Consider the following 42,414-nt stretch of genomic DNA (forward strand, 5'->3'; position numbering starts at 1 on the left):
CAGCGTGTGCGGGTACCGCGCGACCAACTGCCGTACGCAGTCGATCTGTTCCAGCGTCGCCGGCACCGCGTCGGGCAGATCCGAGCGGACGTACACCGACCAGTACTGCGCACCGACCCCGCCCGCCCGCAGCCGCGCCAGGTCGGTGTGCAGGTGGGCCGACTGGTCCGTGGCGATGTCCCGCGCGTCGAGGTCGTAGCGGACCTGTTCGCGCAGCGCCCACGGGAGGTCGTTGTGGCCGTCGACGACCGGGAACTCGCGCAGGAGTTCCCGGGCCGTCGCCAGCGGTCCCACGGCCGTCACTTGCCGAAACCGAAGCCGCTGGAGCCCTCGGCCTTGGCGCGCAGGCGCTTGCCCTTCTCGGTGGCCTGGTCGTTGAGCTCCTGCTGGAACTCCCGCATCCGGCCGAGGAGTTCCTCGTCGTGGGCGGCGAGGATGCGGGCCGCGAGAAGACCGGCGTTGCGGGCACCGGCGACGGAGACGGTCGCGACCGGGACACCGGCCGGCATCTGCACGATGGAGAGCAGCGAGTCCATGCCGTCGAGGTACTTCAGCGGGACCGGGACGCCGATGACGGGGAGGGGGGTGACGGAGGCGAGCATGCCGGGAAGGTGGGCGGCGCCGCCCGCGCCCGCGATGATCACCTTCAGACCCCGCTCGGCCGCCTGCTCGCCGTACGCGATCATCTCGCGCGGCATGCGGTGCGCGGAGACGACGTCGACCTCGTACGCGATCTCGAACTCGTCGAGGGCCTGGGCGGCGGCCTCCATGACGGGCCAGTCGCTGTCCGAACCCATGACGATGCCAACAACGGGGCTCATTCGGTGATCGTGCCTCTCAGGTAGCCGGCAGCGTGACGTGCGCGTTCGAGAACGTCGTCCAGGTCGTCGCCGTAGGTGTTGACGTGGCCGACCTTGCGGCCGGGCTTCACGTCCTTGCCGTACATGTGGATCTTCAGCTTGGGGTCGCGGGCCATGCAGTGCAGGTACGCGGAGTACATGTCGGGGAAGTCGCCGCCGAGGACGTTGACCATCACGGTCCACTTGGCGCGGGGACGCGGGTCGCCGAGCGGGAGGTCGAGGACGGCCCGGACGTGGTTGGCGAACTGGGAGGTGATCGCGCCGTCCATCGACCAGTGGCCCGAGTTGTGCGGGCGCATCGCCAGTTCGTTGACGAGGACGCGGCCGTCGCGGGTCTGGAAGAGCTCGACGGCGAGGTGGCCGACGACGTCCAGTTCCTTGGCGATGAACAGGGCCATCTGCTCGGCCTTGAGGGCGAGGGTCTCGTCGAGGCCGGGCGCGGGGGCGATCACGGTGTCGCAGACGCCGTTCACCTGCTGGGACTCGACGACCGGGTAGGCGACGGCCTGGCCGTGCGGCGACCGTACGACGTTGGCGGCGAGCTCGCGGACGTAGTCGACCTTCTCCTCGGCGAGCACGGGGACACCGGCCCGGAACGGGTCCGCGGCCTCCTCGACGGAGTCGACGACCCACACGCCCTTGCCGTCGTAGCCGCCGCGGACGGTTTTGAGGACGACGGGGAAGCCGTCGCCCTCCGCCGCGAAGGCCGCCACGTCCTGGGGATCGCTGACGATGCGGTGCCGTGGGCACGGGACGCCGATCGCGTCGAGCCGCGCGCGCATCACGCCCTTGTCCTGGGCGTGCACGAGCGCCTCGGGGCCGGGGCGCACGGGGATGCCGTCCGCCTCCAGGGCCCTGAGGTGCTCGGTGGGTACGTGTTCGTGATCGAAGGTGATCACGTCGCACCCGCGCGCGAAGTCGCGCAGCGTGTCGAGGTCGCGATAGTCGCCGATGACGACGTCGCTCACCACCTGCGCCGCGGAATCCTGAGGGGTGTCACTGAGGAGCTTGAACCTGATGCCGAGCGGGATGCCTGCCTCGTGTGTCATACGAGCGAGCTGGCCTCCGCCGACCATGCCGACTACGGGGAACGTCACGACCCCAGGGTATCGGTCACGCCACGGCGGCTGGATTCAGCGCCTCTTATCGGTCCTCTTACCAGCTTGTTTCCCTGTCTGTGAGTTCGTCCACAGGCAATGGGCCAGAGGGGTGGTTAGCATGGCTGAGTTGACGAAACCAATCGACTGGGGGCCTGTACGACCATGGAACATGGTTCCTCAGGGCTGCGAAGGATCGTTCGCGAGGTCGCCAAATTCGGTGCGGTCGGCGGAGCGGGCCTCCTCGTCAACCTCGTCGTGTTCAACCTCGTACGGCATCTCACCGAGCTTCCGGTGGTCCGTGCGAGCGTCGTCGCCACGGTCGTGGCGATCGTCTTCAACTACATAGGGTTCCGGTACTTCACGTACCGTGACCGCGACAAGAGTGGCCGCACCAAGGAACTGACGCTGTTCCTGCTGTTCAGCGTGGTCGGACTGGTCATCGAGAACGGCATCCTGTACGCCGCTACCTACGGCTTCGGCTGGGACAGCCCCCTGCAGAGCAACATCTTCAAGTTCGTCGGTATCGGCATCGCCACCCTCTTCCGCTTCTGGTCCTACCGCAGCTGGGTCTTCAAGACCCTCCCCGCCCGCGAGGCGGTGGCGAGCGCGGAGTCCTTCCTGGAGGAGGCGGAGCAGGCGCCGGCCAGGAAGCCGTCCCGACCCGAGCAGCGCGTGCTCTGACCCAGGCCCCTGACTCACCCTCCCCGGCTCAGCCCGGGCGGCTCTGACTCACCCCCCCGGCTCAGCCCGCGCAGCTCACCGCACCATCGGCTCGTCGTCGTCCAGCACCGTCGACTTCAGCGGGGTGCGGGAGAGGAACAGGCCGAAGACCGGGGGCTGGGCCTGGAGCATTTCCAGGCGGCCGCCGTCGGCCTCCGCCAGGTCCCGGGCGACCGCGAGGCCGATGCCCGTGGAGTTGCGGCCGCTGATGGTGCGCTCGAAGATCCGCGCGCCGAGGTCGGCGGGGACGCCGGGGCCCTCGTCGGTGACCTCGATGACGGCCTGGTTGCCGGTGACGCGGGTGCGCAGCGCCACCGTGCCGCCGCCGTGCATGAGGGAGTTCTCGATCAGCGCGGCCAGGACCTGGGCCACGGCACCGGGCGTGCCGACGGCTGTGAGGTGCCGTTTGCCCGAGCTGACGATCGCCCGGCCCCCACTGCGGTACGCCGGCCGCCACTCCGCGAGCTGCTGCTGGATGACCTCGTCGAGGTCGAAGGTGACGGCGTTGCCGGCCCGGGGGTCGCGGGAGTTGGTCAGCAGCCGCTCGACCACGTCCGTCAGCCGCTCCACCTGGGTCAGCGCGACGTTCGCCTCCTCCTTCACCGTGTCCGGGTCGTCGGTGAGGGTGATCTCCTCGAGGCGCATCGAGAGCGCGGTCAGCGGCGTACGGAGCTGGTGGGAGGCGTCGGCGGCCAGGCGCCGCTCCGCCGTCAGCATGCGCGCGATGCGCTCGGCGGAGGAGTCCAGCACATCGGCGACCCGGTCCAGCTCGGGGACGCCGTACCGCTTGTGGCGGGGCCGTGGGTCGCCCGAGCCGAGGCGTTCCGCGGTCTCGGCGAGGTCGGTCAGCGGTGAGGCCAGTTTGTTGGCCTGGCGGATCGCGAGCAGCACCGCGGCGATCACCGCGAGGAGTGCCACGAGGCCGATGATCAGCAGCGTGCGGCCGACCTCCCGGGTCACCGAGGAGCGCGGCTCCTGCACGGTGACCGTCTCGCCCTCCTCGCCCTTCTCCGTGGAGCTGATGACCTGGCCGACCGACTTGGAACCGACCTCGATCGGCGGCTTTCCGGGGATCCGGATCACGGCGTACCGTTCCTGCGCGACCTGGTCGCGCAGGATCTCCGCGGTCACGTCCTCCGCGGCGAAGAGCCGGCTGTCCACGATCCCGGCCAGCCGGATCGCCTCGGAGTCGACCCGCTCCTGGGCGCTGTTGCTGATGGTGCGGGTCTCGACGATGACGAGGGAGACGCCGAAGACGGCGATCACCACGAGCACTACGGCGAGCGTGGACTGGATCAGTCGACGGCGCATGTCCTCTTACCTAGCCGGATACCCAGGGATTCAGCTCTTCTCGAAGCGGAAGCCCACTCCTCGTACCGTCGCGATGTACCGCGGGTTGGCCGCGTCGTCGCCGAGCTTCTTGCGGAGCCACGAGATGTGCATGTCGAGTGTCTTGGTCGACGACCACCACGTGGTGTCCCAGACCTCGCGCATCAGCTGGTCCCGGGTCACCACCCGCCCCGCGTCCCGCACCAGCACCCGCAGCAGGTCGAACTCCTTCGCGGTGAGCTGGAGTTCCTCGTCGCCCATCCACGCCCGGTGCGACTCGACGTCGATGCGCACCCCGTGGGTGGCCGGCGGCTGGGCCGGCTCGGACGCCCCGCGTCGCAGCAGGGCCCGGACCCGGGCGAGCAGCTCGGCGAGCCGGAAGGGCTTGGTCACGTAGTCGTCGGCGCCCGCGTCGAGACCGACGACGGTGTCCACCTCGTCGGCACGTGCGGTCAGGATGAGGATCGGTACGGCGTGGCCTTCGGCGCGCAGTCGGCGGGCCACCTCGAGGCCGTCCATGCCGGGCAGACCCAGGTCGAGGACGACCAGGTCGATGCCGCCCTGCATTCCGGCGTCGAGTGCGGTGGGGCCGTCCTCACGCACCTCGACCTCGTACCCTTCCCGGCGCAGGGCGCGGGCCAGCGGCTCCGAAATGGACGCATCGTCCTCGGCGAGCAGTACACGGGTCATGAGCTGATGGTAGACCGCTCTTGAAAGATGCTGTGGTGTGATCGCAACCCAGTGGTTCTTACCTTTTATGGATGTGGTGTGAACCTGCGAGTATGGGGTGCCAATCCCGTAACGACCTTAGAAACAGGGTGTACGGTTCCTCGGTCACCTGTGATTCACGTCTCAAGTCCTTTCATTTCCGGCCGTATCCTGCCGTATGGTGAATCAATGCCTGTCGCATCGTGGGGGCCTTTGGCGCATATCTGTCGCTGAAGGTCTCTTTTGTGTGCGGTAATCCCCACCAGCAAGGAACGACCATGGCGTCCAGCCTGACGAAGGGCTCGGTGACTCCGGGCACCCCCGGTTCCGACAAAGCCTTCTTCGGCCACCCCCGCGGACTGGCCACACTCTTCATGACCGAGATGTGGGAGAGGTTCTCCTACTACGGCATGAAGGCCCTGCTCACCGTCTACCTGCTCTCCGGCGGCCCCGACGCCGGCAAGGGCAGCATGGGCGGCGGCCTCGCGATGGACCTGGCGACCACCACCGTGATCGTCTCCGTCTACTCGGCGATGGTCTATCTGCTCGCCATGCCCGGCGGCTGGCTCGGCGACCGCGTCTGGGGCCCGCGCAAGACCGTGGCCATCGCGGCCGTCACGATCATGTGCGGCCACCTGGTGCTGGCGCTGCCCGGCGGCCAGGCCCCGTTCTTCGCCGGTCTCGCGCTCGTCGCGGCCGGTTCCGGTCTACTCAAGGCCAACATCTCCACGATGGTGGGCCACCTGTACGACGGCCCGGACGACCCGCGCCGCGACGGCGGCTTCACGATCTTCTACATGGGTATCAACGCGGGCGCCTTCTTCGCCCCGCTGGCCATCGGCACCGTCGGCCAGGAGGTCAGCTGGCACCTCGGCTTCGGCATGGCCGCGGTCGGCATGGCGATCGGTCTGGCCGCGTTCCTGCTCGGCACCCGCAACCTGAGCCCGCAGAGCAACCTCGTGCCCAAGCCCCTGGCGGCCGAGGAGCGCGCGGCCTGGCTGCGCAAGGGCCTGTTCTGGGTGATCGCCGCGACCGTCTTCTACGGCGTCGTCGGCTTCACCGGCCACTTCACGCTGAACTGGGCGATGATCCCGCTCACCGTCATCGGTCTGGTCGTCCCGGCGGGTGTGCTGCTGCGCATCAAGCGGGACAAGGAACTGACGACCGCCGAGCAGTCGAAGATGTCCGGCTACATCTGGTTCTTCGTCGCGGCCGCCGTGTTCTGGATGATCTACGACCAGGGCGCGTCCACGGTCCAGGCGTTCGGCTCGAACGACCAGAAGACGGCCGGCTCACTGCTCGGCTTCGACTTCCCGACCTCCTGGTACCAGTCGCTGAACCCGCTGTTCATCATGGCGCTGGCCCCCGTCTTCGCCTGGCTGTGGGTGTGGCTGAACCGCAAGGGCAAGGAGCCCGGCACCATCGTGAAGTTCGCGATGGGCCTGGTCCTGGTCGGTGTCTCGTTCTTCTTCTTCCTGGTCCCGATCGCCATGGCGGCGAACGGCACCGCCGTCAGCCCGATGTGGCTCGTGGGCATCTACTTCATCCAGACCGTGGGTGAGCTGTGCCTCTCGCCGGTCGGCCTGTCGGTGACGACGAAGATGGCTCCCGCGAAGTACGCCTCGCAGATGATGGGTGTCTGGTTCCTCGCGGTCACCGCGGGCGACTCGATCACCGGCCTGCTGTCCAACCCGGCGATCGCCGGGGTCGACCTCAGCGGGACGTCCGCGGTGTTCGGTGAGGCGGCGCTCGCGGTTCTCGCCGGGTTCGCGGTGTGGATGTACCGGCGGAAGGTGAAGTCTCTTATGGGGGACGTTCGTTAGGGCCGGCACTTGAAGCGACGGGGCCGTTGGAATCCAGGTGGGTTCCGGCGGCCCCGTCGGTTCATGTGCTGTGCGCGGTTCCCCGCGCCCCTGAAGGGCGTTACCTCATCCGCCTTCCAGGCATGAACGTGAACACGGCCGCCCCCAGCAGCACCGCCGTCCCCGCCACCAGGCCCAGTGCCTTCAGCGCGGCGTGGTCGTCCGCACCCGTGGCCGCCAGGCCGCCGCTCGTCGACGTACCGGACGAGGAACCGCCGGAGGACGACGAACCGCCCGACGCCCCGCCCTCCTGCTCCTTTGTGTTCAGGGTCAGGGAGACCTGCGTCCGGTCCGGCTTGCAGGTCGTGGTCGTGCCCAGTGCCTTGATCGTCAGGACACCCGGCGACAGCGTCGACTCACCCGTCGCACCCGGCTTGTACGTGCCCGTCATGTCCGGGATCTCTATCGGGTCGCCGGACTTGATGGCCTCGGAGTTGGTGGGGCCCTCGACATGGACCGAGCCCTTGTCGTCACCGCCCAGAACCACGTCCATGGAGGGCTTGACCGAGTCCGCGGGGATGTCGGCGGGGCTGTCCATCGGGGAGTTCTTGAACTGCACGGTGAGGCCGTAACTGCCGCCGTTCTTCTTGGCGTTGATCTGGATCGTGGAGGTGGCCTTCTTCTCACCGAGGGGCGACTGGCAGGTGTAGGGGATGTCGACCGCCTTGCCGGTGAAGTCGGTCCGGCCGTCGTCCGACGCGGTGGAGGTCGGGCTCGCGGTGTCCGTGGGGGTCGCGCTGTCGGTCGGCGTGGCACTGTCGGTCGGGTCGGGGGACTGGGACTCCGTCCCGGTCGGCGTGGGTGTCGACGTCCCGTCGCCCTCCGCCACGGTGACCGTCGCCGCCTTCGGCACCGTCTCCGTCGGTGTGCACACCGTGTTCGTCCCCATCGCGTTCACCGTGTACGCGCCCGGCGTCAGGGTGAGTTCCCCGGCCGCCGTCAGCTTCAGCGTGCCCTTCATGTCGGACAGCACCATGTCGCCGCCCTTGGGGATCGCCGGGTTCTCGCGCGGCCCCGTCATCGCGATGTCGGCGGTCTGCGCGCCCGCGGCCTTCAGTGTGCCGGTCGGCTGGACCGAGTTGGCGGGCAGGTCGATGATGTCCGGGTTCTTCGACGCGGCCTGCGTGAACTTCCACACCACGTCGATCTCGTCGCCGACCTTCGCGGTGGCCGGCACGGTGATCTCGACCTTGGTGGTGCCGTCGACGGGGTCGAGTCCGACGCCCGCGGGCGGCACGCACCGGGTCGCGAACGACACCTCCGCGGCCTGGGCGGGCCCGGCGGCCAGACCGAGCACCACGCCCGCCCCGGCCAGCACCAGCGCCGCACCCGCCGCGCCCACTCTTCTCGGCCCGTCGGCCGGTGTGACTCTCCTTCGCATGTTCACGGGGATCCCTCTCTGGTGGGAGTCGTCGGACTCGTCGGGCTGTCGTCGTGCGGTGCGGAGAGCCGGCCACCGGCCGCGCCCGGATCCGCGTCCGGGCTGAACCACGGCAGGGTGGACGTCGGGGTGGCCGCGTGCGCGGCCGTGGAGGGCTTGAAGCCCGGGAGGCGCAGGGCGAGTTCGGGCAGCCGCAGTCCGCGGTGCCGGATGCCTCCGGCGGGCCGTGGCCGTACCCGGTCCACCACCGCCATGCCGATGCGGAACAGCGCGGCGGGCACCACCAGGCAGACCAGGATCCAGAACAGGGTCACGCCCCAGGGCCGGCCCACGTCCCAGGGCTGCTCGGCCAGCACCTTGCCGCCGTACTTCAGCGACACCGTGTACTCGCCGTGCGCGCCTCCCGTCAGCTCGACGGGCAGTTCGAGCCGCGCCTTTTTGCCCGGCTGGATCGTGCCGCGCCACTGCTGTTCCTCCCACTGCGGGGCGAACACGCCGTGTGCGGTGCCGACTTGGAAGACGGGGTTCTTGACGGCGGAGGTGCCGACGTTGCCGACGGTGAAGACGAGGGTGCGGGCGGGGGGCGCCCCGAACCAGGTCAACAGGCCGCCCGAGCCGTCGAGCCGGGTGTCGGTGAGGACGGACAGCCGCCCGCCGGCCGTCTCGGCGGGCAGCGGCTCCACGGCGTGTCCGGCCACCTGGAAGATCGCGTCGGCCTCGGCCTTCGCCCCGGTCACCGTGGCCACGTGCACCACGCAGGGACAGGGCACCGGCGGCTCCGCGACGGGCAGTTTCCTGCTGAAGCGCCCCTTCGCGTCCGTGGTGACGGCCCGGCCGTCCGCGTTGGCACAGGAGTTGGTGCCACCGGGCACCCCGCGAGACGGGACCGCCTGTCCGCAGATCAGGATCATCAGCAGCGCCCGCTCACGCCATCCGCCGCCGCTCACGGTGATCGAACTCCCGATCCCTGCCTGGGACTTGGACAGCTTGACACTCGGCTGGTCCGCCGCGGTCGCCGTCCCCGCCAGGGGCGCGAGCAGCAGCGCGAGCACCGCCACCAGCACCGCCCACCGCACCCTGCCGCTCGGGCTCACGTCGTCACTCCCGTCAACTCGGCCTCCGTACACGGGGATTCGGGCCCGGATGCGGCCGTACGACGCCCCGGACGCCGTACCCGCGGCCAATCGCCCCCCGCCACCACGCCGTGGGGCGTGCCGGACCACCTGTCGGCATCGCGAGCCTGCGGGATCGGCGGAGGCAGGACACGGGCGGTGGACGGCATGGGCGGCTCCAGCTGTCGTACGAAAGCGGTCCGGGCCGCTCAGCGGCGCGCGCGGGCCGCCTGGTTGCGCCGGGTCAGCCACAGCGCGCCGGCCGCGCCCGCGAGCAGTACCGTGCCGCCGAGCGTGCCGAGGGCGATCGCCGAGTCCTCGGGACCTGTCTGCGGGAGGGCGGAGCCGCTGTCGGACGCGTTGCTGTCGCTCTGGGTGCCGCCGGAGGAGCCCGAGGCGGCGGTGACGTCCAGTGTCAGCGAGGCACCGGGGCTGTTGGTCGGTGTGCAGGTGGTCGTCGTGCCGAGCGCCTTGATGGTGAGCACGCCCGCCGTGAAGGTGACCTTGCCGGACTTCTTCGGGGTGTACGTCCCGGTCAGGTCATTGATCTTGATGGGGGTGTTGGCGGGGACGGTCGCCTGGTTGGCCGGGCCCGTCACGCTCAGGGTCCCGCTGTCGGCGCCGCCCAGCTTGATGGTGGCGCTCGGGTTCATCGCGCCCTTGCCGAGATCGACCGGGCTGGACGAGACGCCCTTCTGCCAGGACATGGTGAGCTTGTAGCCGCTGCCGCTCTTGACGCCCTTGATGTCGATGGGCGAGACGGCGCTCTTGTCACCGATCGGTGTCTTGCACTGGTAGTTGACGTTCACGACCTCGGCATGGGCAGCGGGGGCGGCCATGAGCACCGCCGAGCCGGCCAGAGCCGCGATGGACGCGAGCGCGGCGGTTCGTTTCGGGTACGACACGGTTCCGCTCCCCTTACTCGTTCCTGACGGCACATCAGATCGGCCGTCAAGGTACGCCGGGGCACCAGAGGAAGGAAGAGAAAGTAAGTGTCGGAACTGTGGGGACAACAATGGGAGAGCGCCGGGCCGGCGCTAGGCGGGCGCCCCGAGCTCCGCCCACACGGTCTTGCCGGCCAACCCGGGGGCCCGTACGACTCCCCAGTCCAGGCAGAGCCGCTGCACGATGAACATCCCGTGCCCGCCCGGCCGTCCCGCCCGGTGCGGAGTCCGCGGCGCCGGCTGCCCGGTGCCCTTGTCCGAGACCTCGAGGCGGATCACCTTGTTGTCACAGGAGATCCGCAACTGGTCCGGGCCCTCCGCATGCAGACACGCGTTCGTCACCAGCTCGGAGACGACGAGCAGCACGTCCTCCGCCACGGCCCGCCGGTCGGCGGACGCCGCCGGCAGCCACCCCCACGCGTACAACGCCTGCCGGGTGAAGTCGCGCGCGAGCGGGACGACCCCGCTCTCCCCCTCGAAGCTCAGCCGACGGACCTGCCTTCCCGTCGGCACCTCGGCTCCGCCGCCAGGCTCCACGCTGGGCTCCGGGTCACGGTCGCCCGGCGAGTAGGGCCGGGTGGTGCTCATCAGCGCTTCACCTCACCGATTCACCGGTTCACGATTCAAAACGTCACTGCGTGGTCGCTCACCGAACAGTCAGTACGGATGTCTCCTGCCCGAGCGGACCGGTAGAACACCCCTCCATTGGGGACGTATGTCCGACATGAAGGGTGTGACACCCGATGGGGACCGGCCGGAGGAGACGAGCGGGGCGCGAGCCAGGACACCGGGACCACCACTCGTCTCGCCGCCTCAGCCGCCGGATTCCTCGGCCAGGGCCTCGTCCAGGGTGTCGTGCACGGTGAAGACCGCGTCGGCCCCCGTGATCTCGAAAACCCGTGCCACGACCGGCAGCATGCCCGCGAGGTGCACGCCACCTCCCGCCGCCTCAGCTTTCAGCCGCGCCCCGAGCAGCACATTCAGTCCGGTGGAGTCACAGAACTCCAGCCGTGTGCAGTCGACGACAAGCCGGCTCTTCCCCTTGGCGAGGCAGTCCTCGAGTGGCTCACGCAACAAATCGGCCGTGTGGTGATCCAACTCACCTGCTGGAGTCACGACGGCGCTGGAGCCCTCTTGCCGCACCTCAACCAGAAGCCGGCCAGACTGTGCGCTGCCGACCGTCCCGCGGTCCATGCCGTCTCTCTCTCCCGACATCGTGGCTGCTGATGACGCCTTCGAACACTACGCCTTCTCCACACCCTCCGACACCCGAACAATCACACTCAAACGGACATAACCGCACAGAAAGCACTTGCGGTCGTGTCGGGAAACCGGGTAGGGCTAGTAGAGACACGTACTCGACACGGCCGGCTTTGGAGGCGCCGCACACCGCAGTGCACGGACTGGCTTCGGCAGCCTTATGCCGAGAACGATGGAGGACATCATGTCACCCCGGCTCGACGCCTCGCATACCCATCAGGCGACGTCGACATCCCCCCCGGAACATCTGAATCCCATCGAGCAGGACAGCGAAGTCGATGTGCTCGCCGGGCTCCCGGACATCCCACCCTTCGAAGAGGTGGGGGCCATGGACGCGCGAGCCCTCTCCAAGACCCTCTTCGCGCGGCTCGAGTCGCTGGAGGAGGGCACGCACGAGTATTCGTACGTCCGCAACACGCTCGTCGAACTGAACCTCGCCCTGGTCAAGTTCGCCGCCTCCCGCTTCCGCTCCCGCAGTGAGCCGATGGAGGACATCATCCAGGTCGGCACCATTGGCCTGATCAAGGCGATCGATCGCTTCGAACTCAGCCGCGGTGTGGAGTTCCCCACCTTCGCGATGCCAACCATCGTGGGTGAGATCAAGCGCTTCTTCCGGGACACCTCCTGGTCGGTGCGGGTGCCGCGTCGCCTCCAGGAGCTCCGGCTCGACCTGGCCAAGGCCGGCGACGAGCTGGCTCAGAAGCTCGACCGCGCCCCGACGGTGGGCGAGCTCGCCGAGCGTCTGGGGCTGTCGAAGGACGAGGTCGTCGAAGGCATGGCCGCCTCCAACGCGTACACCGCCTCCTCGCTGGACGCCCAGCCCGAGGAGGACGACTCCGAGGGTGCGCTGGCCGACCGGATCGGTTACGAGGACCACGGGCTGGAGGGCATCGAGTACGTCGAGTCCCTGAAGCCGCTGATCGCCGAACTCCCGTCCCGGGACCGCACGATCCTCTCGTTGCGCTTCGTCGCGGGCATGACCCAGTCGGAGATCGGCGACGAGCTCGGGATCTCGCAGATGCATGTCTCGCGGCTGCTGTCGCGGACTCTGGTACGGCTGCGCAAGGGGCTGACCGTCGAGGAGTGACGCGTCGGCACTACTGACCTGCGCGTGTGCCCGGTGTCCGGTGGGACACCGGGCACCGTGCGTTCGGGGTGGCTCGTGGTTACTCGGAGAAACCCTTTCCCCAGCGGTTCACTTCCCCCACTATGGTCCCTCACAGACTGGCCGGTACGTCAGGAGGAGGGTGCGCATGACTCGCCCCGACGGGGCGTCCGACGCCCGGCTCACGGAGCTGCTGCGCGCCGACACGGTCACGGCGTACGCGGCCCTGCTGGAGCTCCGCGCCCGCCACCAGCCCTCGGTCCTGGCCTACGCCCGCCTCTGCACGGCCGGTGAGAGCGCCGCACGGCAGCTGGCCGCGCAGACCTTCACCCTCGCGGCCCGGGAGACGGCCCGCGGGGTCGACCCCGGCGTCCCGTGGCGCCACCGGCTCCTGCTGCTGACGGCCCGGTCGGCGGCGGCGTGGGCCGGGGACGAGCGGGCGGCGGGCCTGGACCCGAGCGTCCTGCTGCTCCTGAACACGGCGGGGCCGGGTGGCCCGGTGCCGCCCATGCTCACCGCCTTCGAGTCCCTGCCGGCCCGCACCCAGGGTCTCGTCTGGTACGGCCTGGTGGAGGCCGAGCCGGAAGCCCGCACCGCCGACCACCTGGGCCTGACCCGGGAGGACGTGGTCTACGGCATGGAGGGGGCCCTGCAGTCCCTGGCCCGGACGTGTCTGAGGCTGCGCCTCGCCGCCTCGGACGACTCACGCTGCGCGGACTTCCGCCGCCTCATCGAGGAGTCCGTACGTCCGGACAGTCCCCGCGCCAGCACCGACCTGCACGCCCACATGGTCCGCTGCCCGCACTGCGCGGCGGCCCACGAGGAACTGTGCGCCTTGCGGGACACTCCGCGGTCGGCACTGGCAGAGGGGCTGCTGCCGTGGGGCGGGACGGCGTATGTGGGGCGGAGCACTGCCGAGCCGGAGGCGCGACCGCGGGCGGGGTCCCGTACGCGGTCCGGCACCTGGCCCCGTCCACGTCGGCTCGTCCTGGCCTCGGCGGCGCTGGGGGTGGCGCTCGCACCTCTGCTGCTGTTCCTGGTGTCACAGGGAGGTGACTCTCCGACGGGCGCGTCGGCCTCGGTTTCAGCCTCGGCCTCGGCTTCAGCGGGCGGGGTGCTGCCCGGCCCACCGCAGGTGACGGTGACGACGACGGTCTCGCCCTCGCCTTCCTCGACCAGCAGCAAACCGTCCCCCTCTGCTTCCCCTTCCGCGACAAGGAGTTCGGCACCGCCCCGGAGGACGAGCCCACCCCCGTTCCGCCCGCCGGGCGGCTCCTACGCCCAGGTGGTCAACGTCTCCACGGCCCGCTGCCTGGACGTCGACGGCGACTTCAGCAACGGCACCGACGTCGTCACCGCCCCCTGCTCCTCGGCCCGCTCCCAACGCTGGCGCGTCGACTCCGGCAGAGGTGTCCTCCAGTCCGCCGCCGACCCCGACTTCTGCCTCGACAGCCGCGGCGACGTCGACAAGGGCCTCGGCATCTGGTCCTGCGACTCGGTCGAGGGCGACAACAGCGACAACCTCCGCTTCACGGTCGACCCCGACGGGGTGATCCGCCCGGCGATCGCCATCGCGACGGGGATGACACCCGGGGGCGGGGACGGTGTGTCACTGGAGCCGCTGACGGGGGGTGCGGAGCAGCGGTGGCGGGCGGGGGCGGCGTGATCGTCGCGGCCGGCTCGTGCGGCCGGCTCAGGCCACGCGGGTGCCGCGCCGCCACACCCCGCTGACCAGCGGCACCCCTGGCCGGTACGCCAGGTGCACGTGGCTCGGGGCGTCCAGGAGGATCAGGTCGGCGCGGGCGCCCGGAGTGAGACGGCCGATGTCCTCGCGGCGTAGGGCGGCCGCTCCGCCCGCCGTGGCCGACCAGACGGCCTCGTCCGGGGTCATCCGCATGTCGCGTACCGCGAGGGCGATGCAGAAGGGCACCGAGGAGGTGAAGGAGGAGCCCGGATTGCAGTCCGTGGAGAGGGCGACGGTGACGCCCGCGTCCAGGAGGCGGCGGGCGTTCGGCCACTCGGCGCGCGTGGAGAACTCCGCGCCGGGGAGAAGCGTGGCGACCGTACGGCTGTTCGCCAGGGCGTCCACGTCCTCGGCGGTGAGGTGGGTGCAGTGGTCGGCGCTGGCCGCGTCCAGCTCGACGGCCAGCTGTACGCCGGGGCCGTAGGAGAGCTGGTTGGCGTGGATGCGGGGGTGCAGGCCCTTCGCCTTGCCCGCCGTGAGGATCGCGCGGGCCTGGTCGCCGTCGAAGGCGCCCTTCTCGCAGAAGACGTCGATCCAACGGGCGTACGGGGCGCAGGCGTCGAGCATCTCGCCGGTGACGAGGGAGACGTAGCCCGCCGGGTCGTCCGGGTAGTCCGGCGACACGATGTGGGCACCGAGGTAGGTGACCTCGTCGGTGTGGGCGGCGGCGATGCGCAGGGCCCTCGCCTCGTCCTCGACCGTCAGGCCGTAGCCGGACTTGGTCTCGAAGGTCGTCGTGCCCTGGCGCAGGGCCTCGGCCAGGTAGCGGGTGAGGCCCGCCTCCAGTTCGGCGTCCGTGGCCGCGCGGGTCGCGGCGACCGTCGTACGGATGCCGCCCGCGCTGTAGGCCCGCCCCGACATGCGGGCGTTGAACTCCTGCGTGCGGTCGCCCGCGAAGACGAGGTGGCTGTGGGAGTCGACGAAGCCGGGGAGGACCGCCCGGCCGCCCGCGTCGACCCGATTGTCAGTGGCGGGTGCTTTGCTTTGATCACCGGTCCACACGACGTGGTCGCCCTCGATGACGACGGCCGCGTCCTGGATCAGTCCGAGGGGAGATCCTCCCCCACTCTCGAATTTGCTCGAGCGGGGGGACCCCCATCCGAGAGAGGGGTCATTGGTGACCAGGGCGGCGATGTTGGTGATGAGCGTGCTTGCGGTGCTCGCGGAGTGGGCGGGGCTGACGGTCGTCGCGTTGCTCATGGCGTCCTCGGTGGCCTGGTCGGCGGTGGGGGCGGGTTCGGGGGCCGGCCGCGGGGGCGGGCGGCCCGGGGTCATCCGTGCAGCGCTGCGACGGCGTCCGCGAGAGCTTTCGGCACATCCGGCACGAGCGCGTGGACCCCGTCCCGTACGACGTGCCGCCCTCCCACGACCGTGTGCGACACGTCTGCTGCCGACGCGGCGAATACGGCCGTCTCGGCCCCGAGCCGCGGAAGCGGCCCTGCCGTCCTGACCGAGTCGAGGGCGATGGTGGTGAAGTCGGCGAGCGCGCCGGGCTCCAGGGTGCCGGCGCCGTCCCAGCCGAGGGCCGCGTGGCCGTCGGCCGAGGCCGCCCGCAGGAGCGCCGCCGCCGTCCAGTGACCTCGCCTGCGGGTGCGCAGGCGCTCGTTGAGCTCCATCGCGCGGGCCTCTTCGAGCAGGTCGATGACGGCGTGGCTGTCGGAGCCGAGGGAGAGCGGTGAGCCCCTGTGTTGCAGGGCGACCGCGGGTCCGATGCCGTCGGCCAGATCCCGTTCCGTCGTCGGGCACATGCAGGTGCCGGTGCCGCTGTCGCCGATCAGGGCGATGTCCTGGTCGGTGAGGTGGGTGTTGTGGACGCCGGTGGTGCGCGGCCCGAGGACACCGTGCTCGGCGAGCAGTTCGGTGGGTGTGCACCCGTGGGCCTCGCGGCACGCGTCGTTCTCTGCGGTCTGCTCGGACAGGTGCACATGGAGCGGGGTCCGCCGTTCCTCGGCCCAGCGCGCCACGGTCGCCAACTGGCCGGCGGGCACGGCCCGTACGGAGTGGATCGCCGCACCGATCCTCGCGTGATCCCGGTCCTTGAGAACTGAACAGCGTTCGGCCCAGGCGTCCGCGCTGCCGTCGGAGAAGCGGAGCTGGTGGCTGGTGGGCGGCTGTCCGAAGCCGGAGGAGAGATAGGCGGTGTCGAGGAGGGTGATACGGATACCGGCTTCGGCGGCGGCCTCGATCAGGGCCTCGCCCATGGCGTTGGGGTCGGCGTAAGGGGTGCCGCCGGGGGCGTGGTGCAGGTAGTGGAACTCACCGACCGCCGTCACGCCGGCCAGCGCCATCTCCGCGTACACGGCACGGGCCAGCGCGTGGTACGTCTGCGGGGTCAGCCTGTCGGCGACCGAGTACATGACCTCGCGCCAGGTCCAGAAGGTTCCGGAGCCGACCTGGACGGTGCCGCGCAGGGCCCGGTGGAAAGCGTGCGAGTGGGTGTTCGCCAGGCCCGGGAGCGTCAGTCCGCGCAGGATCTCGGCGCCGGGGGGCGGGGTGTCGGTGTCCGTACGGACGGCGGCGACGCGGCCGCCCTCCACGTCCACGGCCACCCCCGGCTCGACGTGGGTGTCGAGCCAGGCGTGCTCCAGCCAGTAGGTCTTCGGTGTCACCTGCAGGCCAGCCCTTCCAGTACGTCGGCGAGCGCGAGGACCCCGGCCACGCAGTCGTCCTCGTCGGCGGATTCCGCCGGGGAGTGCGAGACGCCCGTGGGGTTGCGCACGAACAGCATGGCGGTCGGGATGCTCCCGGAGAGGATCCCGGCGTCGTGTCCGGCGCCGGTACCCAGGACGGGCACCTTGAGACCGGTGCCGGTGCCCAGGATGCGGGCGAGTTCGTCGCGCAGGGCGTGGTCGAACTCGACGACGGGGGTGAAGGACTCCCGGACGACATCGAGGGCGATGCCGTGCGCCTGCGCGTACTCCCTGGCGGCCTTCTCGATCCCGCCGACCACCTGGTCGAGGCTCTCCTGGTCGGCGGCGCGGGAGTCGAGCCAGCCGCGCACCAGGGAGGGGATGGCGTTGACGCCGTTCGGCTCGACGGCGATCTTGCCGAAGGTGGCGACGGCACCGGCGAGTTCGGCCTCCCGGCGGGCGGCGAGCACGGTCTCGGCGTACGACAGCATGGGGTCGCGCCGGTCCACGAGGCGGGTGGTGCCGGCGTGGTTGGCCTCGCCCCGGAAGTCGAACCGCCAGCGGCCGTGCGGCCAGATGGCGCTCGCGATGCCGACCCGGTCGCCGGACAGGTCCAGCGACCGTCCCTGCTCGACGTGCAGCTCGACGAAGGCACCGATACGGGCGAGCCGTTGCGGGTCGGCTCCGATGCCGTCGGGGTCGTGTCCGGCGGCTTCCATGGCCCGCGGGAGCGTGACCCCCTCCCCGTCGGTCAGCCGGTGCGCCTGCTCGACGGTGAGCTGCCCGGCGGTGAGCCGGGACCCGACACAGGCGAGCCCGAACCGGGCGCCCTCCTCGTCCCCGAAGTTGACGATGGCGAGGGGCTTGGCGAACTCGGCCTGCCGCGCCCGCAGTTCATCGAGCGCGGCGAAGGAGGACACGACTCCGAGGGGCCCGTCGAAGGCGCCGCCGTCGGGCACGGAGTCGAGGTGCGACCCGGTGACGACGGCGTCCCCTTGGGCGGGGTCCCCCAGCCAGGCCCACTGGTTGCCGTTCCGGTCGACCTCGTAGGTCAGTCCGCGGGTTTCGGCCTGCTCCTTGAACCAGGCCCGGCACTCGGTGTCGGCCCCGGTCCAGGCGAAGCGCCGGTAGCCGTGGGAGTCGGGGTGCCGGCCGATGGGGAGCAGCTCGCGCCACATCTCCTGGAAGGAGGCGGTGCCGTGGCTCCGGACCGTTCCGGAGGTGCCGTGGCTCTGGAGTGTTCCTGAGGTGCCGCGCTCCGTCACGCCGAATCACCTTCACGCATCGGCACCCGCACACCCCGCTCGTCGGCGACGGACTCGGCGATGTCGTACCCCGCGTCCACGTGCCGGATGACACCCATGCCCGGGTCGTTCGTCAGCACCCGCCGGACCTTCTCCCCGCCCAGCTTCGTGCCGTCGGCCACCGTGACCTGCCCGGCGTGGATGGACCGCCCCATTCCCACGCCACCGCCGTGGTGGAGGGAGACCCAGGACGCGCCCGAAGCCACGTTGACCATCGCGTTCAGCAGCGGCCAGTCGGCGATCGCGTCGGATCCGTCGAGCATGGCCTCGGTCTCGCGGTACGGGGAGGCGACGGACCCGGCGTCCAGGTGATCCCGCCCGATCGCCAGCGGCGCCGCCAGCTCTCCGCTCGCCACCATGTCGTTGAACCGGTCCCCGGCCTTGTCCCGCTCGCCGTAACCGAGCCAGCAGATACGCGCGGGAAGGCCCTGGAAGTGGACCCGCTCCCCCGCCATCTTGATCCAGCGGGCGAGGGACTCGTTCTCGGGGAACAGTTCCAGGATCGCCTTGTCGGTCTTGGCGATGTCGGACGCCTCACCCGACAGCGCGGCCCAGCGGAAGGGTCCCTTGCCCTCGCAGAACAGCGGCCGGATGTAGGCGGGGACGAACCCGGGGAAGGCGAACGCCCGGTCGTATCCGGCGAGTTGGGCCTCGCCCCGGATCGAGTTGCCGTAGTCGAAGACCTCGGCGCCGGCGTCCATGAAGCCGACCATGGCCTCGACGTGCCGGGCCATCGACTCACGGGCGCGCACGGTGAACCCGGCCGGGTCCTTGGCGGCGGTGTCGGCCATGTCCTCGAAGTCCACGCCCACCGGCAGATACGCCAGCGGGTCGTGCGCGGAGGTCTGGTCGGTGACGATGTCGATGGGCGCGCCCTCGGCGAGCATGCGCGGCAGCAGCTCGGCCGCGTTGCCCAGCAGACCGATGGAGAGCGGGCGGCGGGCGTCCCGGGCCTCGACCGCGAGGTGGAGGGCGTGCTCCAGGCTGTCGGCCCGGACGTCGAGGTACCGGTGCTCGATACGGCGCTCGATCGCGCGCGGGTCGACGTCGATACAGATCGCGACACCGTCGTTCATGGTGACGGCGAGCGGCTGGGCGCCGCCCATCCCGCCCAGACCGGCCGTCAGGGTGATCGTCCCGGCGAGCGTGCCGCCGAACTTCTTCGCGGCGACGGCGGCGAAGGTCTCGTAGGTGCCCTGGAGGATGCCCTGGGTGCCGATGTAGATCCAGGAACCGGCGGTCATCTGGCCGTACATGGTCAGACCGAGGGCCTCCAGGCGCCGGAACTCCTCCCAGTTCGCCCAGTCACCCACCAGGTTGGAGTTGGCGATCAGGACGCGCGGGGCCCACTCGTGGGTCTGCATGACGCCGACGGGGCGACCGGACTGGACCAGCATGGTCTCGTCCTGCTTGAGGGTGCGCAGCGTGCGGACCATGGCGTCGAAGGAGCGCCAGTCGCGGGCGGCCTTGCCGGTGCCGCCGTAGACGACGAGCTTGTCGGGGTGCTCGGCGACCTCGGGGTCGAGGTTGTTCTGGAGCATCCGCAGGGCGGCTTCCTGCTGCCATCCCAGGGCGCTCAGTTCCGTACCGCGCGGCGCTCGTACGGGGCGGGGTCCTGACATGGTCTGCCTCCTGGGGCTCTGCTCCGGCTTATTGCTGTCGATATTCACATCCTGGCTTTCTGAATAGAACTAGTCAATACGTTCCGGCGTCAGCATCGGTAGGGCAGGGATGTTTCGTTCGGGCATCCGAACGCGGCGCGACGGCAGGGACGACGAGTAGGAGTCGTGGTGGACGAGTACGGCAACACCGGAGAAGGACGGGCCACCCGCCGGGACGAGGCGGTGCGCGCGGCCGTGGAGCAGGGCCTGCTGGGGCCGGACTCCCCCATCGTCGGGCTTCTCGACGTCACCGGGATCCGGGAGTCGGCGGCGGAGCTCCGCGCGGCCTTCGCCGAGGTCACCGCGCCGGGCACCCCGGTGCTGCACGCGTTCGCGGTGAAGGCGACCCCGCTGGTGCCGGTGCTGCGGCTGCTGCGCGAGGAGGGCATCGGCGCGGAGGTGGCGAGCCCGGGCGAACTCGCGCTGGCGCGGGCGGCGGGGCTGTCGCCGGCCCAGACCGTCCTGGACTCGCCCGCCAAGACGCCGGCCGAGCTCAGGGAGGCGCTGGCGCTGGGGATCGCCGTCAACGCGGACAACCCGCAGGAGCTGGACCGCATCGACGGCCTCGTGCGGTCGGCGGTCAGCCGCTCCCCCCTCGGGATCCGGGTCAACCCGCAGGTCGGCGGCGGCTCCATCGGGGCGACCTCCACGGCCACGGCGACCTCGAAGTTCGGGGTGGCACTGCGGGACGAGGGAGCGCGCGAGTGGGTCGTGCGCGCCTACCTCGACCGGCCCTGGCTGAGCCGGCTGCACGCGCACACCGGCTCGCAGGGCATCCCGCTTTCTCTGATGACCCAGGGCGTCGCGGAGACGTACGCACTCGCCGAGGAGATCAACCGGCGCATCGGGCGGCCGCAGATCGACACGATCGACATCGGCGGCGGACTGCCGGTGAACTTCGCCTCGGACGTGACGGCACCGACGTACGCGGAGTACGCGCGGGCGCTCAGGGATGCGGTACCGGGACTGTTCGACGGGCGGTACGGGCTGGTCACCGAGTTCGGGCGGTCGCTGCTGGCCAAGCACGGCACGATCGTGGCGCGGGTGGAGTACGCCAAGAGCGCGGGCGGGCGGGCGGTCGCGGTGACGCACGCGGGCGTGCAGGTGGCGACGCGGACGGTGTACGTGCCGGGGTCGTGGCCGCTCAGGATCACCGCGTACGACGGCAAGGGACGGCCCAAGAGCGGGCCCGAGGTGGTGCAGGACGTGGCCGGTCCCGCCTGTTTCGCGGGTGACCTGCTGGCCGAGGGGCGCGCACTGCCGCTGCTCGACCAGGGGGACTACGCGGCGGCACTGGACACGGGCGCGTACTACTTCGCGCACCACTACGCGTACAACTCGCTGGCCCGGCCGGGCATTTACGGCTTCGTCCCCGACCGGGCGGGAGGCGCTCGCTTCGCGACCGTGCGGGATCCGCAGACGCTCGCCTCGATCGTGGCCGAATCCGGTGGGGCGCACGCCGGTGCGCTCACCACCCTCCACGCACCCGGGAGCCGTTGACACGCAGCGGCGGATCAACTGATCAATTGGCCCGCGAACAAGGCAAGTTGACCCACTCTAGTCATCGCGAGCATGTTCCACCGGAAAATGCCAGATCCCTCACCCGTCGCGCACACGTTGCGTAGTTTCGGCGTCACTCAGCCGAACCCCAGGCGGGAGGGGAGCCACGGTGCAGGGAATCGACGAGTGCCTGCTGGAAGCCATGCGACTGCCGGGTGCGCGGGGGGCCGCGCTGGTCGACTGGACGAGCGGGCTGGCCCTGGGCGCCGTCGGGGAAGCCCCCGGCGGCGACCAGGAGGCGGCCGCCGCGGAGGCCGCCGAACTCGCCCGGCTCGCCGCCGAGCAGCGCGCCTTCGCCTCCGAGAGCCCCCGGGCCGCTGAGGCGGCGGTGCCCGGGGACGAGCCGGACCCGCCGGTCGAAGACCTCATCCTCAGCAACCGGGACAGCTACCACGTCCTGCGGTTCGTGCCGACGTCCTTCGACAGCAGCGTGTTCCTGCATCTGTGGCTGGCCCGCGCGGAGGGCAATCTCGCGCTGGCCCGGATCCGGCTCGGCGAGATGGCCGGACGGCTGGAGCTCGGATGACGGCGGTCCGCACCACCACGCCCGCCACCCCGCCGCCCCGGCTGCCGGTGCGCGACAAGGCGGCCGCCCTGGACCGCGGCTGGGGCGGTGTCTCGCCGATGCTGACCCGGCTGGCCGCCGAGCGCGCCACCGGCATCCTGGTGCGCGAGCGCGGCACCCTGCACCTGGCCGACGGCAAGGTGGTGCACGCCGAGAGCCCGGCCGCCCCCGGCGCCGACGTCCTCCTCGCCGCCCACGGCACGCTGGACCCCGACGTCTGGCGGCAGGCCCTGGCCGAGAGCGTCGCGAGCACGGGGGGCGCCGGCACCGGGGCCCGCCGCCTCACCGGCGCCGAGGCCGTGCACCGGGCGGGCCGCCGACTGGTCGCGGGCGGACTGCTCACCGCGGGCGCCCTGGAGATGTGCCGGCTCACCGCGCTGTACGACGCGGCGTACTTCGCCCTCGCCCCGAGCAGCACCCCGGGCCGCTTCCGCTACGGCAGCGAGGACGGACCGGAGGAGCCCGCCGTCGAACCCAGAGAACCCGACGACACCCCGGGCGGCCCGCGCCCGGTCCCGGTCGCCGACCTGGAGCGCGAGACCCTGCGCCGCCGCGACCTGCTGCACCGCATCTGGCCGGACGCCCTGCCGGACGAGGTGCCGCTGACCCGGGAGCACCGCCCCGCGCCCCCGCTGCTTCCGGCCCGGCGGCAGGCGGTCCTGGCCCGCGTGGACGGCATCCGCACGGCGTCGGAGATCGCGCGCGAGCTGGGCCGCCCGGCCTTCCACACCCTGGTGGACGTACGGCGGCTGGTGGCGGCCGGAGTGGTCGCGCCCCGCCCGCCGGTGTCCCTCACCGAGCCTCTGCCCGGGCCGCCGGGCGAGGGTCCCCCCGTCGAGTCCGTCGAGTCCGTAGATCCCCACATCACCTTGCTGAAGAGGCTCAGGGATGCGCTGGAGGCCCTTTGAGCGGCAGCGGATCCGCGCCGAGAGGAGAGACCTGATGGCAGCAGCTCAGGACGGGATCCTGGAGGAGCTGCGCCGGCTCAGAGCCCGGGTGCCGCAGCTCACCGGCGCCCTCGCGGCGGACGCCGACGGTCTCGTCCTGGCCCAGGACACCCCGGGTGTCGATCCGGAGGCCGTGGCCGCCCTCACCGGGGCCACCCGGGCGCTCGCCGCCCAGCTGGCCGACGAGACCGGCCAGGGCGATCTGCGCGAACTGCTCGTGCGGGGCGTCTACGGCTACGTCGCCACGTACGCGGCGGGCGCCGGAGCCGTCGTCACGCTGCTCGCGCAGGACCGGGTCAACGTCGGCCGCCTCCATCTCGAGGGCCGCCGGGCGGGTGCCCGGATCGGGGAGCTCGTCGACAGCGCGGCCGCCGAGCACACAGAAGCCATCACGAAGGCGCCCGCGAAGCCCGCTCCGGCACGTGCCAGAGCGGCTCGCACATCCCGGGCCAAGCCCGAGGACCCGCGCGCCGCGGCCACCGCACCGACGGCGGCCCGCACCACCACCGAAAGTTAGACAACCGAGGAGACACAGTCATGGCCAACACCGAAACCACACTGAAGGAGGCTCTCGCCTCCATCGAGGGCGCGACCGGCGTCGCGCTCGTCGACTACACCAGCGGCATGGCGCTCGGCACCATGGGCGGCAGCAAGACCTTCGACCTGAACGTGGCCGCCGCCGGCAACACCGACGTGGTCCGCGCGAAGATGCGCACGATGGAGCACCTCGGCCTCAAGGCCCAGATCGAGGACATCCTGATCACCCTGTCCGACCAGTACCACCTGATCCGCCTGATCAGCGGACGCGGCGGCAACGGACTCTTCCTCTACCTGGTCCTGGACGCCAAGCGCTCCAACCTCGCGATGGCCCGCCACCAGCTGAGGCAGATCGAGAACGACCTGGAGGTGTGACCCGGGAGCACCGGAACTAGACCAGTGCCGCGGTGCGGCGGCGCGCTCCTCCCGGGGCCGCGTCGCCCGCCGCGATACCCGTGCTGCGGTACGCCTTGACCGCCTTGCCGACCGGGCGGCCGCCGTTCGCGGCGAGCCAGTCGACCCGCACCCAAAGCAGCGCGTCCTCGGCCCGCTCGAGCCGCCCGAGCCAGGCGGCCTTGAGCCTCAGTCCGGTACCGCACCCGGCCAGCAGCATGCCGCCCGCGACGGGCACGGCGAACGAACTCGCCAGCGCGACCAGCCAGGCCAGCAGCAGCCACCAGCGGTGTCCGCGGCGCCAGTTGCGCACGCTGACCGCACGGTCCTGGAGCACGTCGTGCTTTCCCGCGCGAGCGGCCGCCCGCCCCAGTGTCGTGTACCGCTTGCGGCGGCTGTACGACACCACGGCCACGGCGACGATGAACAGCGCCGCGCCCGCCATCACCCCGATCCGGCGCCCGGTCAGGCCCGGGATCAACAGCCCGACGCCCGCCGCGAACACCCCGAGCCACCACAGCGGCGCCGCCCCGGCGCGCACGACGACGGCCACCCGAGCCAGCCCCTGAGCCCTGCGATCTGCGCGTGCCACGTCCCGCCTCCTCGTCGTCCCGGCACAGTCCTGCTGGACGGGGAGAGTAGCGAGCGAACGTGAGACGAGCCTGAAAAAACGCACTACTCCACGAACAGCCCCCGCGCCGCCGCCCGCGCGTCGAACTCCTCCAGCCGGGCCTGCGCGTCCGGCAGGTCGTCGCACATCGCCTCCAGCAGCACCCGGCCCAGGAGCATCGGCGCGCAGGCGGTGTCGAAGGCGAGGCCGGTGCCGACGGCGGCGGGCAGCAGCAGGTCGGAGACCTTGGCGACCGGGGCGAAGGCGGAGTCGGCGACCGTGACGACGCTCAGGCCCGCCTCCTTGGCGTAGGCGAGGGTGTCGACGACCTCACGGGGATGCCGGGGCAGCGCGAAGCACAGCAGGGTCGAGGCGCCTGCGCGGACGGCGGCGTCGATGCGGTCGTGGATCATCGTGCCGCCCTCGTTGAGCAGCCGTACGTCCGGATGGACCTTGGCGGCGAAGTACGCGAAGCCGTACGCCTGGGAGGCGGCGGCCCGCAGACCGAGCACCGGCAGGGGGCGGGAGGCCGCGAGCAGCCGGCCGGCCCGCTGCACCGGCCGCGGGTCGGCGAGGATCTCCGCCAGGTGCCTGAGGTTCTCGATCTCGGCCTCGACGGCCTGCTGGTACTCGTTGTACGACGCCGAGGCCGCCGACTGTTCGGCGGGCGCGACCTCGCGCAGGTGCCTGCGCAGGGCGGGGTAGCCGTCGAAGCCGAGGGCGACGGCGAAGCGGGTGACGGAGGGCTGGCTGACCCCGGCCAGTTCGGCCAGCTCCACGCTGGACAGGAACGGCACGTCCCCGGCCCGCCGCACCATGCTGTGCGCGATGCGCCGCTGGGTCGGCGTGAGCCGGTGCCCCTCGAACAGTGCCTGCAGCCGTCCCGCGGGAGTGTCCACCCCGCCCGTGTCGCTCATGCCTCGCTCCCCCTCCAGATGTCCGTGAACCGGTCGAGCAGTGCGGCCGCCGCCGTCACGTCGCCCGTGAGCGGCCGGTCGGCCGGGTCCTCTTCGAGGACCGCCTCGGCGAGCTCCAGCGCGCGGCCCACCGGGAGGTCCGGGTCGGGCCTGAGGTCGCGCTGGCGCAGCGCCCGTACGGCGGCCACGAGTTCGCAGCCGACGACGAGACGGTACGCGCCGCACGCCCGCAGTGTCTGGCGCGCGGCGAGCGAGGCGAAGCTGGCCTGTTCCTCGACGCCTCGGGAGAGTACAGCGTGGCCGAGCGAGGCGGGCGCGGAGAAGGCCCGCAGGTCGCCGAGGGCGGCTCCGGCGGCGTACTCCAGGATCATCACGCCGGAGGAGGCGGGCTCCGGGTCGGCGAGGAAGGGCCTCAGGCGGGTGAAGGAGGGCTCGTTGAGCGTGGAGAGCCGGGACGTGGACAGGCGGGCGACCTGGGTGAGGGCCAGCCTGAAGTGGTCGAGAGCCAAGGCGAGTTGGGCCTGGTAGAAGCCGCCGTGGTGGTAGGCGGCCATGTCCTGGGGGGAGATGAGCGGGTTCTCGGCGGCCGCGTTGATCTCGATCGCGAGGACCTCCTCCAGGGTGTCGGCGGCGTCCTGGGCGGGCCCGTGGATCTGAGGGAGACACCGGAAGCCGTACGGGTCCTGGATCCGGCCGAGCGGCGGGGTGGGCCGGTCCTCCGCCCCGATCAACTCCCGCATCCGCCGCGCCACTTCGACGGACCCGCGGTGCGGCCGGGCGGCGTGCACGGGGGCGGCGTACGCCTCGTGCGACCCGTCCACGGCCAGCAGCGACAGCGCCCCGACGACCTGCGTGGCCTCGATGAGCCCGCGCAGCTCGTGCAGCGCGAGGGCGGCCTGGCCGAGGGTGAGGGCGTTGCTGCTGATGAAGGCGAGGGCGTCGTTGTTGTCGAGGAGCTGGGGCTCGGGGGCACCCCCGGCAGCACCGTCCACCCCTCGCCAGGGATGCTCCCCCGCCAGCGCCAGCCCCACCTGGGCCAGGGCCGCGATGTCCCCCGTGCCCACCGAGCCGAACTCGTTGACGACCGGGTACGTCCCGCTCTCCAGCGCCTCGCACAGGGCCGTCACGACGGTCGGCCGCAGCCCGGCGCCCCCCGCGAGCAGTTGGTTGGCCCGCACCGCGAGCGTCGCCCGGACCTGCCGGGCCGGGAGTTCCTCGCCGATCGCGCCGGCGTGGCTGCGCAGCAGCCGCAGACCGTGTTCGGCGGCCGCCTCGGTGGGCACGTCCTCGTTCCGGTTGGCGCCGACACCGGTCGAGCGCCCGTAGACGCGTCCGGTCGCGGCGATCTGGCGGGCGGCGTCCCAGGACTCCGTCACGCGCTTCATCGCGTCGGTCCCGGGCACCGGTCGCGCGCTCCCGTCGGCGAGGCGGACGACGTCCGCGACGCCGAGACCGATCCCGTCGAGGACCACCAAGCCCGTGTGCCCGACCTTGACGGGATCAGGAGTGTCCACGATCCGAGACGACATCTAGCTCAAACTCCCCTCAAGCGGACATCTGATCTTGCCTGGCGGTCATCCGTTACCTCGGATTAACACCGAACCGTTGACAACCTATTCAGCTACCGAGAACTCTGCATGACGTTATACAGCCGGGCAAGGGACATCTCATGATCCAGTTCGACACGGTCCACAAGCGCTTCCCCAACGGCACGACAGCAGTGCACGATCTCACCCTCGACATGCCGGAAGGCGGCGTGACCGTCCTCGTCGGATCCTCCGGTTGCGGCAAGACGACCACCCTCAGAATGATCAACCGGATGGTCGAGCCGACCTCCGGCACCATCAAGGTCGGCGGCAAGGACGTCACCGAGCAGAACGCGGCCGAACTGCGCCGCTCCATCGGGTATGTCATCCAGCAGTCGGGCCTCTTCCCGCACCGCACGGTGCTGGACAACATCGCCACCGTCCCGCTCCTGCTCGGCCACGGCCGCAGGAAGGCCCGGGCCCGGGCGGCGGAACTGCTGGAGACCGTCGGCCTGACCGCCGAGGCCGGCAAGCGGTACCCCCACCAGCTCTCCGGCGGCCAGCAACAGCGCGTCGGCGTCGCCCGCGCCCTCGCCGCCGATCCGCCGGTGCTCCTCATGGACGAGCCCTTCGGCGCGGTCGACCCGGTGGTGCGCACCCAGCTCCAGGACGAACTGCTCCGGCTCCAGAAGGAGTTGAGCAAGACCATCGTCTTCGTCACCCACGACGTCGACGAGGCCGTACGCCTCGGCGACCGCATCGCGATCTTCCGCACCGGCGGTCACCTCGTCCAGTGCGCCCCGCCCGCCGAGCTCCTCGCCCGTCCGGCCGACGACTTCGTGGCCGACTTCCTCGGCGCCGAGCGCGGCCTGAAGCTGCTCTCGCTGAAGACCCTGGCCGAGGTCCCGCAGGGCCCGGCCCCCGACGGCGGCGCCTGGACCCTCGTACGCGACGAAGCCGGGAAACCGGCGCACTGGCGCTCGGCGGACGCCCTCGAACTCCCCGTACGGCCCCTCAGGGACGGTGACTCCCTGCTCGCCGCCCTCGACGAGTCCCTCGCCTCCCCCACCGGTCTGGTCGCCCGCGTCGACGCCGACGGCGTCCTGACCGGTGTCACCTCCCGCGACGAGATCCACCGGCACGCGGGCCGCGCCCACTCGGAAGCCCGGGTGGCCGCATGACCATCGACTGGTCGTGGATGTCCGGCCACACCGACGACCTGACCACCCTGACGGTCTCGCACCTCCAGGCAGCCCTGAGCGCCGTCTTCTTCGGCCTGCTGATCTCGCTGCCCCTCGCGGTGGTCGCCCACCGGATCCGCCCCCTGCGCGGCTTCCTGCTCGGGCTCTCGAACGTCCTGTTCACGATCCCGTCCATCGCGATCTTCGTGCTTCTGCTGCCGGTCAGCGGCCTGACCCGCACCACGACCGTGATCGGCCTGACGGTCTACACCCTGGTCGTCCTGCTGCGGAACACGGTCGAGGGCCTCGACTCGGTCCCCGCGAAGACCAAGGAGGCCGCGAAGGCGATGGGCACGCGCCCCCTGCGCACGCTCCTCACCGTCGAACTGCCCCTCGCACTCCCGGTGATCATGGCGGGCGTGCGCATCGCGACCGTCATGTCGATCTCCCTGGTGTCGGTCGCCACCTACATCGGCGACGGCGGCCTCGGCCAGCTCTTCACCGACGGCTTCCAGCGCGACTTCCCGACCCCGGTGATCGTGGGCGTGGTCCTCACGCTCCTGCTCGCGGTGGTCGCGGACGCCCTGCTGGTGGCCCTCCAGTACGTCCTGACCCCATGGCGGCGGAGGCGAGCCTGACATGTACGAACTCTTCAAGAACCTCGGCTCCTGGCTGACCAGCGGCTCCCAGTGGACGGGAACGGACGGCATCGCCCATCGCCTCGCCGAGCACCTCCAGTACTCACTCCTCGCGACCCTCGTCGCGGCCGCCATCGGCCTCCCCCTCGGCCTGCTGATCGGCCACACCGGCAAGGGCGCTTTCCTCGCGATCAACCTCGCCTCCTTCGGCCGCGCCCTGCCGACCGTCGGCCTGGTCGTGCTGGTCTTCCTGGCCGGCGGCCTGTCCATGCTCCCGGTCTACGTCGCCCTGGTCGCCCTCGCGGTCCCGGCGATCGTCACCAACACCTACGCCGGCATGACGGCCGTCGACCCGGACGTCAAGGACGCCGCCCGCGGCCAGGGCATGCGCGGCCACCAGGTCCTGTTCCAGGTCGAACTGCCGCTCGCGCTCCCCCTGATCATGACCGGCCTGCGCCTGGCACTCATCCAGGTCGTCGCCACCGCGACCATCGCGGCCTACGTCTCCTTCGGGGGCCTGGGCCGCTACGTCTTCGACGGCCTCGCCCAGCGTGACCTCGTACAGGTGCTCGGCGGAGCGGTGCTGGTCGCCGTGGTCGCCGTGGCCCTCGACCTGCTGCTGTCCGGCCTCCAGCGCTTCCTCTTCCGCCACCGCACTGCTTAGGGATCCCTTCGATGAACCGACGCACTCTCCTCGGCGGCCTCTTCGCAGCGGCCTCCGTCCCCGCCCTCGCCGCCTGCTCCAGTGGCGTCACCTCCCTCGACGGCCAGGGGAGCTCCTCCGGTGGCGGCGGCTCCAGCAAGGGCGGAGTCACCATCGGCACCGCCAACTTCACCGAGAACCAGGTGCTGGGCTACCTCTACGCGGCGGTGCTCCAGCAGGCCGGCGTGAAGGTGAAGGTCCGCCCGAACCTCGGCACCCGCGAGATCGTGATCCCCGCGCTCAAGGCTGGCGACATCGACCTGCTGCCCGAGTACCAGGGCGCCCTGCTCAACTACCTCGCCCCGAAGGACGCCTCGGCCGAGCCGGGCACCATGCAGAACGCGCTCACCCTGGCGCTGCCCGGCGGCCTCCAGGTGCTGCCGTACGGCCAGGCGGCCGACTCCGACTGCTTCGTCGTCACCAGGGCGACCGCACGGAAGTACGGCCTGACCTCCCTCGCCGACCTCGCCAAGCAGAACGGCGAGCTGGTCATCGGGGCCGCGCCCGAGGTGAAGAAGCGCCGGGTGGGCGCGGTCGGGCTGAAGGACGTGTACGGCGTCGAGTTCAAGGAGTTCAAGTCGCTCGACTCGGACGGCCCGCTGGTCAAGGGCGCTCTGAAGAAGGGGGACGTGGACGTGGCGAACCTCTTCACCACCGACACCGACATCGCGGCCAACGGCTGGGTGGTGCTGACCGACCCCAGGAACCTCATCCCCAGCCAGCACATCGTCCCCCTCATCGCCGACCGCAAGGCCGACGACACGGTCCGCAAGGCGCTCGCCCGCCTCGGGAACGTCCTCACCACCGAGCAGCTCACCCAGCTCAACAGCCAGGTCGACAACGACAAGAAGGACCCGGAGGACGTGGCGGACGCATACGCGAAGCAGCACGGGCTGGCGTAGGAGGGACCCCCGCCGCAACAGGGGGGGTAACCCCAGTGCAGCGGGCGTTCCGGCTGCCTACCGTGGGTTCCATGACCCCTATGGATGAGCGGGACCCCGAACTCAAGAAGGAACTCAACGCCACCCTGCAGGCCCGCAGGGAACTGGGCGAGGAGTACGAGTCCGCGCTGGTCGACTCGTTCCTGGAGAAGGTCGACCAGCGGATCGACGGCGCCGTGGACCGCCGGCTGCGCCGGCAGCTCGCCGAGCAGCAGATGGTGACGGCCCGGGGCGCCCGCTCGCCCAAGTCCACCGACTCCTTCGGCGAACGCTTCGGCTTCGGCATCGTCTCCCTGGTGCTGGCGATCCCGCTCTCCGCCATCGGCGGCGGCGTGGCCCACCTCCCGGGCCTTCTGGCCGCCTGGGCCGGCATCGTCGGCGTCAACGCCTTCCAGGCCGCGCGCACCAACCCGGACCTGTTCCGGGGCCGCCGTCACCGCGGGTCGTCCAAGGACAGCGACTGGGAGGGCTGACACCGGCTCGGGGTCCGTCAGGCGTGGCTCGACGGCGGCGGGTGGGCAGAGTGTCGGACGCGGCCGTAAAAAAGTAATGCGCGGGGACCGCCGCACCCCCGTTACCGGGGGGCGGGACGACGGCGGTCCCCGCGAAGGACGTCGACCGGGTCAGGCCAGGTCTCACGTCCGGCGTCCATGGAGGTCCGGGAGCCGCTCCGGAGGTCCTTGGACGTTTCGGTGCCGGCTGGGGCGGGGAGCCGCTCCCGCCCTGCCGACATCCACCAATGTGCCGGACCCGTGTTAAGCGTGTGCTGCGCGGACGTGACGCGCTCGTACCAGTTCCGCGAAGTCCACCCTTTCGGTGGGAAACCGCAAGTTCGCCGCCGTCACCAGGGGTTCACCGGACGTTTCCCGCTACTTCCCGCCCTTGGCGAGGAAGGCCAGCAGGTCCTGGCGGCTGATGACGCCGGTGGGCTTGCCCTCCACGAGGACGATGGCCGCGTCCGCCCGGCCGAGGACCGACATCAGGTCGCCGACCGGCTCGCCGGAGCCGACCTGGGGGAGGGGGGCCGACATGTGCTTCTCCAGCGGGTCCTCCAGCGAGGCCCGCTGGGCGAACAGGGCGTCGAGCAGCTCGCGTTCGACGACCGATCCGACGACCTCCGCGGCCATCACGTCCGGGTGGCCGGCGCCCGGCTTGACGATCGGCATCTGCGAGACGCCGTACTCGCGCAGGACCTCGATGGCCTGGCCGACGGTCTCGTCCGGGTGCATGTGGACGAGGGAGGGGATGGCGCCGTGCACCTTGTCGTTCAGGACGTCGGCGACGCGGGCGCTCGGGCCCTCGTCCTCCAGGAAGCCGTAGTCGGCCATCCACTCGTCGTTGAAGATCTTCGAGAGGTACCCGCGCCCGCTGTCGGGGAGCAGGACCACCACGACGCCGTTCTCGTCCAGGCGCTCGGCGACCCGCAGGGCCGCGACGACGGCCATGCCGCAGGAGCCGCCCACCAGCAGGCCCTCCTCCTTGGCCAGCCGGCGGGTCATCTGGAAGGAGTCCTTGTCCGACACCGCGACGATCTCGTCGGCGACGGTCCGGTCATAGGCGGTCGGCCAGAAGTCCTCGCCGACGCCCTCGACGAGATACGGCCGCCCCGACCCGCCGGAGTACACGGATCCCTCGGGGTCGGCGCCGATGACCTGGACCTTGCCGTCACTGGCGTCCTTCAGATGGCGGCCGGTGCCGGAGATGGTGCCGCCGGTGCCGACGCCCGCCACGAAGTGGGTGATCTTCCCCTCCGTCTGCTCCCACAGCTCGGGGCCGGTGGAGTGGTAGTGGGAGAGCGGGTTGTTGGGGTTGGAGTACTGGTCGGGCTTCCACGCGCCGGGCGTCTCGCGCACCAGACGGTCGGAGACGTTGTAGTAGGAGTCCGGGTGCTCGGGGTCCACGGCGGTCGGGCAGACGACGACCTCGGCGCCGTAGGCCCGCAGGACGTTGATCTTGTCCGTCGACACCTTGTCGGGGCACACGAAGATGCACTTGTACCCCTTCTGCTGCGCCACGATGGCGAGCCCGACCCCGGTGTTGCCGCTGGTCGGCTCGACGATGGTGCCCCCGGGCTTCAGCGCCCCGCTCTCCTCCGCCGCCTCGATCATGCGCAGGGCGATGCGGTCCTTGACGGAGCCGCCGGGGTTGAAGTACTCGACCTTGGCCAGGACGGTCGCCTTGATGCCCTTGGTCACGCTGTTGAGCCTCACCAGCGGGGTGTTGCCGACGAGGCTGATCATCGAGTCGTGGAATTGCACCGTTGTCTCCGGATGCTTGCAAAAGAAGTGGACCTGGTGGTCCGGCCAGCCTATGGCCTGATCGGGCGCCATGACGGTCGTTCACTCCCTGTTGGGATTGGGCCACGGTCCGTGCGGGGCAAGGAGTGGGTGTAGCGGGTTCGACGGAGGTGGCGGCGACGTATGACGAGCATGTCGAGGGCGAGGACGGCCAGGCGGATCGCGGCCGGCGCCGCGTACGGCGGCGGCGGGATCGGTCTGGTCGGCGCGGCGGCCATGGGGCTGCTGCTGGCGGAGGTGCGGCTGGCCAGGCGGCAGGTGGGCAACGGCACGACGCCGCACGTCCCGCAGGCCGAGGGCCGGTACGGCCATGCCTACGCCACCGTCGGCGAGCCGCCCCTGCGCCTGGTGATGCTGGGCGACTCCACGGCCGCGGGCCAGGGGGTGCACCGGGCGGGCCAGACGCCGGGCGCCCTGCTGGCGTCCGGCCTGGCGGCGGTGGCGGAGCGCCCGGTGGAACTGCGTAACGTCGCCCTCCCCGGGGCCACCTCGGACGACCTGGACCGTCAGGTGGCGCTGACGCTGGCGGTCCCCGAGCGGATCCCGGACGTCTGCGTGATCATGATCGGCGCGAACGACGTCACGCACCGGATGCCGGCGACGCGTTCCGTGCGCCATCTGTCTTCCGCGGTACGGCGGCTGCGCACGGCCGGTGCCGAGGTCGTGGTCGGCACGTGTCCCGACCTGGGCACGATCGAGCCGGTCCAGCAGCCGCTGCGGTGGCTGGCCCGCCGGGCCTCACGCCAGCTGGCGGCCGCGCAGACGATCGGCGCGGTGGAACAGGGCGGCCGCACGGTGTCCCTGGGCGACCTGCTGGGTCCGGAGTTCGAGGCGAACCCGCGGGAGCTCTTCGGCCCCGACAACTACCACCCCTCGGCGGAGGGCTATGCGACGGCGGCGATGGCAATACTGCCGACGGTGTGCGCGGCCCTGAGCCTCTGGCCGGCCGACGAGGACCGCCCGGACGCCTCCCGCCGTGAGGGCTTCCTGCCGGTGGCGCGGGCCGCGGCGGAGGCAGCGTCGGAGGCGGGCACGGAGGTCGCGGCCGCCATGCCGACGGGCCCGAAGGGGCCATGGGCCCTGCTGAAGCGCAGGCGCAGGCGGCGGGTCAAGGAGGCGGAGCCGTCACCCACCAGCGCCACGGGCGTCCAGTGACGGAGTACAAAGCAAGCGCTTAGACAAAGGTCACACCGTCACCCCCGTGACCCAGCCCATACGTACGGGTAACTTCCCAAGCAGCCACGACCCGAAGACCGAAGAACACCCTCGTACGCCAATGGAGCCGTGATGCCCGAAGCCGTGATCGTCTCGACCGCCCGCTCCCCCATCGGCCGCGCCTTCAAGGGCTCCCTCAAGGACCTGCGCCCGGACGACATCACCGCCACGATCATCCAGGCCGCCCTCGCCAAGGTCCCGGAGCTCGACCCCCGCGACATCGACGACCTGATGCTCGGCTGCGGTCTGCCCGGCGGCGAGCAGGGCAACAACCTCGGCCGGATCGTCGCCGTACAGATGGGGATGGACCACCTCCCCGGCTGCACGGTCACCCGCTACTGTTCCTCCTCGCTCCAGACCAGCCGCATGGCCCTGCACGCCATCAAGGCCGGCGAGGGCGACGTGTTCATCTCGGCCGGTGTCGAGATGGTCTCCCGCTTCACCAAGGGCAACTCCGACAGCCTCCCGGACACGCACAACCCCTTCTTCGCCGAGGCCGAGGCCCGCACCGCCGCCGTCGCGCAGCAGGAGGGCACGACCTGGCACGACCCGCGTGAGGACGGCCTCGTCCCGGACGCCTACATCGCGATGGGCCAGACCGCCGAGAACCTCGCCCGCTCCAAGGGCGTCACCCGCCAGGACATGGACGAGTTCGGCGTCCGCTCGCAGAACCTCGCCGAGGAAGCCATCAAGAACGGCTTCTGGGAGCGCGAGATCACCCCGGTGACCCTCCCCGACGGCACGGTCGTCTCCAAGGACGACGGTCCGCGCGCCGGCGTCACCCTGGAGGGCGTCCAGGGCCTCAAGCCGGTCTTCCGCCCCGACGGCATGGTCACCGCCGCCAACTGCTGCCCGCTCAACGACGGCGCCGCCGCGCTGGTCATCATGAGCGACACCAAGGCCCGCGAGCTCGGCCTGACCCCGCTCGCCCGCATCGTGTCGACCGGTGTCTCCGGCCTCTCCCCCGAGATCATGGGCCTCGGCCCGGTCGATGCCAGCAACCAGGCGCTGCGCCGCGCCGGCCTCACCATCGACGACATCGACCTGGTCGAGATCAACGAGGCGTTCGCCGCCCAGGTGATCCCCTCCTACCGCGACCTCGGCATCGACCTCGACAAGCTGAACGTCAACGGCGGCGCGATCGCCGTCGGCCACCCCTTCGGCATGACGGGCGCCCGCATCACCGGCACGCTCATCAACTCCCTCCAGTTCCACGACAAGCAGTTCGGTCTGGAGACCATGTGCGTGGGCGGCGGCCAGGGCATGGCGATGGTCATCGAGCGCCTCAGCTGACGGAACGTGTCCAACCGGCAACCCAGTGCCACTCTTTGGCCCAGAACCGAGGAAACTCCAAGGTTCTGGGCCGATTTGTGATCCAATCTCCCCCAGGATGTGACCTATATCGCTCGCGCCGGAATTTCCGCAGGTCACACCCCTCCATTGCTAAACCCCCGACCCAAAGCCCTGTCCGATTCGTGACGTTACGCACTGACAGCGGGATAGTCCGCCCTTCAAGCTGATGTAGGAAGTCGGGGGTCGACTTTGAACCGGGAGTACGTCAGTGAGCGCCATGCCGATCGCCTTGTTGGTCACCACGGCCGCCACGGGCGCCGTGGGCGTCGCCGTCCTGCGCACCCTCATGGTGTTGCGCCGACAGGTCGCCGCCCTGCACGCCGAGCTCGCCAGGAACAACACCGCGCCCGTACGGGGCCTGGTACCGGCCGCCCGCACGGCCGCTGACGTCGACGAGATACGCGCCGCCGTGGCCGAGGCCCTCGCCGAGGAACGCGAGCGTGAACTCGCCGAGGCGCGCGCCTTCTGGGCCGCCCAGGAGGCACGTGACGCCTCCGACGCACCCTCGCTGCTCGGACTGCCCGACATTGACCTGTTCCTGCCCCGGCAGGCCGATTTCGTGGGCCTGGAGCCGGTGTCGGAGCCTTCGGCCGACGCGGACGAGTTCGCCGGCGGTACCAGCGGAGACAGCCCCGAACTGGCCGCGGCCCGCCGCCGCCACCCCTCCCACCCGGACTTCGTCCCGGTCGGCTCACCGGTGGTGGGCGACCACGAACGCACGGTGGCGACCCTGGAGGAACTGGCCGCCTCCGGCACCGAACTGGCCGACGTCCGCCCGGGCCCCCTCGGCACGCTGGACGTCTACGTCTTCGCCGACGGCACGACCCTCTGCATGACCCCGGGCCACCGCGAGACGGCCGAGCGCCTGTCCGCGGCGCTGCGCGCGGGCGAGACCCCGGTGCTGCTGGGCGGCTCGGGCATCTCGGGCGCGTACACGCTGACGTTCGCGTGCGGCGAGGAAAACGTCTACATCCTGGCGGACCGGGTCATAGCCTCCCTGTAGGAGTCACACTCCGGCACGCCGCTGGGCCTGTGCCACCAGTTCCATCGCTTCTTCCACTTGGCTCTCGTCCGTCAGGACGAGAGCCAAGTCATGTACGGCCACCGTGATCTGGTCGGCGGCGGCGAACATCCCCGCGTCCGGCATCTCGCGAAGTCCGGTCCCCGGCTCCTCCAGAACCTGCGTCCGGCGGGCGAACTCCCGGGCCAGCCCCAGCGCCTCGGCGGCGGCGCCCCGCTGCAACCGGCTCTGCGGCGCGGCCCGCAGACGGTCGGCGAAATGGTCCACAGCCCGGGTCAGACGCGAAGTATCAGCCACCCGGCAACCGTACGCGTCGCACCGGGACTGTTGCCAACAGGCGAACGCTCAGGCACGGTGACCTGAAGGACCGGCTTACATCCCCTTTGCGTCCGGAGGCGCCGATGTCCCACGTCCTCTCCGAGGAGACCCACCGCAACCTGCTCGCCCGCATCCCCCACTGCACCGGTCGTGAAGTCTCCGACTGGCTCCGCACCGTCGACGAAGGCCCGGCCCTCTTCCGCTTCGAGGAAAAGGTCAGCTGGCTCCGCCACGAACACAACCTCGCGTACGGCCACGCCAAGGCGATCATCCACGAGTACGACCTGAGGAGGGCCGCGCGCAGGTACTTCTGAGCTGCGCACATGCCGAAGGGCCCCCGTTCGGAACCGGGGGCCCTTCGCCGTACGACCGTCGAGGACTAGTCGCTGCTGTTGAGGATCGCGATGAGTCGCAGGAACTCCATGTAGATCCACACCAGCGTCAGCGTGAGACCGAACGCGGCCAGCCACGCCTCCTCGCGCGGGGCGCCGTAGGCGATGCCGTCCTCGACCTGCTTGAAGTCGAGGGCGAGGAAGCACGCGCCGAGCAGGACGCCGATGATGCCGAACAGGATGCCGAGGCCGCCGCTGCGGAAGCCGAGGCCGTCACCGCCGCCGAAGGCGGCGAACAGCAGGTTGACCACCATCAGCAGCATGAAGCCGAGCGCGGCCGCCATGACGAAGCCGTAGAACCGCCGGTTGACGCGGATCCAGCCGGCCTTGTACGCCACCAGTACCGCGGCGAAGACCGCCAGGGTGCCGATGACGGCCTGCATGGCCGCACCGCTCGCGATGCGGTTGTCGACGATGCTGGAGATGACGCCGAGGAACACGCCCTCGAACGCGGCGTACGACACGATCAGCGCGGGCGTGGCCGTGCGCTTGAAGGACTGCACGAGCGCCAGGACCATGCCGATCACCGCGGCACCGATACCGATGCCGTACGAGCGGCCGATGTTGGCGTCGTCGACGGGCAGCAGCGCCCAGGCGAGCGCGGCCGTGACGATCAGGATGCCGAGCGTGGTGCCGGTGCGCATGACGACGTCGTCCATCGTCATCCGGCCGGTGGTCACCGGGGTCTGCGGCGGTGCGCCCTGCTGCAGGTCCTGCTGGGCATAGGGGTTGGTCGCGTACGGGTTGCCCTGCGGCTGCGCGTAGGGGCTGCCCTGCGTGCCCACGGCTGCGCCCCCGGCCTGCGGCGCGGTGTTGAAGCCCGCATAGCCGTTGTCGCGGCTGAACCCCCGTCGCGAGAAGACCGGGTTGCTGCTCCTCATTTCACTCCTCCATGGCCACCGTCTGTGGACCTTGCCCTCAAGAGTAATGGGTAGGCAAAGGAATGACCCTAGTGCTTGAGGAGGATCTTCCCTCGATGTGCTGGCCAACACGCTACGCGTACGCGTGATTCCCGGCACCGGAGGGGCCTCACCCGAAGGGGAAGCCGGTGTACCCCTCGGCGAGGTCGGTCTCGGCGGCCCGCGAACCGGTGATCCGCTCCAGCCGGGCCAGCTGCATCCGGTCCTCGAAGGGAGTGGCGTCGGGTGCCCGGTGCAGGAGGCTCGTCATGTCGTACGAGAACCGTTCGGCCTGCCACACCCGGCGCAGGCAGGTCTCCGAGTACGCGTCGAGGCGCTCGGCCGAACCGGTCTCCTTCCGGTTCGTCAGCGCCCTCGCGAAGGTCACGACGTCCCCCACGGCGAGGTTCAGGCCCTTGGCGCCGGTGGGCGGGACGATGTGCGCCGCGTCGCCGGCGAGGAAGAGACGGCCGTGGCGCATGGGCTCGTGGACGTAGGAGCGCATGGGGGTGACGGACTTCTGGGTGATCGGGCCGCGTTCCAGGGTCCAGTCGTCGTCCGTCTCGAAGCGGCGCTCCAGCTCGTCCCAGATCTCCTCGTCGTCCCAGCTCCCGGCGTCCGTGCCCTCGGGGACCTGGAGGTAGAGGCGGGTGACGGACGGGGAGCGCATGGACAGGAGGGCGAAGCCGCGGTCGTGGCGGGCGTAGACGAGTTCGTCGTGGGAGGGCGGGACGTCGGCGAGGATGCCGAGCCACGCGAAGGGGTACGTCCGTTCGAAGACCTTGGTCAGTTCGGCGGGGATCGCCTTCCTCGCGACGCCCCAGAAGCCGTCGCAGCCGACGACGTACTCGCACTCCAGGACGTCCTCGCGGCCCTCGTGCCGGAAGCGGACGCGCGGGGTGTCGGTGTCGGCGCCCTCGACGGCCAGGGCCTCCGCCTCGAACAGCAGGGGGCCGCCGTCCTTGAGCTGGAGGGCGATGAGGTCCTTGCAGACCTCGGTCTGGGCGTAGACCATCACGGACCGGCCGTCGGTGAGGGCGGGGAAGTCGACGCGGTGGCGCTTCTTGTCGTAGCGCAGCTCGATGCCGTCGTGCGGGAGTCCCTCGCGGTCCATGCGCTCCCCGGCGCCGGCCGCGCGCAGCACGTCGACCGTGCCCTGCTCCAGGATCCCGGCGCGCTGGCGGTGCTCGACGTAGGCGCGGTCGCGGCTCTCCAGGACGACCGAGTCGATGCCGGCGTTGTGGAGGAGCCGGGCGAGGAGGAGGCCGGCGGGGCCGGCTCCGATGATGCCGACGGTGGTACGCATCGGGCGTTCCCTTCGGAGACCTTAGTTGTTCGCATGGTGAAATTTCTTTCACTTTCGTGCGAGGAGTCTGCGCCGGGGGTCTGCCGATGTCAACGGTCCGTGCGGCCGCCGGACCCGCGGAAGGCTGCCGCGGGCCTGGCGGCCGGACGGGTCAGCGGCCGGGCCAGCCGTCCAGGTGGCGGTGCATGGTGACGTCGTCCTGCGCGTCGCCCTTCGGGGCGTCGGCCACGGCGTCCTGAAGGACGGTGTTGACCTCGGCGGCCAGGGCGTCGGCCCGGGTCCGCAGGTCGGCCGCGGGGATCCGGGAGCGGGTCAGGGTGTCCAGCCGACGGTGGATGTCGGCGAGTTGGCGGCGGTGGTCGGAGTCGAGGGTGAGCGGGGTGGGCGTGGAGACCACGAACTGGTAGGCGCCGGCCAGGGTCTGGCAGCCGGTGCAGCTCTTGTTGGTGGCGTCGCTGAGGTTCACGGCGTTCAGGCGGGTGTGCTCACCCGCCATGGTGACGATCTGGAAGGACAGCGCGACCGAACGGCAGGCGTCGTCGGCGGTGCAGCCCGACGAGACCGCGTTGGCCTGGTTGCGCACGGAGGCGGCGTTCACCTTGCCGAACTGCCGGATGGTGAAGGAGTCCTTCTGCTCCGTGTGGTCGAGACGGCCGGCATGACTGAAGACATGGTCCGACGCGACGGCGACCTTGGCCGCCCCGCCGGTCGCGGCCTGCGCCGGCACGGCGGTCGCCACACCGGCGACACCTGCGGCGAACAGCCCCACGCGAACGGCACGCCGGGTGAACGGGGTGGGGGTACGGGGTTTTCGGTGGCTGTTCAAGGGATCTCCTTGGATGGATGAGTACGGATGTGGGACACGACCCCTGCCCTCTCAGGACGCCCCCGGTGAACCGCCGGCCGGCGGTGGGGACGGGGTCTCGACGGGTGAGGGCGGGATGCTTTCCGACGGGGTCGGGGACGAGGCGGGGGTGGAGGGGCCCGCTCCTGTGCCCGGTGACGACGTTTCCGGGGCCGCCGATGTGCCCTGGGTCGGGGACGCCGGTCCGCGGGAGGAACCCCCGGTCGCCTGGCCCGGTGCCGTCGCGGACGACGCCGGTGAGGCGGACGTCGATGCGTCGGCGGATGTCCCGGGGGTGGGGGCGCCGGTGCCCGTGGAGCGCCCCGCCGCCGAGGGCGGAACCGCACCGGGGCCCGTGCCCGCCGGGTCGTCCGAGGCGTCCTGGTCCGAGGTCGAGGCGTTGCCGTCAGGGGTCGTGGCCTGGCGGGGCTGCGGTTCCTCCGTCGACACCCCGGGCTGCAGGATCGGCGCGATCGGGGGCTTCTTCGGGAGCGGCTGGGGTGTCAGCCCGGACGTCCATGCGTAACTGAGGCCCGTCAGCCCGGCGAAAAGCACCGCGCACAGCGCCACCCGCAATCGGGGCCGCCCCGCCGTGGACCGCTTCGCGGCCCGCAGGAGCCGCCCTCCGATCTTCACGGAGAGATAGACGACACCGCCCATCGGGATCAGCAGCATCAGACAGCCCAGCACCCCGACGAGCCCCTCGACGACCTTGCCGTCCGCGAAGGCCGACCCGGTGCCGGAGAACTGCTCGACCATGGACCGGGTCATCGTGGCGATGATCCGGGGCAGGTTCCACAGCGCGTAGCCCATCTCGCCGATGATCAGCGGGACCATGGTGAGCACCCACGCGGCCACGATGGTCCGCGCCGACTTCTTCAGCCCGGCAACCTCTTTGCGCGCGGCCCGTCCCTTCCGCCCCGGCACCAGACCGAGCAGGATCGGCTTGATCTTGCCGTAGAGGTCCGGAACCCCGGCGAGGTCGCCCAGGATGTAGTAGCCGTCCAGCCGCACCGCCGGCATCAGCTGTTCGAGGATCTCGAAGTGCCCGAGATACACCGCGGCCAGGAAGAACGGCTCCCCCGTGGCGAAGTACAGCCCGGCCATGGCGAGCATGAAGACGACGTTGAAGTAGACCCCGCCCAGGTCGGTCCTGATCCGCCCGCCGCGTCCGATCCGGTAGACATCGGTGACATCGGTGTACATCGACGGCCAGATGAGGAAGATCCCGCAGCCGATGCACCCGGGCCGGGCGCCGCCGTAGGTGCACGCGGAGGCGTGGCCGAACTCGTGGAAGACGAGCGAGGCCACGGTCAGTGCGAAGACGATCAGGATCAGCACCGGCTGGTCGAGGACCTCCAGGACCGGCTCGATCGCCCCGAAAAAACCGAACAGCCACACGTCCATGGCCACGGTCGTGAGCAGTACGGCCGCGACCACGACCGGCCGGTGCAGCCACGCGAACATCCGCGCGATCCGTGCCGTGCGCCGCTCGTCGAAGATGACCCGGTGGCCCTTGAGGGCGAGCAGCAGGTCGGAGCGCGGTGCGTCGACCTCGTCGCTTTCCTGGCCCTCGGGGACCGTCACCCCGAGTGGTTCGAGCTTCTTCTCCACCAGATAGCGGATGTTCTCGCCGCTGACCTCGCGGCCGAATCTCGCGCTCACCCGGTGGGCGATCGACTCGGTGTCGCGTACGCCGTCGACGGACGACGCCACGAGATGCAGCAGCCGTGACAGCTGCACGACCTGCCCGTCCCCCCGGCGGGCGATGTACTTGGGCTCGGTGAAGCCCGATCCCTGGTACTCCCCGTGCAGTCGCAGTCCCGCGCTCAGCCGCGGCACCAGCGGCTGTTCGACGACCGGCAGGCTGCCCGTGGCCACCTGCTCGTACGTCACCGGCCAGCCGCCGGGCCCGGGCACCGGCCCGGGGTCGTACAGCGTCGGGGGCCCGTCTCCGAGCACTGTCATATGTGGTCTCCCCCCACGTCCTCCCCGCTTCCCCCCTTGCATGGCCGTCGCTACTGCTTGACGACGATCGACTGCGAGGCCTGCGACTCGGCGACCGAGTACGAGGAGTGGTCGTTGAGCGCCGCGGACTGGTTGTCCGCCTGGATGTTGGCGATGTGCTTGGTGACGTTGGTCGTCTTGTTGAAGCTGAACTTCAGACGACCGAGGGCCTCCCGGCCCGGCAGCAGCTCGGCGGACTCGGTCTCCAGCTCGTGCATGTCCATGCTCATGACGGACGTCCTTTCAGGTGATGTGGATCGGGTTCGAGGTGGTGCGCGGGTGCTACTGGGTGACCGTGATGCTCTGGCCCGCACTGGAGGCGGCGGCCGACGCGAAGGAGTGGTCGTTGACGGCCAGGGACGAGTTGTGGGCCTCGACGTTGGCGATGTGCTTGGTCACGTTGGTCGTCTTGTTGAAGCTGAACTTCAGACGACCGAGGGCCTCCCGGCCCGGCAGCAGTTCCGCGGACTCGGCCTCGAGCTCGTGAGCGTCCATCATGATCAATTCCCCCTCAGGGATGGGCA

Annotated in this window: 43 protein-coding genes (1 of these 43 cut by a window edge); 18 read left to right on the forward strand and 25 right to left on the reverse strand. The window is 70.9% G+C overall.

Features of this window, described 5'->3' with window-relative positions; all coding sequences use genetic code 11:
* The 3 genes in view from RNB18_RS47450 to RNB18_RS47460 are tightly spaced (each overlapping or abutting the next) and all read right to left on the reverse strand, a layout consistent with a single transcriptional unit that may run on beyond the window.
* On the reverse strand, positions 1-303 hold the beginning of the coding sequence (locus RNB18_RS47450; protein ID WP_311720393.1) for a dipeptidase. Its footprint begins 885 nt before the window's first position; only the first 303 of its 1,188 coding nucleotides appear in the window; its start codon is at positions 301-303; its stop codon lies off the left edge, out of view.
* Positions 300-821 carry a 5-(carboxyamino)imidazole ribonucleotide mutase gene (gene purE, locus RNB18_RS47455; RefSeq protein ID WP_311720394.1) on the reverse strand — a complete coding sequence of 174 codons (522 nt, stop codon included), beginning with the start codon at positions 819-821 and terminating at the stop codon, positions 300-302. Before purE ends, RNB18_RS47450 begins: the two co-directional genes overlap by 4 nt.
* On the reverse strand, positions 818-1,957 hold the full coding sequence (locus RNB18_RS47460; RefSeq protein WP_311720395.1) for a 5-(carboxyamino)imidazole ribonucleotide synthase: 1,140 nt from the start codon (positions 1,955-1,957) through the stop codon (positions 818-820). Before RNB18_RS47460 ends, purE begins: the two co-directional genes overlap by 4 nt.
* A gap of 165 nt (positions 1,958-2,122) precedes the next feature.
* Here RNB18_RS47460 and RNB18_RS47465 point away from each other — a divergent pair, with 165 nt between their 5' ends.
* Positions 2,123-2,641, forward strand: coding sequence for a GtrA family protein (locus RNB18_RS47465; RefSeq protein WP_311720396.1), 519 nt, complete (start codon positions 2,123-2,125; stop codon positions 2,639-2,641).
* A 75-nt stretch (positions 2,642-2,716) separates the two neighbouring features.
* Here RNB18_RS47465 and RNB18_RS47470 read toward each other — a convergent pair whose 3' ends face one another.
* Complete coding sequence (locus RNB18_RS47470; protein WP_311720397.1) at positions 2,717-3,991, reverse strand: ATP-binding protein; 1,275 nt, start codon at positions 3,989-3,991, stop codon at positions 2,717-2,719.
* Positions 3,992-4,021: 30 nt separating this feature from the next.
* Entirely contained in the window at positions 4,022-4,699 is a 678-nt protein-coding gene (locus RNB18_RS47475) for a response regulator transcription factor (RefSeq protein WP_057611579.1), read from the reverse strand.
* A gap of 296 nt (positions 4,700-4,995) precedes the next feature.
* Between RNB18_RS47475 and RNB18_RS47480 the strand changes: the two genes are divergently transcribed.
* A complete protein-coding gene (locus RNB18_RS47480) occupies positions 4,996-6,540 on the forward strand; it encodes a peptide MFS transporter (protein WP_311720398.1) in 1,545 nt (514 codons plus the stop codon).
* 100 nt (positions 6,541-6,640) lie between these two features.
* On the opposite strand, the gene RNB18_RS47485 is transcribed toward RNB18_RS47480, so the two are convergent.
* The 5 genes from RNB18_RS47485 to RNB18_RS47505 form a co-directional block, all read right to left on the reverse strand.
* Positions 6,641-7,960, reverse strand: a complete 1,320-nt coding sequence (locus RNB18_RS47485; RefSeq protein ID WP_311720399.1) for a hypothetical protein — start codon at positions 7,958-7,960, stop codon at positions 6,641-6,643.
* A gap of 2 nt (positions 7,961-7,962) precedes the next feature.
* Positions 7,963-9,054, reverse strand: a complete 1,092-nt coding sequence (locus RNB18_RS47490; protein WP_311720400.1) for a hypothetical protein — start codon at positions 9,052-9,054, stop codon at positions 7,963-7,965.
* 227 nt (positions 9,055-9,281) lie between these two features.
* Positions 9,282-9,977 carry an LPXTG cell wall anchor domain-containing protein gene (locus tag RNB18_RS47495; RefSeq protein WP_311720401.1) on the reverse strand — a complete coding sequence of 232 codons (696 nt, stop codon included), beginning with the start codon at positions 9,975-9,977 and terminating at the stop codon, positions 9,282-9,284.
* 132 nt (positions 9,978-10,109) lie between these two features.
* The gene (locus RNB18_RS47500) at positions 10,110-10,604 is read right to left on the reverse strand and encodes an ATP-binding protein (RefSeq protein WP_311720402.1); all 495 of its coding nucleotides are present in this window, start codon (positions 10,602-10,604) and stop codon (positions 10,110-10,112) included.
* A 225-nt stretch (positions 10,605-10,829) separates the two neighbouring features.
* A complete protein-coding gene (locus RNB18_RS47505; protein ID WP_069764043.1) occupies positions 10,830-11,210 on the reverse strand; it encodes an STAS domain-containing protein in 381 nt (126 codons plus the stop codon).
* A 250-nt stretch (positions 11,211-11,460) separates the two neighbouring features.
* Here RNB18_RS47505 and RNB18_RS47510 point away from each other — a divergent pair, with 250 nt between their 5' ends.
* Both RNB18_RS47510 and RNB18_RS47515 read left to right on the forward strand, forming a co-directional pair.
* Positions 11,461-12,363 (forward strand): RNA polymerase sigma factor SigF, encoded by a 903-nt coding sequence (locus tag RNB18_RS47510; protein ID WP_311720403.1) that lies wholly within the window; start codon positions 11,461-11,463, stop codon positions 12,361-12,363.
* Positions 12,364-12,529: 166 nt separating this feature from the next.
* Positions 12,530-14,047 carry an RICIN domain-containing protein gene (locus tag RNB18_RS47515; protein WP_311720404.1) on the forward strand — a complete coding sequence of 506 codons (1,518 nt, stop codon included), beginning with the start codon at positions 12,530-12,532 and terminating at the stop codon, positions 14,045-14,047.
* 27 nt (positions 14,048-14,074) lie between these two features.
* Here the strand turns inward: RNB18_RS47515 and hutI are convergent, their stop codons facing one another.
* From hutI to hutU, 4 genes are all read right to left on the reverse strand, one after another.
* On the reverse strand, positions 14,075-15,400 hold the full coding sequence (gene hutI / locus RNB18_RS47520; RefSeq protein WP_311720405.1) for an imidazolonepropionase: 1,326 nt from the start codon (positions 15,398-15,400) through the stop codon (positions 14,075-14,077).
* The gene (locus tag RNB18_RS47525) at positions 15,397-16,734 is read right to left on the reverse strand and encodes a formimidoylglutamate deiminase (protein ID WP_311720406.1); all 1,338 of its coding nucleotides are present in this window, start codon (positions 16,732-16,734) and stop codon (positions 15,397-15,399) included. Before RNB18_RS47525 ends, hutI begins: the two co-directional genes overlap by 4 nt.
* Positions 16,731-17,933: an allantoate amidohydrolase gene (locus tag RNB18_RS47530; RefSeq protein WP_311720430.1), complete on the reverse strand. Its 1,203-nt coding sequence runs from the start codon at positions 17,931-17,933 to the stop codon at positions 16,731-16,733. The genes RNB18_RS47525 and RNB18_RS47530 overlap by 4 nt, the downstream gene beginning before the upstream one ends.
* 83 nt (positions 17,934-18,016) lie before the next feature.
* Complete coding sequence (gene hutU / locus RNB18_RS47535; RefSeq protein ID WP_311720407.1) at positions 18,017-19,681, reverse strand: urocanate hydratase; 1,665 nt, start codon at positions 19,679-19,681, stop codon at positions 18,017-18,019.
* A 168-nt stretch (positions 19,682-19,849) separates the two neighbouring features.
* Between hutU and RNB18_RS47540 the strand changes: the two genes are divergently transcribed.
* From RNB18_RS47540 to RNB18_RS47560, 5 genes are all read left to right on the forward strand, one after another.
* Complete coding sequence (locus RNB18_RS47540) at positions 19,850-21,220, forward strand: type III PLP-dependent enzyme domain-containing protein (protein ID WP_311720431.1); 1,371 nt, start codon at positions 19,850-19,852, stop codon at positions 21,218-21,220.
* Positions 21,221-21,389: 169 nt separating this feature from the next.
* Positions 21,390-21,806: a hypothetical protein gene (locus RNB18_RS47545; protein ID WP_311720408.1), complete on the forward strand. Its 417-nt coding sequence runs from the start codon at positions 21,390-21,392 to the stop codon at positions 21,804-21,806.
* Positions 21,803-22,753 carry a hypothetical protein gene (locus RNB18_RS47550; protein ID WP_311720409.1) on the forward strand — a complete coding sequence of 317 codons (951 nt, stop codon included), beginning with the start codon at positions 21,803-21,805 and terminating at the stop codon, positions 22,751-22,753. Before RNB18_RS47545 ends, RNB18_RS47550 begins: the two co-directional genes overlap by 4 nt.
* A gap of 34 nt (positions 22,754-22,787) precedes the next feature.
* Complete coding sequence (locus RNB18_RS47555) at positions 22,788-23,309, forward strand: roadblock/LC7 domain-containing protein (RefSeq protein ID WP_311720410.1); 522 nt, start codon at positions 22,788-22,790, stop codon at positions 23,307-23,309.
* Between the two features lie 20 nt (positions 23,310-23,329).
* Positions 23,330-23,704 carry a roadblock/LC7 domain-containing protein gene (locus tag RNB18_RS47560; protein WP_069764032.1) on the forward strand — a complete coding sequence of 125 codons (375 nt, stop codon included), beginning with the start codon at positions 23,330-23,332 and terminating at the stop codon, positions 23,702-23,704.
* Positions 23,705-23,720: 16 nt separating this feature from the next.
* Here RNB18_RS47560 and RNB18_RS47565 read toward each other — a convergent pair whose 3' ends face one another.
* From RNB18_RS47565 to RNB18_RS47575, 3 genes are all read right to left on the reverse strand, one after another.
* Positions 23,721-24,314 carry a hypothetical protein gene (locus tag RNB18_RS47565; RefSeq protein WP_311720411.1) on the reverse strand — a complete coding sequence of 198 codons (594 nt, stop codon included), beginning with the start codon at positions 24,312-24,314 and terminating at the stop codon, positions 23,721-23,723.
* Between the two features lie 83 nt (positions 24,315-24,397).
* Positions 24,398-25,249 carry a MurR/RpiR family transcriptional regulator gene (locus RNB18_RS47570; protein WP_057611598.1) on the reverse strand — a complete coding sequence of 284 codons (852 nt, stop codon included), beginning with the start codon at positions 25,247-25,249 and terminating at the stop codon, positions 24,398-24,400.
* Positions 25,246-26,778, reverse strand: a complete 1,533-nt coding sequence (locus RNB18_RS47575) for an aromatic amino acid ammonia-lyase (protein WP_311720412.1) — start codon at positions 26,776-26,778, stop codon at positions 25,246-25,248. Before RNB18_RS47575 ends, RNB18_RS47570 begins: the two co-directional genes overlap by 4 nt.
* Before the next feature lie 140 nt (positions 26,779-26,918).
* Between RNB18_RS47575 and RNB18_RS47580 the strand changes: the two genes are divergently transcribed.
* The 5 genes from RNB18_RS47580 (at position 26,919) to RNB18_RS47600 (ending at position 30,711) form a co-directional block, all read left to right on the forward strand.
* Positions 26,919-27,956 (forward strand): ABC transporter ATP-binding protein, encoded by a 1,038-nt coding sequence (locus RNB18_RS47580; protein ID WP_311720413.1) that lies wholly within the window; start codon positions 26,919-26,921, stop codon positions 27,954-27,956.
* Positions 27,953-28,594, forward strand: a complete 642-nt coding sequence (locus RNB18_RS47585; RefSeq protein ID WP_311720414.1) for an ABC transporter permease — start codon at positions 27,953-27,955, stop codon at positions 28,592-28,594. Before RNB18_RS47580 ends, RNB18_RS47585 begins: the two co-directional genes overlap by 4 nt.
* A 1-nt stretch (position 28,595) precedes the next feature.
* Positions 28,596-29,258, forward strand: a complete 663-nt coding sequence (locus RNB18_RS47590) for an ABC transporter permease (protein WP_311720415.1) — start codon at positions 28,596-28,598, stop codon at positions 29,256-29,258.
* 11 nt (positions 29,259-29,269) lie between these two features.
* Positions 29,270-30,199 carry an ABC transporter substrate-binding protein gene (locus RNB18_RS47595; protein ID WP_311720416.1) on the forward strand — a complete coding sequence of 310 codons (930 nt, stop codon included), beginning with the start codon at positions 29,270-29,272 and terminating at the stop codon, positions 30,197-30,199.
* An 80-nt stretch (positions 30,200-30,279) separates the two neighbouring features.
* The gene (locus RNB18_RS47600; protein ID WP_311720432.1) at positions 30,280-30,711 is read left to right on the forward strand and encodes a hypothetical protein; all 432 of its coding nucleotides are present in this window, start codon (positions 30,280-30,282) and stop codon (positions 30,709-30,711) included.
* A 396-nt stretch (positions 30,712-31,107) separates the two neighbouring features.
* Here the strand turns inward: RNB18_RS47600 and RNB18_RS47605 are convergent, their stop codons facing one another.
* Positions 31,108-32,496 (reverse strand): cystathionine beta-synthase, encoded by a 1,389-nt coding sequence (locus tag RNB18_RS47605; RefSeq protein ID WP_311720417.1) that lies wholly within the window; start codon positions 32,494-32,496, stop codon positions 31,108-31,110.
* Positions 32,497-32,658: 162 nt separating this feature from the next.
* On the opposite strand from RNB18_RS47605, the gene RNB18_RS47610 reads away from it, so the two are divergent.
* From RNB18_RS47610 to RNB18_RS47620, 3 genes are all read left to right on the forward strand, one after another.
* Positions 32,659-33,690 carry an SGNH/GDSL hydrolase family protein gene (locus RNB18_RS47610; protein WP_311720418.1) on the forward strand — a complete coding sequence of 344 codons (1,032 nt, stop codon included), beginning with the start codon at positions 32,659-32,661 and terminating at the stop codon, positions 33,688-33,690.
* A 132-nt stretch (positions 33,691-33,822) separates the two neighbouring features.
* On the forward strand, positions 33,823-35,043 hold the full coding sequence (locus RNB18_RS47615) for an acetyl-CoA C-acetyltransferase (protein WP_266384096.1): 1,221 nt from the start codon (positions 33,823-33,825) through the stop codon (positions 35,041-35,043).
* Positions 35,044-35,311: 268 nt separating this feature from the next.
* Complete coding sequence (locus tag RNB18_RS47620; RefSeq protein WP_311720419.1) at positions 35,312-36,106, forward strand: hypothetical protein; 795 nt, start codon at positions 35,312-35,314, stop codon at positions 36,104-36,106.
* 3 nt (positions 36,107-36,109) lie between these two features.
* On the opposite strand, the gene RNB18_RS47625 is transcribed toward RNB18_RS47620, so the two are convergent.
* Positions 36,110-36,421, reverse strand: a complete 312-nt coding sequence (locus RNB18_RS47625; RefSeq protein WP_311720420.1) for a hypothetical protein — start codon at positions 36,419-36,421, stop codon at positions 36,110-36,112.
* Between the two features lie 104 nt (positions 36,422-36,525).
* Between RNB18_RS47625 and RNB18_RS47630 the strand changes: the two genes are divergently transcribed.
* Complete coding sequence (locus RNB18_RS47630; RefSeq protein WP_007382546.1) at positions 36,526-36,756, forward strand: DUF4287 domain-containing protein; 231 nt, start codon at positions 36,526-36,528, stop codon at positions 36,754-36,756.
* Between the two features lie 65 nt (positions 36,757-36,821).
* Here RNB18_RS47630 and RNB18_RS47635 read toward each other — a convergent pair whose 3' ends face one another.
* The 6 genes from RNB18_RS47635 to RNB18_RS47660 form a co-directional block, all read right to left on the reverse strand.
* On the reverse strand, positions 36,822-37,715 hold the full coding sequence (locus RNB18_RS47635; protein ID WP_311720421.1) for a Bax inhibitor-1/YccA family protein: 894 nt from the start codon (positions 37,713-37,715) through the stop codon (positions 36,822-36,824).
* Between the two features lie 148 nt (positions 37,716-37,863).
* Positions 37,864-39,039, reverse strand: a complete 1,176-nt coding sequence (locus tag RNB18_RS47640) for a 4-hydroxybenzoate 3-monooxygenase (protein ID WP_311720422.1) — start codon at positions 39,037-39,039, stop codon at positions 37,864-37,866.
* A 151-nt stretch (positions 39,040-39,190) separates the two neighbouring features.
* Positions 39,191-39,865 carry a hypothetical protein gene (locus RNB18_RS47645; protein WP_311720423.1) on the reverse strand — a complete coding sequence of 225 codons (675 nt, stop codon included), beginning with the start codon at positions 39,863-39,865 and terminating at the stop codon, positions 39,191-39,193.
* Between the two features lie 51 nt (positions 39,866-39,916).
* On the reverse strand, positions 39,917-41,851 hold the full coding sequence (locus RNB18_RS47650; RefSeq protein ID WP_311720424.1) for a zinc metalloprotease: 1,935 nt from the start codon (positions 41,849-41,851) through the stop codon (positions 39,917-39,919).
* 50 nt (positions 41,852-41,901) lie between these two features.
* Positions 41,902-42,120 carry a hypothetical protein gene (locus RNB18_RS47655; protein WP_007382551.1) on the reverse strand — a complete coding sequence of 73 codons (219 nt, stop codon included), beginning with the start codon at positions 42,118-42,120 and terminating at the stop codon, positions 41,902-41,904.
* A gap of 52 nt (positions 42,121-42,172) precedes the next feature.
* Positions 42,173-42,414, reverse strand: a 242-nt coding sequence (locus RNB18_RS47660) for a hypothetical protein (protein WP_394817785.1), incomplete at its 5' end; no start/stop codon positions are given.

Origin of the sequence: Streptomyces doebereineriae, from assembly GCF_031845645.1 — a bacterium.
Taxonomy (GTDB): domain Bacteria; phylum Actinomycetota; class Actinomycetes; order Streptomycetales; family Streptomycetaceae; genus Streptomyces; species Streptomyces canus.

Bases quoted from the DNA above. Each gene is read 5' to 3' on its own strand.
- RNB18_RS47515 (WP_311720404.1), top strand. From the start codon at position 12,530: ATGACTCGCCCCGACGGGGCGTCCGACGCCCGGCTCACGGAGCTGCTG.
- RNB18_RS47470 (WP_311720397.1), bottom strand. From the start codon at position 3,991: ATGCGCCGTCGACTGATCCAGTCCACGCTCGCCGTAGTGCTCGTGGTG.
- RNB18_RS47505 (WP_069764043.1), bottom strand. From the start codon at position 11,210: ATGGACCGCGGGACGGTCGGCAGCGCACAGTCTGGCCGGCTTCTGGTT.
- RNB18_RS47615 (WP_266384096.1), top strand. From the start codon at position 33,823: ATGCCCGAAGCCGTGATCGTCTCGACCGCCCGCTCCCCCATCGGCCGC.
- RNB18_RS47575 (WP_311720412.1), bottom strand. From the start codon at position 26,778: ATGTCGTCTCGGATCGTGGACACTCCTGATCCCGTCAAGGTCGGGCAC.
- RNB18_RS47555 (WP_311720410.1), top strand. From the start codon at position 22,788: ATGGCAGCAGCTCAGGACGGGATCCTGGAGGAGCTGCGCCGGCTCAGA.
- RNB18_RS47500 (WP_311720402.1), bottom strand. From the start codon at position 10,604: ATGAGCACCACCCGGCCCTACTCGCCGGGCGACCGTGACCCGGAGCCC.
- purE (WP_311720394.1), bottom strand. From the start codon at position 821: ATGAGCCCCGTTGTTGGCATCGTCATGGGTTCGGACAGCGACTGGCCC.
- RNB18_RS47635 (WP_311720421.1), bottom strand. From the start codon at position 37,715: ATGAGGAGCAGCAACCCGGTCTTCTCGCGACGGGGGTTCAGCCGCGAC.
- RNB18_RS47510 (WP_311720403.1), top strand. From the start codon at position 11,461: ATGTCACCCCGGCTCGACGCCTCGCATACCCATCAGGCGACGTCGACA.
- RNB18_RS47630 (WP_007382546.1), top strand. From the start codon at position 36,526: ATGTCCCACGTCCTCTCCGAGGAGACCCACCGCAACCTGCTCGCCCGC.
- RNB18_RS47485 (WP_311720399.1), bottom strand. From the start codon at position 7,960: ATGCGAAGGAGAGTCACACCGGCCGACGGGCCGAGAAGAGTGGGCGCG.
- RNB18_RS47570 (WP_057611598.1), bottom strand. From the start codon at position 25,249: ATGAGCGACACGGGCGGGGTGGACACTCCCGCGGGACGGCTGCAGGCA.
- RNB18_RS47580 (WP_311720413.1), top strand. From the start codon at position 26,919: ATGATCCAGTTCGACACGGTCCACAAGCGCTTCCCCAACGGCACGACA.
- hutU (WP_311720407.1), bottom strand. From the start codon at position 19,681: ATGTCAGGACCCCGCCCCGTACGAGCGCCGCGCGGTACGGAACTGAGC.
- RNB18_RS47640 (WP_311720422.1), bottom strand. From the start codon at position 39,039: ATGCGTACCACCGTCGGCATCATCGGAGCCGGCCCCGCCGGCCTCCTC.
- RNB18_RS47550 (WP_311720409.1), top strand. From the start codon at position 21,803: ATGACGGCGGTCCGCACCACCACGCCCGCCACCCCGCCGCCCCGGCTG.
- RNB18_RS47530 (WP_311720430.1), bottom strand. From the start codon at position 17,933: ATGTGGCGCGAGCTGCTCCCCATCGGCCGGCACCCCGACTCCCACGGC.
- RNB18_RS47595 (WP_311720416.1), top strand. From the start codon at position 29,270: ATGAACCGACGCACTCTCCTCGGCGGCCTCTTCGCAGCGGCCTCCGTC.
- RNB18_RS47600 (WP_311720432.1), top strand. From the start codon at position 30,280: ATGGATGAGCGGGACCCCGAACTCAAGAAGGAACTCAACGCCACCCTG.
- RNB18_RS47610 (WP_311720418.1), top strand. From the start codon at position 32,659: ATGACGAGCATGTCGAGGGCGAGGACGGCCAGGCGGATCGCGGCCGGC.
- RNB18_RS47590 (WP_311720415.1), top strand. From the start codon at position 28,596: ATGTACGAACTCTTCAAGAACCTCGGCTCCTGGCTGACCAGCGGCTCC.
- RNB18_RS47560 (WP_069764032.1), top strand. From the start codon at position 23,330: ATGGCCAACACCGAAACCACACTGAAGGAGGCTCTCGCCTCCATCGAG.
- RNB18_RS47585 (WP_311720414.1), top strand. From the start codon at position 27,953: ATGACCATCGACTGGTCGTGGATGTCCGGCCACACCGACGACCTGACC.
- RNB18_RS47465 (WP_311720396.1), top strand. From the start codon at position 2,123: ATGGAACATGGTTCCTCAGGGCTGCGAAGGATCGTTCGCGAGGTCGCC.
- RNB18_RS47650 (WP_311720424.1), bottom strand. From the start codon at position 41,851: ATGACAGTGCTCGGAGACGGGCCCCCGACGCTGTACGACCCCGGGCCG.
- RNB18_RS47655 (WP_007382551.1), bottom strand. From the start codon at position 42,120: ATGAGCATGGACATGCACGAGCTGGAGACCGAGTCCGCCGAGCTGCTG.
- hutI (WP_311720405.1), bottom strand. From the start codon at position 15,400: ATGACCCCGGGCCGCCCGCCCCCGCGGCCGGCCCCCGAACCCGCCCCC.
- RNB18_RS47480 (WP_311720398.1), top strand. From the start codon at position 4,996: ATGGCGTCCAGCCTGACGAAGGGCTCGGTGACTCCGGGCACCCCCGGT.
- RNB18_RS47475 (WP_057611579.1), bottom strand. From the start codon at position 4,699: ATGACCCGTGTACTGCTCGCCGAGGACGATGCGTCCATTTCGGAGCCG.